This is a genomic window from Nonomuraea dietziae, assembly GCF_014195505.1.
Classification (GTDB): domain Bacteria; phylum Actinomycetota; class Actinomycetes; order Streptosporangiales; family Streptosporangiaceae; genus Nonomuraea; species Nonomuraea roseola.
Genome location: NZ_JACIBV010000001.1, coordinates 3,527,771 through 3,582,766 on the forward strand (window position 1 = coordinate 3,527,771; position 54,996 = coordinate 3,582,766).

Below are 54,996 nucleotides of genomic sequence, written 5' to 3' on the forward strand. Positions count from 1 at the left end.
GCGCAGCGCGGCCAGCCGTTCGAGCTGCGGCCGCACCGACTCCAGGGTGTGCGGCATGCTGATCCAGCCGTCGCACAGCGTGGCCGCCCTCCGCAGCGCCGCGGCCGACTCGCCGCCCGCCAGGACGGGCAGCGTGTGCTGGATCGGCTTGGGCTCGAAGGCGACCTCCGGGAAGGAGAAGAAGCGGCCCGTGTGGGCGACCGTCTCCTCCGACCACAGCCGCCTGGCGACCGTGATCGCCTCGTCGAGGCGGGGGCCCCTGGTCGCGAAGTCGACGCCCGCCGCGTCCCACTCCCCCGAGTACCACCCCGCGCCCACACCGCAGACGGCGCGCCCTCCCGACACGATGTCGAGGGTGGCGAAGGCGCGGGCGGAGACGAAGGGGTGCCTGAGCGCGAACAGGTGCACCGCCGTACCGAGCCTGACGCGGGAGGTGAGCCCCGCCAGCCAGCACAGGTAGGCGGGCGCGTCGAAGAGCGGGGTGTGCGGCCTGATGCCGGGTGTCGAGGTGCCCGGATAGGTGGCCAGCGACAGGTCGGTGGTGAAGACGAGATGCTCGGGGACCCACAGCGACTCGAAGCCGAGGGAGTCGGCGGCGACGGCGACGTCCTTCCACGCGGCGGGGTGGAGCAGGCCGAGGGGGACACCGAACTTCACGCTCCGAACACCGCCTCACGCACGCGGATCCTGTGCTCGGCGCTGGTGCCGTAGGCGGCGCCGAGCGACCAGGTCCTGGCCAGCCAGAAACGCAGGTCCAGCTCGCCGGTGTAGCCGATCGCGCCGTGCACCTGCAGCGCGGTGCGGGCGGCCAGCGAGGCGGCCTCTCCCGCGGCCGCCTTCGCGGCGCTGACGTCCCGGTCGGGCCGGGGGGCGTCCTGCTCGTCCACGGAGAGCGCGGCGCGGTGGACCAGCGGCGCGGCGAACTCCACCGCGATCGCCACGTCGGCGAGCTGGTGCTTGACCGCCTGGAAGGCCCCGATCGGCCGTCCGAACTGGGTGCGCGTCCTGGCGTACTCCACCGACCTGGCGAGCAGCTGCCTGGCCACCCCGACGAGCTGCGCCGCCGTGCCGACGGTCGCCCTTCTCAGCAGCGCCTCGGCAGAGCCGGGCAGACGCTCGGGCTCGCCCGCCACCGTCACCCCGTACGGCTGCCTCCCTGGATCGAGCGCCCTGCGCGGCTCCGGCCGTACCGGCACGGCGGAGGGTCCCGTGACGTCCACGACCAGGTCGGCCAGGTCGGCGTCCAGCGCGACGCCCTCCACGAGCAGGCTCACGCGCGTCACTCCCTGCGGGGCGTACGGCGCGGCGACCAGCGTCTCCACGACGGGCCCCGGCATGGCGGCGCGTCCGGTCTCCTCGAGCGCGGGGACGACGTCGATCAGTGAGAGGCCCAGCCCGCCAGCCTCCTCCGGCGCGAGCGCCGCGAAGAAGCCGAGCTCGGTCAGCTCCTTCCAGCACGACACGCGGTCGGCGGGGTCACAGCGGTCGCGCAGCACCTCCCGTACGGCGGCGGCGAAGGCGAGCTGTTCGGAGGTGAAGGAGAAGTTCATCGGGGCAGCCCCAGGACGCGTTCGGCGATGATGTTGCGCTGGATCTCGTTCGTGCCCGCGTAGATCGGCCCAGCGAGCGAGAACAGATAGCCGTCGAACCACGGCGTCTCGGCCGCGCAGGGGCCGAGCAGGTCCATGGCGAGGGCGTGCATGCGCAGGTCGAGTTCGGACCAGAAGACCTTGCCCATGCTGGTGGTGGCTCCGAGCTCGCCCTTCACGGCGCCGAAGGTGTGCAGGCGGTAGGCCTCGGCGTCGACGAGGCATCGGGCCGCCCTGTCCTGCAGCGCGGGATCGGCCGTCCGTGCCAGCGCGACCAGCCGCTCGGCCGTGGCGAGGAAGCGTCCGGGGCTGCGCAGCGTGAGGCCGCGCTCGGAGGAGGTGGTGGCCATGGCGATCTTCCAGCCCTGCCCCGGCTCTCCCAGGACCATGGCGTCGGGGACGAAGACGCCGTCGAAGAGCAGCTCGGCGAATCCGGGCGTGCCGTCCAGCTGGGCGATGGGCCTGACGGCGACGTCCTCCAGCGAGAAGAGGACGTACGTGAGCCCGTGGTGCCGCGAGCCCGAGGTCCTGAACAGGCCGAAACCGTGCGAGGCGAAGGCGGCGCGGGAGCTCCAGGTCTTCCTGCCGTGCAGGAGCCAGCCGCCCTCCACCTTGACCGCGCGGGAGGAGAGAGCCGCCAGGTCGCTGCCGGCCTCGGGCTCGGACCAGGCCTGCGCCCACACGTCCTCGGCCCTGGCCATCCTGCCCAGGAACGCGGCCTGCTGCGAGGGGGTGCCGAAGGTGAAGAGGGTGGGGGCGAGCAGGAAGATGCCGTTCTGGCTGACCCTGGCGGGAGCGCCCGAGGCCCAGTACTCCTCCTCGAAGATCAGCCACTCGATCGGGGAGGCGGAGCGGCCGCCGTGCTCCTCCGGCCACGAGACCACCGACAGGCGTGCGTCGGCCAGCCGCGCCTCCCACGCGCGGTGCGCCTCGAAGCCCTCGCGGGTGTCCATGGACGGCAGCCGCGAGGGCACGTGCGCGGCCAGCCAGTCCCGAACCTCGGCGCGGAAGGCCTGTTCGGCCGGGGTGAAGTCGAGATCCACTCACCCAACCTAGCGCACGCTTGGTTACTTGAGAAGCTCGACGATCCGCTCGGCCAGCGGCGCGGCGCTCGCCGGGTTCTGCCCGGTGGCCAGGCGGCCGTCGACGACGACCTGGGGCTGCCAGTCGGCGGCCGGCTCGTGCGTCGCCCCCTTGCCCACCAGCGCGTCGGCGAGCAGGAACGGCACGATCTCGGCCACGCCCGCGGCCTTCTCCTCCGCGTTGGTGAAGGCGGCCACGCGCCTGCCCGCCACGAGCGGGACGCCGTCGGACAGGGTCAGGTTGACCAGCGCCGAAGGTCCGTGGCAGACGGCGGCCACCACACCGCCGCTCTCGTAGACCTCGCGGCCGAGGCGCGCGACGTCGGGGTCGTCGGGGAAGTCCCACATGGTGCCGTGGCCACCGGCGTACAGCACCGCGTCGAAGGAGCGGCCCTCGAGGTCGGCCAGCCTGCCCGCCTCCCGCAGTTCGGCGGAGTCGAGGAAGGCGGTCTGCGTGTCGTCGGAGGCATCGAAGCCGTCCTGTGGCGGCTGCCCGCCCTTGACGCTGGCCACCACGACCTCGAAGCCCGCCTCGCGGAAGACGTGCCACGGGTGGGCCGCCTCCGAGACGTAGTATCCGGTGCTCCGCACGCCGCCGAGGTCGTCATGGCTGGTCAGTGCGATCAGAATGCGCTTGCTCATGTCTCGATGATGCGCCGCGTCAGCCATCAGCCACAAATAGCTGCAACGCCCTTCAGCCATCACAATTGTGATATGTCACTCTCGCTCGACCTGCTCAGGACGTTTCTCGCCGTGCACCGCACCGGCTCGATCACGGCCGCCGCGCAGACGCTCGGGTTGTCGCAGCCCGCGGTGACGGCTCAGGTCAGGGCGCTGGAGGCGGCGCTCGACCGGCCGCTGTTCGACCGGCTGCCGCGCGGCGTCGCGCCCACGGCGGCAGCCGACGAGCTGGCCAGGCGGGTGGCGGGCTCGCTCGACGCGCTGGCCGAGGTGGTCGGCGCCGAACTGCCGTCAGGGCGGAGCGTGCACCTGGGCGGTCCTGCGGAGTTTCTCTGCGAGCAGGTCATGCCCGTGCTCGCGCCGCTGGTGGCCGACGGGCTGAGGCTGCGCACCACGTTCGGGCTGACCGACGACCTGCTGGCCGAACTGGCGGCCGGACGGCTCGACCTCGTGGTCGCCACGGTACGGCCGCGCCTGCGCGGCGTGCGCGCCGAGCCGCTCTACGACGAGGAGTTCGTACTGGTGGCGGCGCCGGGCGTGGGGATGGACGCGCCGGTCGTCGCCTACGCAGAGGACCTGCCGATCATCAGGCGCTACTGGCGGACCGTCTTCGGCCGCCGCGCGACGATGACCGCGGGGGCGATCGTGCCCGATCTGCGGGGGGTGCTGGCAGCCGTACGGGCGGGGGCGGGGATCTCCGTGCTGCCCGCCTACCTCTGCGCGGACGACCTCGCGGCGGGCAGGCTGGTGGCGCTGGCCACGCCCGAGGTGCCGCCGCTCAACACCGGCTATCTCGCGGTCAGGGCGGGAGGGCTGGCCGTCCCCGCGGTCGCCACGGTCCACCGCCATCTCAGCGAGGAGTTCCGCAGGCGGCTGAGGAGTTCCGCAGGCGGCTGGGGAGCGGTCCGCTAGCCGTTGAGCCGGTCGGCGAAGGCGTCGAGCTCGGCGGCCACCCCGGGCAGGACACGGCGCCTGGACAGGCGTGAGGCGATGGCCGTGCCGAGACCCGCCATCCAGACCGTGTCGTCGATGAAGGCGTCGAGATCATCGGGCCAGGGGAAGGACGGCTGGCTGATCAGCAGCGACGCGCAGCCGTGCGCGGCCGACCACAGGCCGAGGGCGAGCGTCTGCGGGTCGCCGCGCAGAGCGCCTGAGGTGACGCAGGCCGAGACCGCCTCCACGATGTAGCCGAAGCAGGCCGTCGCCGCCGAGCCCGACCCCTGCCGCATCATCAGCACCCGGTACTGCACGGGATGGTCGAGCGCGAATCTGACGTACACGTGCCCGCACCTGCCCAGGGCCCAGAACGGGTCGTCGATGCCCTGCGCGGCCTCGCGCATCCTGCGCTCGAGCTCGTCCCACGCGCGCAGGCAGACCGCCTCGATCAGCTGCTCCTTGTCGGCGAAGTGCAGGTAGACCGAGGGGGTGGACACGCCCGTACGGCCCGCGACCGCGCGCAGCGTCAGCGCCTCCTCACTCCCCCGCTCCACCAACAGCGCCTCTGCCGCCGCGAGGATCTCCTCCCGCAGCCGCGTCCCTTCGCCAGGATTGGCCCTCACCCGTTTCATGGGATCAGGTTGACACCGTCAGGTTAACGCCGTCAATCTGACGATATGACGACATTTCGGGATGCCACGGCGATCACGGCAGGCGTGGACGGGGATTTCGACGCCACCCTGGACGAACAGTGGAGCGTGGGCGGCAGGGCGCACGGCGGCTACCTTCTCGCGATCATGGGCAGGGCGGCCGTCGAGAGCGCGGGCGCCGAGCACCCCCACCTGACCGCGGTCAGCGGCACCTTCCTGGCGCCTCCCGCCTTCGGCCCCGTGCGGGTCGCGGTCGAGACGCTGCGGCAGGGCCGCGCCCTCACCCAGGTGCGCGCCCGCCTCTCGCAGGACGGCGCGCCGCTCGTCGAGGCGCTCATCACCCTTGGCCGCCTGTCGGAGGGTGACCCGTGGTGGTCGGACACCGAGCCCGTGGAGCTGCCCGACGAGCAGGAGTGCTTCCTGACCCCCGCCGAGGCGCCGGGGGCCGGGTTCAGGGTGCCGCTCATGGACGTCGTCGAGCAGCGGCTCAACCCCGCCCACCTGGGCTTCGCCTTCGGCACCCCCGCGCGCGAGGGCGTCATCGCCGGCTGGCAGCGCCTGGCCGACGGCTCCGAGTGGGACCCGCTGTCGCTGCTCGTCGCGATCGACGCGGTGCCGCCGGTCTCCTACGACCTCGGCGCCCCCGGCTGGGCCCCGACCATCCAGCTGTCGGCCTACATCAGGCGGCTGCCCGCCCCCGGCCCCGTCAGGGTGCGCGTGAAGGCGTCCGACGTCACCGGCGACCGCATGGACGAGACCGCCCACGCGTGGGACGCCAAGGGCCACCTCGTCGCCCAGGCCACGCAGCTGGCGGCGGTCCGCACGGCTCAGGCGTAGATCGCGCGAGTGATCACCACGGCGCAGGTCTCGATGGCCTGCGCCGACTGGTCCTCGGCCAGCACCGCGAACTTCATCCGTACCAGCGCCCTGGCCAGGCCGTCCTGCGGCGGCCCCTCGGGGGCGCGCCCCTCGGCCCGCTCCCTGCCGATCCTGGCCGCCGCCTGCCCGATGTAGCCCTCGACCACTCTCGACCTGAAGCCGGCGAACTCCTCGTCCTCGCCCAGCAGCGCGGGGCGCAGCAGGCTCCCGTGCTCGCGCCACAGCCGCGCGCTCACCCCGAGCGCCTTCCTCAGCGCGGCGGGATCGTCGCCCGCGCCGTCGAGCCAGCCCCTGGCCGCCTCCTCCATCTCCTGCGCGATCTCGTCCAGCAGCGCATCGAGCACCGCGCTCTTGGAGTCGAAGTAGAAGTAGAAGCTGGAGCGCGAGATGCCCGCCCCCGCCGCCAGCCTGTCGACCGTGATCTGCCCCGGTGGCACCGACTGCAGCAGCTCCTTCGCCGTCTCGACGATGGCCCGCTCACGGCGGTCTCCCTTGGTCATCCCCCTGCGCCGGTTCATGACTCAACACTACGCCGGGAATAATCGACATAGCGTCGATTATTGTGATGAGTATGAACATCCTCTACACCGCCATCGCCACCGCCTATGGCCGAGAGGGCCGCGCGGCCACCAACGACGGCAGGCTGGCCGTCACCCTCGCCCACCCCGTCGAGCTCGGCGGATCCGGCCAGGGCACCAACCCCGAGCAGCTGTTCGCCACCGGCTACGCCGCCTGCTTCGCCAGCGCCATGCAGAACGTGGGCCGCCGGATGAAGTTGGACGTCTCCGACGCCTCGGTCACGGCGGAGGTCGGCCTCGGCGGCATCGGCGAGGGCAGGTTCGGCCTGGAGGTGACGTTGCGGGTGGAGCTGCCCGATGAGCTCCAGGGCGAGGCGGGGCAGCGCCTCGTCGAGGCCACCCACCAGGTCTGCCCCTACTCCAACGCCACCAGGGGCAACATCGCGGTGAACCTGGTCGTCGAGTAGCCCGGCGGTGGTCAGCCGAGGTAGGCCGCTCTGACGACAGGGTCGGTCCTGATCTCGGAGGGCGGTCCTTCGGCGATGACCTTGCCGAGGTCGAGGACGACGAGGTGGTCACAGGTGTCCATGACGAAGCCCATGTCGTGCTCCACCAGCAGCACCGTGGTCTCCAGCGCGGCGATGACCTCGCGCAGCCGTACCGTCTGGTCGGCGTCCAGGCCCGAGGTGGGCTCGTCGAGCAGGAGCAGCGAGGGACGGTCGGCCAGCGCGCGGGCCAGCTCCACCAGCCGCCGCTGCCCGACGGGGAGCGCGGCGGCGTAGGCGTCGCGCAGCGGGAGCAGCCCGCACAGCTCCAGCACCTCGCTCACCCGCTCCCTGCGCGCGGCCTCCAGGCGGCGCCTGGCGGGCAGGGCGGTCAGGTCGGCGAGCAGGCCTCCCCCGCCGCCGCGCCACTCCAGGGCCGACAGCACGTTGTCGGCGACGGTGAGGCGGCCGAAGACCTGCGTGCGCTGGAAGGTACGGCGCAGCCCCGCCCGCGCCCGCCGTACGGGGGAGTCGCCCGTGACGTCGGCCCCGGCGACCAGCACCCGACCCGACCTGGGCCTGCGCAGCCCTGACACGACGTCGAACAGGGTGGTCTTGCCCGCGCCGTTCGGCCCGATCACCCCGCAGACCTGACCCTCAGGCACGGTGAAGGAGACCTCCGACAGCGCCATCACCCCGCCGAAGGAGACGGAGACGCCCTCCACGGCCAGCGCGGTCATGACGAGACCCCCAGGTAGGCGGCGGTCAGGCGGTCGGCGTCGACCTCGGAGCGGGGTCCTGTCCAGGTGATGCGGCCCAGCCGCATGAAGGCCACCCTGTCGGCGACGGCCAGCGCCTCCGTGGCCTTCTCCTCCACCAGCAGCAGCGCCACCCCTCGCTGTCGCAGCTCGGCGAAGAGGGCGAAGATCTGCTCGACGACCAGCGGGGCCAGGCCGAGTGAGGGCTCGTCGGCGATCAGCACCCTGGGCGGCCTGACGAGCGCGGGCGCGAGCGTCAGCAGCTGCTGTTCACCGCCCGACAGCGCGCCCGCGAGCACCGTACGGCGGGCGGCCAGCTGCGGCAGCCTCTCGTAGACGGGATCGGGCGACTCCAGCCACGTCCGCAGGTTCTCCTCCACGGTCAGGCCGGGGAAGACGCCTCGCCCCTCGGGCGCCAGCAGCACTCCCGCGCGGGCGCGCCGGTGGGCGGGCCGGCCGGTGACGTCGTCGCCGTCGAGCAGGATCGCGCCCGCGGTGACGGGCAGGTCTCCCGCGGCGACGGCGCAGGTGGTGGACTTGCCCGCCCCGTTGGCGCCGAGCAGCGCGACCACCTCTCCCGGGTGGATGGCCAGGTCGACGCCGCGCAGGACGGTCACGTCGCCGTATCCCGCGACGACGCCCTCGAGCCTGAGCACCGGCTCGGCCCTGCCGGGTTCGGCGAGGTTCTCAGGGACGGCGCCGAGGGCGGCGCGGCCCCGAGGAGATAGCGCGTCGGTGGCCGGGGCCGCAGATGGGGCCGGGGATGGGGCCGGGGATGACGAGGCTGTGGCCTGGCGGCGGGCGCGGCGGCGGTGGCGGGCCTCGGCGAGCTGGGCGAGCACTCCGTCGGGATGCTTGGCCAGGATCATGCCGCCGGTGCCGAACAGGATCGCGCCGACGTGCGCGGAGACGCCCCAGCCTGCCAGCAGCTCGGGGAAGACCGCGGCGATCAGCCCGCCCAGCACCGCCCCTCCGATCCTGCGCACCCCCTGCAGCACGACCACGGCCAGCCAGACGAACCCGGCGAAGGCGGGCAGGTCCGTCGCCGTGATCGACCCCTTCGACGTGGCGTACAGCACCCCGCCGAGCCCGGCGATCGCCGACGCCAGCGCGAACAGCATGATCTTCGTGCGTGGCCCCGAGACGCCCACGGTCGCCGCCGCGGCCGGGGCTGACCTGACGGCGAGGATCGCCCTGCCCGACACCGACCGCTCCAGGTTGCGCACCAGCAACCCGACCAGCCCGATCAGGACCAGCAACAGCACCACCCGCACGCGGGGGTCGGTCGTGTCTGCCACCCTGAAGGAGATCGCCGGCAGCGGCCAGCCGATGGTGCCGTTGCTGAAGGCGTCGACCTGGAAGAGCACCTGGTCGGCGAGGAGCGCGAGTGCCAGCGTGGCCAGGGTGAGGATCCGGCCGCCGAGCCGCAGCGCGGGCATCGCCACCAGCACGCCGACCGCCGCGGCCGCCAGCACGCCCACCAGGATCGCCACGGGCAGCGGCCACCCGGAGGCGAACGCCCAGCCGCACGTCAGCGCCGCCATCGCGGCGAAGGCGGCCTGCGCCAGGTTGACCATGCCGCCGATCCCCGTCACCACCACGAACGAGCAGAAGATCAGCGCGAGCACCAGCCCCTGCGCCACCACGCCCACGTAGAAGTCGTCGGCGGGCCGGGTGAAGGTCCAGACCAGCAGCGCCGCCAGCGAGACGAGCCAGGGCAGGCGGCGCCGCCACACCGGCAGGTCGGCCAGGTAGTCGGGGGGCGGCGCGTCCTCGGCCGCGCTGCCCGCCACCCGCTCTCTCGACCTGTTGAGCAGGACCAGCCCCGCGAACAGCAGGAGCACGGGCACCGCGGTGCGCAGCCCGGTGATCTCCGCGGCGAAGTCGGCGTAGCCCGCCACCAGGTTCTGCACGACCCCGAGCCCGAGCCCCGCCGCGAACGTCCAGGGGATCGAGCGCAGCCGCCCGAACACCGACGCCGTCGCCGAGGCGAACAGCAGCACGGTGAACGCCCCCGAGTCCAGGCCCACCACCGGAACGGCCAGCACCCCCGCGAGACCCGCGAGAGCCGAGCTGAGCGTCCAGGCCAGCGCGGAGCTCGCGTCGGCGTCGATGCCCCTGAGCGTGGCCAGCCTGCGTCTGTCGACCGAGGCCCGCATCCGCAGGCCGTACGGCGTGTGCCGCATGAACAGCCAGAGCCCCGCCGCCACGAGGATCGCGACGCAGAAGGTGATCACCTGGTCGGAGTCGAAGCCGAAGGCCACCTCGACCGCGGGGTAGGGCCCCACGCCGTGCGGCAGCGCCGTGGCGTCGGCAGGCGGCAGCCCGAAGGGCTCCTCCACCAGGTCGGCGATCAGCAGCCCGAGCGCGGGCAGCGCGATCGTCAGCCCGATCGTCGCCACGATCTGCGCGGTCTCCCCCGCATGGGCCAGGCCCCTGAACATCGCCCTGTGCAGGCCGTACCCGAGCAGGGGGGCGAAGCCCAGCACCGCGAGGAGCCCCGCGGCCCATCCCGGCCAGCCGAGACCCACGTTGAGCTCGAAGAAGACCAGCGCGGTCAGGAAGCCGACCGCGCCGTGGGCGAAGTTGAACACGCCCGTGGCCGCGTACGACAGGGTCAGGCCCGAGGCCATCACCGCGAAGACGGCGCCGGTGACCAGCCCGCTGAGGATGTAGGCCAGCATCTACTTGAGCGGTACGTTGTCGAAGCACTTCATGCTCTTGGCCACCCGGTAGGCGCCGCCTTCGAGCTTGACCAGCGCCCCGCAGCCGTTGGGTTCGGCGTGGTCCTTGGGGTACTGGATCTTCCCGAACCCCGCGTTCTCGTAGAGGAAGGAGCCGTTGCCCGTGGCCAGGAACTTCTCGCGGGTCAGGTCGCGGCCCGTCTGCTCCAGCATCTTCAGGAAGATGTCTGCCGACCAGTAGCCGATCGCCAGGTGCTGGGTGAGCGTCGCGCCCGGGGAGACCTTCTCCACGTCCTGTCTGAGCTGGGCGATCTCGGGCGCGCTCGACTCGAAGGGCTCGAACATCGGCGCGGCGACGACGCCCTCGAGCGCCATCGCCGTGGCGGGGTCCTTGAGTATGGCGGCGTCGTAGCTGGTCGCGTCGCTGAGCACGCCCTTGTAGCCGGCCTTCTTCAGCGCGGAGTAGAGGCCGACGTTGAACTTGGTGCCCGCGATGATCGAGACGACGATGTCGGGGGGCGCTCCGCCGTCCGAGGTCATGATCTTGTTGACGTAGGGCAGCCAGTCGGCGGGCGGCGCGGCGCCCGGCAGCGCCGAGTTGAGCCCGACCAGCGTGAACCCCGCCGCCTGGAAGGACTGCGAGATGGTCTTGCCGCCGTACTTGCTGCCGCTGGAGTCGGAGGTCTGCACGTAGACGGTCTTGCCGCTCGCGCCGCCGAGCAGGTCTGCCATCTGGTTGCCCCACCAGGTCTGCGAGCCGGCGCCCGGCTTGGGCGCCAGGCAGCCGTTGTAGCCGAAGCCGGTTCTGGTGCCGCACCACTGCGGGCCCGTCGCCCAGCCGAACCACGGCACGCCCTGCTGCTCGAGGAAGACCGCGCCGCCGAAGTTGGGGGCGTGCACAGGGACCAGCGCGAACACCTTGTCCTTCTGGACCAGCTTCTTGGCCGCGGCGTCGCCCTTGGCGGCGTCCTGGGTGTCGTCCTCCGCCCCGACGAACTCGATCTTCCTGCCGTGCACGCCGCCCGCCGCGTTGGCTCTTTCGAACCTGGCCCTGGCGCCGAGCTCGGCGTCCTTGGTGGAGTAGCCGCTCGCGCTGGTCTTGGTGAGGACCCCGCCCACCTTGACCGTCGTGTCGGTCACCCCCGGCGTCTGCGCGCCCGGAGCCGTCTTCTGCTGCGCCGCGCACCCCGCGAGCGCCACCACCGCCGCCAGCACCACGAGTTCTCGCCGCAACCCAGCCTCCGCCTTTTGGCCTAGCGCTCGCTTGGTTTTGCGTCAGCGTAGGTTCGGGTCGCGGGGGTGTCAACGCTTCTCTACCAAGCATTTGCTTGCTAGCGTGTGGCGCATGCTGATGCGCGCCGCCGTCCTCACCGGATTCCGCGAGCCGATGGAGATCCGCGAGGTCGAGATCGCCGACCCGGCGCCGGGCGAGGTGCGGGTGCGGATCAAGGCGTCGGGGGTGTGCGGGTCCGACCTGAAGGCCATCGACGGCAAGAGCCCCGTCGTACGGCAGCTGCCGTACATCCTGGGGCACGAGAGCGCGGGCGTCGTCGAGAGCGTCGGCGAGGGCGTGACAGGAGTCAGGCCCGGCGACCACGTCATCATCGCGATGAGCGGCGCCTGCGGCAGGTGCCGCCAGTGCGGCGCCGGCCGCTTACACCTGTGCTCGGGCCCCGCGAGGATGACCGCGATCATGGGAGGCGCGCCGCGCGTCACGCTCGAGGGGCAGGAGACCCGCAGGTTCATCGGCATCGGCTCCTTCGCCGAGTACGCGCTCGTCAGCGAGGCGATGTGCGTCAAGATCGCCACCGACGCGCCCTTCGACGCCATGTGCCTGCTGGCCTGCGGCGTCGTCACCGGTGTGGGCGCGGTGCTGAACGTCGCCCACGTGAGCCCCGGCTCCAGCGTGCTCGTCGTGGGCTGCGGCGGCGTCGGGCTCAACGTCGTCCAGGGAGCGGTGCTGGCGGGCGCTACCACGATCATCGCCGCCGACGTCGCCGAACAGAAGCTCAAGCTCGCCTCCCGCTTCGGCGCCACCCACACCCTGCTCGCGGGCGACCTGCCCGCACAGGTCGGCGAGATCACGCGCGGCGGCGTCGACTACGCCTTCGACGCCACGGGGGTGGCAGGCGTCCTCGGCCAGGCCTTCGCCGCCACCCAGCCAGGCGGCACCACGGTCATGGTCGGCAGCCCGCCCTCGGGCGCCGCCCTGACCATCGAGCCGGGGTTGCTCTTCGCCTCCCGCAGGCTCATGGGGACCCAGGGCGGCGACGCCGCTCCCCTGCGCGACCTGCCGATGCTCGCGGCGCAGTACCTGCGGGGCCGCCTCGACCTCGACGGCCTGGTCACCGAGCGACTGCCGCTGTCCGACGTCAACCAGGCCGTCGCCCACGTGCGAGAGGGCTCCGTCGCGCGCACGGTGATCGTCTTCTAGCCACCCGCGGAAACGTCGCCCCACCTGCGTCCTGTACGTCCGTACAGAGCCCTACGATGGGCACACTGGACGTGCAAGCCTCTGGTGGAAAGAGACGATGACCACACTCGAGCAGGGTCACGACACCCGCACGCGCATCCTCGCGGCGGCCAGGAAGCTGTTCGCCGAGCGCGGGTACGCCGCGACCTCGCTGGCCGACATCGCCGCCGCCGTCGGGCTCACCAAGACGGCCGTCGCCTACCACTTCCACCCCAAGGACCGGCTGGCCGCCGAGCTGATCGCGCCGTGCGCCGACGACATGCTCGACCTGCTGGGCGCGCAGTTCCCCGACCGGGCGGCGTTCGTGACGGCGCTGGTGGAGTTCACCGTACGGCACCGCGCGGTGACCAGGCTGGTCATGGAGGATCTCGGCGGCGCCGACGAGGCCCCTCCAGGATCGCCAGGCGAGGCGATCAGGACCTTCCGCGACGAGATCTTCGCCAAGCTCGTCGGGGCCGAGCCGTCGGCCCAGGACCGGTTGCGCGGGTGGGCGGTGCTCGGCGCGCTCCAGTGGGGCGTCGTCCACACGATGGACCTGCCTGAGGAGAGCGTCCGCGCCACCCTGACCGCCGCCGCCCTCGCCATCTGACCCGCCCGAGGCCGACCGGTTCCCGATCCGCGCCTCCCTCGCCGGCCGTCCCGCCGTACGCGCGTGCCCATGGCCGGATTTCCTGCGGTGACCTCCGCCGCCGCGCCGCAGGGGAGGCCGATGTCACCTCCCCTCATGTCACAGCTCACCGGGCTATTCCGTCGTAGGTGTGTAAGCACCTAGGAACCGCGGAGGAGTCCACCATGGTGGAACCCACGATCGCGCTGGTGACGGGGGCACACGACGTGTCCGCCTACCAGCCCCTGACTGACGCCCCATGTCGCCGCCACGTGTCGTGATCGTCGGAGCCGGCCTCGCCGGATATCACGCCGCCTCCGCTCTCTCCCGCCGCATGCGGGGCGGGGCCGAGGTGGTGCTGGTGAACCCGACCGGCTTCACGCTCTACCTGCCCCTGCTGCTCGACGTGGCGGCCGGGAAGCTCGATCCGAGCCGGGTCACGGTCCCGCTCGCCAGAGCGCTGCCCGGCGTCCGGGTCGTCCTCGGCACCGTCGACCGCATCGACACCGGCTCCCGGCGCGTCCACTATGTCGACGCCGACCAGGCCACGGGCCTGCTCGCCTACGACCGGCTCATCGTCACCGTCGGCGGCGTCACCAAGGTCCGGCCGGTCTCGGCGGTCTCGGCGCACAGCTTCGGCTTCCACGACATCGCCGAGGCCCTCCACCTGCGCGACCACATCGAGCGCCAGCTCTATCTGGCCGCCACCAGCGACAACCCCACCGAACGCGCCGCCCGCCGCACGTTCGTCGTGCTCGGCGCGGGACACACCGGCACGGAGGTGGCCGCGGCCGGGCAGCTCATGTCCAGGCAGATCGCACGCCGTCACCCCTGGCTGCGAGAACAGCCGATCCGCTGGATCCTGGCCGAGCCGGCCGAGCGGCTGCTGCCCGACATGCATCCCCGCCTGTCCGAAACGGCGACGCGCGTGCTGCGGCGACGCGGCGTGGACGTGCGGACTCGGACCTCGGTGGGACAGGTCACCTCCGGAGGGCTGCGGCTGTCCGACGGCGAGTTCGTCCCCACGCGGACGATCGTCTGGAGCTTCGGGGTTCGCCCCGATCCCCTGATCAACGGGCTCCGGCTGGCGGTCGAGCAGGGGCGGATCAGGGTCGATGAGTACCTCTCCGTGCCCGGTCATCCCGAGATCTACGTCTGCGGGGACGCCGCCGCCGTCCCCGACCTCACCCGGCCCGGCAAGATCACCCCGATGAGCGGACGGCACGCCGTACGCCAGGGCAGGCTGGCAGGCCGCAACGTCGCCGCCTCCCTCGGATCCGGCAGGCGCGAGCCGTACCGGCACGGCAACCGCGGCGCCACCGTGGACCTGGGCGGCTGGCAGGCGGCGGCCGACCCGCTGGGCATCCCGTTCTCCGGCATCGCGGCCAAGGCGGCGACCCGCGCCTGCCGCCTGTTCACCGTCCCCGCCAACCGCATGGCGATCGTCAACGACTGGCTGGCCGACGCGCTGCTGCCGGGCCGGCGCACCCCGCGCCACCGGGCTCCCGTGCCGATGACGCCACTGAACCTCACCCAGGAGAAACGATGAAGGCAAGTGGGCTGGCCAAGGCCATGGACGAGCGGGTCGGCGGCGGGGCCTGGGTGAACAAGGCGATGCGGAAGGTCTTCCCCGATCACTGGACCTTCCTGCTCGGCGAGATCGCCCTGTACGCCTTCCTCATCGTCTTGCTGACCGGTGTCTTCCTCACCTTCTTCTTCAAGCCGAGCATGACCGAGGTGGTCTACGACGGCTCCTACGTGCCGCTGCGCGGGGTCGTCATGAGCGAGGCCTACGCCTCGAGCCTGGAGATCAGCTTCGACGTGCGCGGCGGGCTGCTGATGCGCCAGCTGCACCACTGGTCCACGTTGGTATTCCTGGCCGCGATCTGTGTCCACATGCTGCGCAACTTCTTCACCGGCGCCTTCCGTAAGCCGCGCGACCTGAACTGGCTGATCGGTGTCCTGCTGTTCACGCTGGTGCTGCTCAACGGGCTGTTCGGCTACTCGCTCCCCGATGACGCGCTGTCGGGCGCGGGGCTGCGCATCCTGCACGCGGTCATCCTGTCGATCCCCCTGGTCGGCACCCACACCGCGATGTTCCTGTTCGGCGGCGAGTATCCGAGCGACGACATCATCTCGCGCCTGTTCAGCATCCACACGCTGCTGATCCCGGGCCTGCTGCTGGCGCTCATCCCGCTGCACGCGGTGGTTCTGACCTGGCGGCAGACGCACACGCAGTTCAGGGCCAAGGGCCTGTCGAACCGGGTGGTCAGGGGGGCGCCGTTCTTCCCCGCCTTCCTGGCGAAGACGACGGCGTTCTTCCTGTTCACGTTCGCGGTCGTCTCCCTGCTGGCCACGCTGTTCCAGATCAACCCCATCTGGCTGTACGGCCCTGCCCGTCCCAGCGTGGTCAGTTCAGGCTCGCAGCCCGACTGGTACATGGGCTTCCTGGAGGGCGCGCTGCGCATCATGCCCGGCTGGGAGATGACCGTCTTCGGGCACACGCTGACGCTCAGCCTCATCATCCCCGCGCTGATCGCGCCCGGCCTGCTGTTCACCGGCCTCGCCGTCTACCCGATGCTGGAGCGTCGCTTCACCAGGGACACCCGTGTGCACAACCTGCTCGACCGGCCACGCGACGTACCCTGGCGCACCGGCCTCGGCGTCGCCGGCATCGTGTACTACGGCATCCTCTGGGCGGCCGGCGGCAACGACGTCCTGGCCGCCGCCTTCGGCGTCTCGCTGTACGCCACCACCTGGTTCTTCCGCGTCGCGCTCTTCGCGGGTCCGGTGCTGGGCTACCTGATCACCTACCGGATCTGCCTGGGCCTCCAGGATCGCGACCGGCACACCGTCACGCACGGGGTGGAGACCGGCGTCATCGTCCGCGGCGCGGACGGCGGCTATGCCGAGATCGACCGTCCCGTCACCGAGGAGGAAGCCGCACTGCTGCTCGCTCCCGGCGCCGTCGAACCCCGTGAACTGGAACGCCGCCCATGACCGTGTGCGAACAGCTGATCAGTTCTCGGGTGGGCCCCCCTCGTCTGGCGGGCTCGGCGTCGGGGTGGGTTCACCGCCCCCAGGCGGTTCAGCGCTGTCGGGCGGCAGGGTCGGTTCGGAGGGGTCGGGGAAGGACTGGCCTGCCACCCCCACCGTGATCACCACCGTCCGTCCAGGCGTGGCGCACGTTCCCGGCGACACGCTCTGTCCCAGGACGGAGTTCACGACGTCGGGGTCGTCCACGATCTGCGCCTTCTGCCGTACCGCGAAGCCGGCCGCCTTCAGCGAACCCCGCGCCTCGGCGCGGGAGAGCCCCACGACCGGCGGCACCCGCGTGCCCTGCTGGGCGACCAGAAGCGACACCGTCCTGCCCGGCGCGAGTCTGGCGCCCGCCCCCGGCTTGCTGCTGATCACCTGACCGCCGGGCAGTTCGGAGCAGCTCCGCGTGATCTTCCCCGTCCTCAGCCCCGCGGCGGCCAGCGCGGACGAGGCGGCCTCACGAGTGAGCCCGGCCAGCGCCGGCACCCTCGGACCCGCCGCCACCTCCAGGTCGACGCGGGTGCCTCTGGCGACCCTGGTCCCGCCCCCCGGCGTGCTCCCGAGCACCTCACCCGGCGAACGCGCCGAGTCGCGCTCGGACACCGACCCCACCACGAGCCCCGCGTCCTTGATCGCGCGGACGGCGGCGGAACGATCCATGCCCACGAGCGAGGGCACGGAATAGGTGACGGGGACGACGGAGGGCGGAGGGGAGGGCTGGCGCTTGATCGAGGTGGGGGTGTCCTTGATCTTGCCGGAGCCCTGCTGGACCGGCGGCGACGCGGCGGCCGAGGAGGTCACCCGCGTGGGCTCGGCGACGGACACGGGAGGCGCCTCGCTGCTCTGGAGCGCGGGCACCAGCACCGCCACCAGCACCGCGGCGCTGACCAGCAGCGCGCCGGACACGGCCAGCGACGCCCTGTTCGCGGCCGGCCCCACCCATCTGCCGGGGTGCGTGGCCTCGGGCGTCCGCCCGTCTCCCCCCGGCCACGAGGGGTGCTCCCCGTCGTCGCCCGGCACCCGTGGCCACGGCACGACCGAGCCCCTCGGATCGCTCCGGACGGCGGGCGAGCCCGAACCGCGCGCCGAGCGCGAGGCCCTGGCCTGCGACGCGCCCGACGGCACCCTGCCGCGCGACTCGGGCAGCAGGTAGCCCTCCGCCGCCCCCGTCGCCTCGGGCTCGGCCAGCGGGTAGGGGTCGACCCTGAGGATGTGCGGCGGAGGCGAGCGCAGCACCTCCGCCGGAACCTCGTCACCGGCCCCCAGCAGCGCGAGCAGCAACTCCCTGCTGGTCGGCCGGTTGCGCGGGTCCTTGTCGAGGCAGTGCTCGACAAGGGCGCCGAGCCGCCCGTCGAGACGGCCGAGTTCGGGCTCCGCGGTCAGGATGCGGTGCAGCACCGGCGCCACCGAGTCCTGCCCGAAAGGCGCGGAGGCGTTGGCCGCGAAGCACATGGTGGCGCCCCAGGAGAACACGTCCACCGCGCCGGTTATCGCTGAGGCGGTGATCTGCTCGGGCGCCATGTAGGCCGGCGTCCCCACGCCCCTGCCGCTGACGGTGGCCGCCGCGTCCAGCGCCTTGGCCAGGCCGAAGTCGATCACGCGAGGCCCGTCGGGGCCGAGCAGCACGTTCTGCGGCTTGAAGTCGCGGTGCACGATCCCGGCCCTGTGGATGGCGGCCAGCGCGGTCGCGGTGCCGACGGCCAGCCGTTCGAGGGCGCCGCCGCTGCGCGGCCCCCGCCAGCGCCACCTCCCTGCTCAGGGAGGGGCCGTCGACGTACTCGCTGACGATGTACGGCCTGCCGTCGTCGAACCCCGCGTCCACCACCTGCGCGGTGCAGAACCTGGCGACGTGCTTGGCCAGCTCGACCTCACGCAGGAAAGCCGCCTGCTCGTCCCCCACAGGCCCGTGAAGCAACTTGACCGCGAACGATTCTTCCCCCAGAGTGCCCAAGTAGACGACGCCCTGACCGCCCTCCCCCAGGCGTCCGGACAGCTCGTAGTCTCCCAGTCTCTTCGGGTCCCCCATCTTGAGCGGTACAGGCACGGGCGCCTCCCCTCGCTGCCACCCGTCACCTCTCTACTGAAGTCGAGGGATCGTGGCGCGTCAACGGACCGTAACTCCGTTGTGATGTCCCTATTTCTGCACACTTGCGGTAGGGCGAGCGGCGGTCTCACCCGCCCTGATCACCCGAAACGCGTGCTTGGCCGGAAAGGCCGCCTCTGACCTGGGACAGGTCGAAACCAGCTGGCGAGCGCGGCCGTACGGGCAGGCGGGGCGGGCGCCGGAGGACGGGTGCGAGCCGTACCGGGAAGGTGACCTTCGCGTTAGGGTGCCGCGGCTAGAGAAACGTCGCGTACTGGTCCAGAACGGGCAGCACCTCGTCGCCCGGCCCGCTGGGCAGCGACAGCACGACCTCCTCGACGCCGAGCGAGGCGTAGTAGTCGAGCTTCCCCTGTGTGGGCAGCGTGCCGAACGGGATGACCCTGGCCGTGGCCGCCACCTCGCGCAGCGCGGGCAGCGCGGCCTTGATCCCCTTGCCCCCGATCGGCATCCATCCGTCGGCGTACTGCGCGACGTGCTCGAACAGCTTGGGCCCCGCCGCGCCGCCGACGTAGACCGGCGGCCCCGACAGCGGCTTGGGCCACGACCACGAGGGCTCGACGCCCTCGAAGGCCGCCACCTCCTGGCTCCACAGCGCCTTCATCGCCAGCACGTTGCGCCTGGCCACCTCTCTCCTGTCCCTGTACGGCACGCCGTGGTTCTCGATCTCCTCGACGTTCCAGCCGAAACCCACGCCGACCGCCACGCGCCCGCCCGACAGGTGGTCGAGCGTGGCGATCGCCTTGGCCGTGACGATGGGTTCTCGCTGGGCGGCCAGCAGGATGCCGGTCCCGAGCGTGATCGTCGAGGTCACGGTGGCGGCCGAGGCCAGCGCGACCAGCGGGTCGAGCGTGCGCCTGTACTCCTCGGCCAGCTGCGGCGTTCCCGTCGGCGGCGGCGTGCGGCGGGAGACGGGGATGTGGGTGTGCTCGGGAAGGTAGAGCGAGGAGAAGCCGCGCTCCTCCGCCGCCCTGGCCAGATCGGCGACCGGCATCGCCAGGTCGGTGCTGAACATCGTGACGCCAAGCCGCATGACCGACTCCTTAACCAAGCGATTGCTCGGGACCGTTTCTTAGAGTAGCTTGCCGCTCATGGGATTCGCTGCGGCCGGGGATGTGCGGCTGTTCTACACCGACGACGGCTCGGGCGACACGACGCTGCTGCTCGTGCACGGCTGGGGCGCCGACTCCCACCAGTGGGTCCACCACATCCCCTCCTTCGCCGCGAGATTCCGGGTCATCGCCGTGGACCTTCGCGGACACGGCTATTCGTCGGCTCCGCCGAGCGGCAACAACCCGCCCACCATGGCCGAGGACCTCCTCGCCCTGCTCGACCTGCTCGCTGTCCAGCGCTGCGTGGCCGTCGGGCACTCCATGGGCGGCGTGATCGCCTCCAGGCTCGCCGTCGAACACCCCTCACGGGTCGAGGCCGTGGTCGGAGTCGACCCGGGCTACGGAAGGCCCGACGAGGTCGTCGCCATGGCGGTCGCGATGCGCGAGACCCCCGCTGTGCGCATCGACGAGTGGTGCTACACGCCCGCCTCGCCCGCCTGGCTGCGCGAGTGGCACAGGCGGCGGCTGCTCGCGACACCCCCGCACGTGCTGACCGAGGCGTACGACGCGCTGTGGTCGGGACCCGAGGCGATCGGCTCGCGGGCCGCCGCCGAGCCCTACCTGTCCCGCCGCGAGTGCCCCGTGCTCACCTTCTGGACCGACCCCGCGCAGGCGGCGTGGGAGTCGGACCTGTTCAAGCATCCCGCCTCGCGCACGGTCTGCTGGCAGGGCAGCGGCCACCGGCTGCACGAGGAGCGGCCCGCCGAGTTCACGCTCGTGGTCAACCAATGGCTGAAGGAGATCTCCCGGTGAAGTTCGCGATCTTTCTCAACCCCCAGATCCCCGGTTCCGGGTACGCGGCCGAGGAGAACGCCCGCGCCAGGCGGCCGATCGGGCGGGACACCGAGTCGTACCAGAGGCTGCTGCACGAGGTGCGGGAGATCGCGGTGCACGCCGACAGGATCGGCTTCGACGCGCTGATGATGACCGAGCACCACTTCCATTCGGAGGGGATGGAGTTCTCGGTCAACCCGCTGATGTTCCTGACCGACCTTGCGGCGCGGACGGAGCGGATCCTGCTGGCCCCGCTCGGCCTGGTGCTGCCCGCCTGGGACCCGATCAGGGCGGCGGAGGACGTGGCGCTGCTCGACCAGTTCTCCAAGGGACGGCTGCGGCTCGGCGTGGCGCGCGGCTACCAGAACAGGTGGATGAACGTGCTGGGCCAGCGCTGGCAGGCGGCGGCCGCCAGGTCCGACGGCTCCTCCAGCGACAACCGCAACTTCGACGTCTTCGGCGAGGTCCTGAAGATCATGAAGATGGCGTGGACACAGGAGACGCTCCGCTACAAGTCCGACGTCCTCGACTATCAGGTGCCCTATCCCTTCGAGGGCATCGAGGGGTGGCCGGCCACCGAGTGGACGCGGACCTTCGGCGCGCCCGACGAGCTCGACGACGAGGGCAGGGTCCAGGCGATCAGCGTGTGCCCGAGGCCGTACCAGAACCCGCACCCCGAGCTGTGGCAGCCGTTCACGATCTCCGACCGCTCGGTCATCAGGGCCGCGCAGGAGGACATCATGCCGTGGATGTTCACGCCGAACCCCGACGACCACGCCGCGAAGGCCAAGCTCTACCAGGAGGAGTCGGCCAAGCAGGGCCGCGACTACAAGCTGGGTGAGCACACCGGCATCCTCAAGATCGTGGGAATCGCCGACACCACGGAAGAGGCGATCAACACCTACGGCAAGAAGATCCCCAAGGACTTCGCCGCCTTCTTCGGCCCCTTCGGCTACCTGGAGGTGCTGCGCAAGAAGGAGGACGACAGGCACGAGCCGATCTCACCGGAGAAGGGCGACGTGCGGCGCATGAACGACGTCGAGATGGCGCTGTTCGGCTCGCCCGACGACGTCAAGCGCGGTATCCAGCGCATGCTCGACCGCATGCCCGACCTGGAGTGGTTCGGCCTGTACATGCAGGGCCAGCAGGGCGTGCTACCCCTCGACACCGTCAAACGCAACCTCGAACTGTTCGCCACCAAGGTCATCCCGGAGTTCCAGTGAGGTTCTGGCTCGGCGCCTCGTTCTGCGACACGAACGAGTTCGTCGAGTTGGCCGTGGCGGCCGAGCGGTGCGGGTTCGACACCTTCACGCTGTCGGACCACCTGTTCTTCGCCGATTTCAGCACGCCGTACCCCTACGGCAGGATGCGGTGGACCGCCGAGACGCACTGGCCGGACGTATGGGTGACGATCGGCGCGATGTCGGCGGTCACGACGCGGCTGCGTTTCTCCCCCAACGTCTACATCGCCCCCGCCCGCGACCTGATCACCGTGGCCAAGCAGGTGTCGACCGCCGCCGTGCTGTCGGGCGACAGGGTGGGCTTCGGGGTGGGCGTGGGCTGGTGCAAGGAGGAGTTCGCCGCCACCGGTCAGGACTTCCACACGCGCGGGCGCAGGCTCGACGAGATGCTCCCGCGCCTGCGCGAGCTCTGGTCGGGCGCCCAGGTCGAGCTGCCGGGACTGCCGCCGCTGTCGATGTCGCCGGTGCCCGCCGCGCCGATCCCGATCTACGTGGGCGGCGACAGCGAGGCGGCGCTGCGCAGGGCGGCCAGGGCAGGAGACGGCTGGATCGGCAACCGGATCTACACCGAGGAGCAGATCGACGTGGTCCTCGCCGACCTGCGCCGCTATCTGAAGGAGTACGGCAGGCCCGAGGACGCACTGGAGATCGTCGCCCCGCTGGCCGTGCTCCCCGACGCCGCCACCTACCGGCGCTTCGCCGACAAGGGCATCACGGCCACGATGGCCGCGCCCTGGTGGCTGTCGCCAGGCGAGCCCAAGGTCGCCACGATGGAGCGCTTCGCCGAGGAGGTCATCTCGAAGATGTGATCTCGGGAGGGTCCACGCCCATCTCGGCCAGGGCTTGGGCCACGACGTCGCGCGGGGCGGCCTCCACCACGCCGATCCTGGTCAGCGCGGCGATCCCGAGATAGCTGCTGTACCCGGCGACCACCCTGTCCCTGGCCGTGGGGGCGGGCTGGCCCAGCTCCTCCAGCGCCGCCTGCATGACTTCGAGCCTGCGGGTGCTGACCCTGCGCGCCACGCCTGCGACGAAGGGGTCGTCGGCCGCGCTGATCAGCCTGAAGGAGATCGCCGCGTCGGCGGGGTCGGCGAAGGCCAGCTCCAGCAGCGCGCGCATGCGCGCCCCCGGATCCTCGATGGTCTCGAGTTCGGCGATCACCTGCTCGGTACGCGACTCCCAGAGCGCGAGAGCCGCCGCGACCAGGGCCTGTCTGTTGGCGAAGTGCCAGTAGAAGCTGCCCTTCGACACGCCCAGCCTGGCCGCCACCGCTTCCACCGCGACGGCTGCCAGGCCGCCCTCCACGAGCGCGTCCAGCGCCGCCTTCGCCCAGTCGTCCGCCGTCAACCGACCCATCCGGCCAGCCTTCCATACGATGCCGTACAGTCTGACCATACGCCACCGTATGGAAGGTCGCCCATGCCCACGCTCGCTGACCGCTACATCCCCGTCCCCGAACACGCCGAGCGGCACTCGATCGTCATCCGCGCCCCGAGGGAACGAGTCTGGGCCGCCGTCCAGAACCTGCGCCCGAGCGACATCAAGGCGGCCAGGCCGCTCTTCGCCGCTCGCGACCTCATCTCCCGCCTGCTCCACGGGCACGCCCAGAGCGACCTGCCGAGCTTTGCCGTCCTGGCCGAGGAGCCCGGCAGGGAGGTCGTGCACGGGGTGGTCGGGCAGTGGTGGCGGCTGGGCGCCGCCGCCAACCTCACCGTCGCCGATTTCGAGACCTTCGACAGCCCCGGGTACGGCAAGGCCACCTTCGGCTTCCTGCTGACCGACCTCGGCGGCGGACGGACGCGGCTGACGACGGAGACCAGGGTCGTGACCACCAGCCCCGACGCGCGCCGCGCCATGGCCCGCTACTGGCTGGTGATCAGGTTCGGCAGCGGCCTGGTCCGCAGGGCGATGCTGGGGGCGGTGAAGCGCAGGGCGGCGGGCCGATAGCCTCGTCCCATGCTGGAAGAGATCACGGCGACCCGCTACGTGACCCCGTTGCGCGAGGGCGGGTCGCTGCCAGGCGTGGTGGAGGCCGACGACCTCGGCACCTACGCCGTGAAGTTCCGCGGCGCGGGTCAGGGGCCCAAGGTGCTGGTGGCGGAGGTCATCTGCGCCGAGCTGGCCAGGGCGCTCGGGCTGCGCACCCCCGAGCTCAAGCTCATCGAGCTCGATCCCCAGATCGGCCTGCGCGAGCCCGACTTCGAGATCCAGGCCCTGCTCCAGGCGAGCGAGGGGCTCAACCTCGCCGTCGACTTCCTGCCGGGCGCGCTGGGGTTCGACCCGCTCTCGTGGCAGCCCGACGCCGCGTTCGCCGCCGAGGTGGTGTGGTTCGACGGCCTCATCCACAACGTCGACCGCAGCTGGCGCAACCCCAACCTGCTGGTCTGGCACCACGACACCTGGCTCATCGACCACGGCGCCGCGCTGTGGTTCCACTACAGCTGGAAGAGCGCCGACCCGCAGCGGCCCTTCGACGCCGGCGACCACGTCCTCGCGCCTTTCGCCACCGACGTCTCCGCTGCGGGCGACAGGCTGGCCGAGAGGGTCACCAGGGAGCTCCTCTCGTCGATCACCGCTCTCGTGCCTGACGAGTGGCTGGAGGACGACGTGTTCGACTCGGCACAGGCCGCGCGTGAGGCCTACGTCGAGCACCTGCTCGCCCGCGCCCACGGCCCTCGGGCCTGGCTGCGCATGGCGGGCGGGACGCCCGCGAGGCCGAAGAGCGGCCCCAGCTCGGTCGGCGCGTTCTGGAAGCAGGGAGACAAGTGATGCAGCGCGACGTCTACGAGTACGCCGTCATCCGCGTCATCCCGCAGATGGAGCGCGGGGAGCAGATCAACGTCGGGATCCTGCTCTACTGCCAGCCGCGCGCGTACCTGTGCGCCCGCGTCGAGCTCGACGAGGCCCGCCTGCGCGCCCTCGACCCGGCCGCCGACGCCGCCCAGGTACGGCAGGCGCTGTCGGCCTACGAGCTGGCGTGCGGCGACGAGGCCGGCCCGCTGGTGCGCGAGTCCCTCGGCAGCAGGTTCCGCTGGCTGACCGCCCCTCGCAGCACGGTGGTGCAGACCTCGGCCGTGCACGCCGGCCTCACCTCCGACCCCGACGCCGAGCTGGCCAGGCTCTTCGACCGCCTGGTCCGCCTCTGACCGAGCGGCTCACACCTCGACGGTCATGCCGCCCACCGCGACCGCGATCTCGTCGCGGAAGCTTCTGCCCGCGGCCTCCACGGCGGCCTCGGGGTCCGTGCCCGGCCACAGATGCGTCAGCAGCAGCTGTCCCACCCCCGCCTCGGCGGCCTGCTGCCCGGCCTGGAAGGCGCTGGTGAGGTAGCCCGCGTCGTCGGGCGGCATCTGGTCGGGATAGGTCGCCTCGGCGATCAGGAGGTCGCTGTCACGAGCCAGCGCGACCAGGTCGGGGCTCGGGCCGCCGTCACCTGTGTAGGTGACCGACGTGCCGCCTGCCCGCACCCGCACGGCGGCGTTGGGCACCCAGTGCGGCAGCAGCGCCGTGTCGACCGTGAAGGGGCCGAAGGCCAGCCGGTCGCCGGCCTCGAACTCACGCACCTGGTAGGCCTCCTCCAGCATGCCCGGCCTGTCCAGGGACAGGACCGCCGACAGCGCGCCTGGCAGGGCGTGGATCGGCAGTAGCGGCGGCCTGTGCCCGCCCAGCGCCCTCGCCCTCAGCAGCGGGTTGAGGTCCGCGCAGTGGTCGGGATGTCCGTGGCTGATGACGACCGCGTCGACCTGCTCGGCGGCCGTCGTCTCCAGCAGGCGTGGCAGCGCCGCGTAGCCCAGGTCGAGCAGCAGTCTGAAGCCGTCGTGCTCCACCAGGAATCCGCTGCAGGCCTGTCCCGCGGTGGGCCAGGCGCCGCACCCTCCCAGCACGGTGATCCTCATGAGCCCGATGATGCCATCGAGCGCGGGGAGCCGGCGCGCCCTCGGCGTCGCCGGCTCCCCGCCGGGCCGTCCTGTCATGCGCCGCTGTCCGGCCGTTCAGAGCCTGACCAGCATCTTGCCGACGTTGCCTCCTCGCATCATGTCGAGGAAGGCCGCGGGCGCCTGGGCGATGCCCTCCGCCACGGTCAGCTCGGTGTGCAGCGAGCCGTCCGCCAGCCAGCCCGCCGCCTTGCCGATCCACTCGGGGAACAGGTGGAAGTAGCTGTTGATCAGCATGCCGCGCAGGTTGGCGTCCTTGGCCGCCAGCGAGAACAGGTTGGAGGGTCCGGGGACGGGTGAGGTGGCGTTGTAGGTGCTGATCGCGCCGACGAGCGCGATCCTGCCGCCGTGCCGCAGGGCGTCGATGGCGGCCACCAGGTGGTCGCCGCCGACGTGGTCGACGTAGACGTCGACGCCGTCGGGCGCGGCCTCGGCCAGCTGGGCGGCGAGCGAGCCCGCCCGGTAGTCGATGGCCGCGTCGTAGCCGAACTCCTCGACCAGCTTCCTGGCCTTCAGCGGTCCGCCCGCCGAGCCGATGACCCTGGTCGCGCCCAGCTTGCGGGCCAGCTGACCCGCGATGCTGCCCACCGCTCCCGCCGCCGCCGAGACCAGGACGACGTCGCCCTGCCGTACGGGGGCGACCTCGGTCAGCGCGGCGTAGGCGGTCAGGCCCGTGGTGCCGAGCGCGCCCAGGTAGGCCTCGGCGGGGGCCAGAGCGGTGTCGACCACGGTGGCGGCGGCCGCGTCCATGACGGCGTACTCGCGCCAGCCGAGGAAGTGCACGACGGTCGCGCCGACGGGGACGCCGGCCGAGCGGGAGGCGACGACCTCGCCGACCGCCGAGCCGTCCATGGGGGCGCCGAGCTGGAACGGCGGCAGGTACGACTCGACGTCGTCCATCCGCTCGCGCATGTAGGGGTCCACGGACATCCAGGTGTTGCGGACCACGATCTGGCCCTCTTCGGGCTCGGGGACGGTGGTCTCCACCAGCTCGAAGTGCTGAGGAGCGGGCTCGCCGACGGGGCGGGCGGCCAGGCGGATCTCACGGCTTGCGGTCATGGTGTCTCCTTGTTCGGCCGGTCTCGCTGACCGGTGGGACCACTGTGCCGAGCACCGCGCACGATCGGCTGGGGGTCGGCTGGGGGGCGGCCGGGGGTACGGCTGGGGCGCCGCGGGAGCTCGGCGATCCGCCCGCGGGGCACGGCGCCGTCGAGGGATCGCGGCCGGGTCCCGGGGCTGTGCGAGGGTGGCCACTCAGGGGTGTTTCAGGGTGGTCCCTGAAGGCGTCGCTCCCTGCCTGTAGGAGAGTTGGCTCTCGTGAAGACGAAGAGGACGATCGTGATCGCCAGCCTGGTCGGGCTCGGGGCGGCCCTGACGGGGTGCGGCGGGCTGGGCGCGAAGGAGCGGGAGAGCGTCAGCTACGACGTCACCGACAAGGTGGCGGCGCTGAGGGTGGAGGCCGATTCGGGCACCGTCGAGGTGGTGGAGTCCGACCGCAAGGGGATCCACGTGACCGAGACCCTCGTCTGGAGCAAGAACAAGCCCGCCACGAGCCACGTGGTGAAGGGCGACACGCTGGCGCTGTCGTTCACCTGCCCGATCTCGGTGGGGATCAACTCGGGCTGCGACGTGAGCTACCTGGTCGAGGTGCCGAAGGGCCTGCTGGTGGACGCCGAGACCGACTCCGGCCGGATGACGCTGACCGGCCTGTCGGCCGAGGTGAAGGCCAAGAGCGACTCGGGCGCGATCGAGGCCGACCGGCTGACCGCCAAGCAGGTCCTCGCGGAGACCGACTCGGGCGACACGAAGCTGGTGTTCACCGCGCCGCCCGACAAGGTGGAGACCAGAAGCGACTCCGGCTCCAGCGAGGTGCGCGTGCCGAAGGGGCCTTACCACGTCACGGCCGAGACCGACTCGGGCGACAAGGAGATCGCGGCGATCCACGACGACTCCGCCGCCAGGACGATCGAGATGAGCAGCGACTCGGGCCGCCTGGAGGTCGCCGCCTCCTAGCTAGTACACCTAGACGAGTAAGTCCTAAGTCGTTCGGCTGCGGGAACAGCGAAGGGTGTCGACGATCTGTTTGTGACGACAGACATCAACACCCTTCTCACCGCACTGTACGTGAAGATCGACGACTGGCTCGGCGCATCATCGCGCATCGGACGCCCACCAAAGCTGACCGACGCTGAGTTACTGACCCTGGCGGTGGCCCAGGTCCTGCTCGGTGTCCGTTCCGAGGCACGCTGGCTGCGGTTCGTCCCCCGACACCTGCCCGGCGCATTTCCCTACCTGCCCGGCCAATCCGGCTACAACAAACGACTGCGCCATGCCCTGCCCCTGCTCCAGCGCGCAATCCGGGCCTTGGCCCGCGACACCGACCTCTGGGCCGAGCTGGTGTGGGTGGTCGATTCCACCCCGGTCGAATGCGGCCGTTCCCGCCCCACCCCCCAGCGCTCGGACTTGGCCGGCTGGGCCGGCTACGGCTACTGCCGCTCCCACTCCCGCTGGTTCTGGGGCCTGCGACTACACCTGATCTGCACTCCGGCCGGACTGCCGATCACCTGGGCCCTGGCCACCCCGAAGATCGACGAACGACAGGTGCTGATGGCTATTCTCGATCACGATCCTGACCTGCTCGTCGACCGGCCCGGGCTGCTGATCGTCGCCGACAAGGGTTATGTGTCGGCCGAGCTGGACCACTACCTGGAAGAGCGGGGAGTACGGCTGCTACGGCCTTCGTATCGCAACCGCATGCCCCGTCCGGGCGAGCAGTTCCTCAAGCCCATCCGTCAGCTCATCGAATCGGTCAACCACACTCTGAAGGGCCAACTCGATCTCGAGCTTCACGGCGGACGCAGCCCGGAGGGGGTCGGAGCGCGCATCGCCCAGCGCATCTTGGCGTTGACCGCCGCGATCTGGCACAACCGCGCCACCGGCCAGCCCATCACACGATCACTGATCGCCTACGACCACTGATCAGACTTAGGACTTACTCGTCTAGACGTCCGTCCGGCCGAAGGCGGCGGCGTTGGCCGCGGCCCACTCCGCGAAGAGCCTGGGCGGACGGCCGGTGACCTGCTCGACGGTGGGCAGCACGGGCGACTCGTCGAGGTTGCCCTCGGCGAAGAAGTCGAAGAAGGCGTCGACGTACATCTGCGGCATGGCGGCGCTCATCTGGGCCCTGGCCTCCTCGTCGGAGAGCCCGACGAAGGTGAGGTCGCGTCCCAGCGCCTCGCCGAGCAGGCGCACCCTGTCGGCGGGAAGCAGCGACTGCGGCCCCGTGAGCGGGTAGACCTGCCCCTCGTGCCCGTCGGTCAGGAAGGCCGTGGCGGCGACCGCGCCGATGTCGAGGGGGTCGATGGCGGCCACCCGCACGTCGGGGAAGGCGTCCTTCACCACGTCGCCCGCCCTCAGCTGGTCGAGCCAGCGGAAGGTGTTGGCGAAGAAGGTGCGCGGGCGCAGGATCGTCCACGGCACGCCCGACTCGCGGACCATGGCCTCCGACTCGATGTGGTAGCGAGAGACGGCGTTGGCCGGGTTGCCCGTCTCGGCGGCGCTCGCCGACAGCAGCACGACGCGCTCCACGCCCGCCTTGGCGATCTCCGCCAGCGTCGCGGCCATGTTGTCGTAGCCGCTGAGCAGGAAGACCCCCCGCACCCCCTCCAGCGCCGCCGCGACGGAGGCAGGGTCGTTGAGGTCGCCTGTGGCGAGTTCGGCCGGCAGGTCGGCCTCCCGCCTGACCAGCGCGCGGACCGGCTCGCCCGCCTCGGCGAGGGCGCCTACGACGGCCCTGCCCGCGTTTCCTGTGGCTCCAGTGACGAGGATCATGAAAAGAGCCTAGAACAGGACAGACATGAACGTGTCGACCTCGTGGAAGCCGACCCTCCTGTAGACGGCCCTGGCCGCGTGGTTGAAGTCGTTGACGTACAGCGAGACGACTGGAGCGAAGCAGGAGAGCGCCGCCTCCACCACCGCCGCCATGCCCGCCACCGCGTGACCGTGGCCGCGCAGCGCGGGGTCGACCCAGACGCCCTGGATCTGGCAGGCCTGCGGGGTGACGGCGCCGACCTCGGCCTTGAACACGACCTTGCCGTCGTCGATGCGCGCGTAGGAGCGGCCGATGCGGATCAGCTCGGCCACCCGCGTGCGGTAGAGCGCGCCGCCGTCGCCCCCGTTGGGCGAGATGCCCACCTCTTCGGTGAACATCGCCACGCAGGCGGGCAGGAGGATGTCGAACTCCTCGGGACGCACCCGCCGTACGAGTGGGTCGGCGGGATACGGGGACTTCTGGGTGGTCGCCATGACCGGCTGCGACCAGCGGATGGCCCTGGCCCGCCCCCAGTGCGGCTCCAGCCGCTCCCACAGCAGCTCGACCGCGGGGGCGGGGCCGACGATGGACGAGCATCGGCGGCCCTGCTTGCGCGCGCGGTCGGCGAAGGCGTGCACGGCCTCGGGCCCGGCGTTGACCGGCACCAGATTTGCTCCGGCGTAGCAGAGCGAGGTGAGCGCGCCGCGCGGCCCGAACCCCCACATCTGCCCGCCCAGGCGCGTCGGGTGCAACCCGACGCTCCTGACCCGTGAGGCGACGAAGACGTTGGCGACAGGGTTGGTGTCGAGAAGTGCGAGCACTTCGTCCCTGTCGCTGTCGTCGAGCACACGCGACGCCGATGTACGCAGCATCACACCGGCCAGCCTACGCGACCTGCCCCGTTTTGACATGAACCACGCCCAGCTATCGACGGCCGAGCGCCTCCATCAGACGCAGGTGCGGCGCGTCTCCCGCCGCCATCCGCGCCATCGGCGTCGGTTCCGGCACGCCGGGGCAGTTCGCCCGCGCGGAGGGCAGCGAGCCGTCCTCGAGGTAGCGGAACAGGTGCTGGTCCACGCAGCTGTCGCCGCCCAGCGCGACGCCGTGGTTGCCACCCGGCACGACGAGCATGCGGGCGCTGGGGAACAGCCCGCGCATGTTCACCGCCCCCTCGTACGGCGTGGCGGCGTCGCGCCGCGACTGGATCATCAGGATCGGCGGCAGCTCACGGGCCGCCCTGAGCGTCACGGGCGTCCCTGCCGGCGTGGCCCAGAACGCGCACGGCGCGTTGTACCAGGCGTTGGGCCAGGTGAGGAAGGGCGCGACGCGGTGCAGCCTGGCCATGTCGGTCCGCCAGGTCGTCCAGGTGCGCGGCCACGAGGCGTCGGTGCACTGCACGCCCAGGTAGACCGCGTAGCCGTTCTCGTCCTCCGCGCTGTTCTGGCCGTGCTGCTTCCACACCTCGACCAGGCCCTGCACGTCACCCTGGCGCACGTACCTCGACCAGGCGCCCGCCAGGCTCGGCCACATCTGGTTGGCGTACCCGCCGAGGGTGAACAGGTCGTCAAGCTCGCTCGCCCCCACCTTTCCACCTGCCGCTCTGGCGGCCAGGCGATGGCGCATGGAGTAGTAGGCGAAGGAGGTCTCCTTCACCGTACGGCCCAGCCGGTAGACCGCGTTGTGCTTGGCCGTCCAGGCGAGGAAGTCGCGGTGACGCCGTTCGAAGGCGAGGTTCTGGGCGAGGTTGGCCTTGTACCAGACACCCTTGGGGTCGACCGTGCTGTCGAGCACGAGGCGCTTGAGCCTGCCGGGGAAGAGTGAGGCGTAGACGGCGCCGAGGTAGGTGCCGTAGGAGTAGCCGAAGTAGCTGATGCGCTCCTCCCCGAGCGCGGCCCTGATGGCGTCCATGTCGCGGACGGTGTTCTCGGAGGTCAGATGCGGCAGCATCCACGCCCACATGTTGCCGCAGCGGGCCGCGTACTCCTGGGCCCTGCCGAGCAGCACCCTCTCGGCCGCGAAGCTTCTCGGCACCTGGTCGGGGCGGGGCGCCGTGAAGTACTTGGCAGGATCGACGCAGCGCAGGGCAGGCTCGCTCTTGCCGACCCCGCGCGGGTCGAAGCCGACCACGTCGTAGCGGGCCGCCAGGTCAGGCGGCAGCGCCGAGGCGACATGCGTGGCCAGGGCGAGCCCCGAAGCACCCGGGCCGCCAGGGTTGACCAGCAGCGTGCCCAGGTGGTTGGCGTCGCGGGAGACCGATCCCTTCACCCTGTTGAGCGCCAGCTTGATCTTCTGGCCGTGGGGATCACGGTGGTCGAGAGGCACCCGCAGGGTGGCGCACTCCACCCCCGGCTGCTCCGGCTCGACCTCCGGCCGATCGATGAACCCGAGACTGCCAAGGACACGGGCGGCGAGCGAAGGCTGCTTCACACACGGTCCCCAGATCACCCCGGAGCCCGCGTTCGCCTCGGCGCTTCCCGCCCCGCCCAGCCCGGCGACCAGCAGCGCCAGTCCGGCGCCAATCCCGACAAACCGCTTCACCCTGCTGTCTCCTCTGCTCATAGGACAGGGAGATACTCCCCTGCGCTGTCATTTGACTACTGTGCGCATGGGTGATTGCTTGCCAACGTGTAATGCTCTCATTGCTCTGCGTAGCCATGGTGATGTGTCCCTCGGGCCATGGCGAGGACGCAGACCGTGGCGACGGCGGCGAGGGCGGCCAGCGCGAGGCACACCGCGCGAAGGGCGGAGGTGAAGGCCACGCCTTCCATGCTGCCTCCGCTGAGCGCGGCCAGCATCGCGCCCACGGCCGCCAGCGCCACGGTCTCGCTGGTCAGGCGCGCGGTGTTGAACAGGCCTGAGGCGGCCCCCGCCCGCTCAGGCGGGAGGCTGGCGATGGCCAGCCCGTCGAGCACCCCGTTGGACAGCCCCACGCCGATGCCGACCAGCGCGAACGGCGCCAGCAGCGTCATGAGCGTGCTGTCGGGCCCGATGGTGGCCAGAAGCAGCGCTCCCGACCCGCTCACCGCCACGCAACCGGCGACGGTCGCCACGGGACGCCGCCTGGCCAGCGCCGCCCCTGCCGGGGGAAGGACGACCGAGGGAACGGTCAGCATGAGCAGCCAGAGCCCCGCCTGCGCGGGCTGGAGGCCGACGACCGAGATCAGGTACGAGGGGAGGTAGACCACCAGCGGCACGAGGATGCCCATGAGGGCCCCCGCCGCCACCGAGAACGCCAGGAACCTCCTGTCGGCGACGAGACCGGTCTCGATCATCGGAAAGGCCACGCGGCGCTCCACGACGACGAAGGCCGCGGCCAGCACCAGCGCCGCGGCGAACGAGCCGACGATGATCGGGCTGCCGAAGCCCATGGCGGGGCCCTCGTCCAGGGCGAAGATCAGCATTAGCAGGGCGGAGGTGAACAGGGCCGCGCCCGCCCGGTCGACCCCGCGTCCACGCGCTCCGCGCATGGCGGGCAGCGCGGGCACGAGCGCCAGGGCCAGCGCGGAGATCGCCGCGGGCACGGCGAACACCGCCCGCCAGCCCAGCCACTCCACCAACAGGCCGCCCGCCGTGGGGCCGAGGGCGAGCCCCGCCCCGAGCGCCGCGCCGAGCAGGCCGAAGGCGCGCGCTCTGGCCTGGCCGTGGAAGGTCGCGGCGAGGATCGAGGTCCCGCCGGTGGTCGCCGCCGCCGCGCCGACCCCGCCGACGGCCCGCACGAGGTCGAGCAGCAGGATGTCGGTCGCGGCCGCGCCCGCCACGCCGCTCGCGCAGAACAGCGCCACGCCCCAGGCGAAGACCCGCCTGCGGCCCAGGACGTCGGTCAGCGAGCCCGCGAACACCAGGAAGGCGGCGAAGCAGGCGTTGTAGCTGTTGACCACCCACTGGGTCGCGGCCAGGCCGGCGTCCAGGTCGGCCCTGATGCCGGGCAGCGCGACAGAGGCGCCCGTGATGGACAGGGGAAGGGTGATGAGGGCAAGAAGAATGATGACGAGTGTTCGTCGCACCGCGCGCTCCGTGTGTCGAGCATGGAGCCGGGCAGCGGTAAGGGCCGCACCGGCGACTGACGCTGATGCGGCGGCTCAGAGTGGGATCACGCCGCCGCTAGGGGCGGCGCACTCTGTCCGACTCGGGCATGTCTGCCTTTCACTGGCACGATGAACGCTCGGTTTTCTACCGGACCAGACTCCTGGCCGTCAACTTCTCTGCCCCATGACGACGTCGTCCCGTGACGGCCTCTGCGCCATGACGGCGTTGCCCCGTGACTGTCTCCCCATGACGGCCGGCACGCCACCAGGCTCCCCGGCGTTCCGTGACGCCGGGGGGCGGCGAGGTCGGGACGGTGGGGGCGGCGGGCCCGGCGGGCCCCTGCGGACTCAGCCGACGACGACCTGCGGGCCTGAGACCTCGTCGTCGAGGTCGACCTCGACGCCCATCTGCTCGGCGATGCGCAGCGCCTCCTCGATCAGCGTCTCGACGATCTGCGACTCGGGGACGGTCTTGATGACCTCGCCCTTCACGAAGATCTGCCCCTTGCCGTTGCCCGAGGCGACCCCGAGGTCGGCCTCGCGCGCCTCGCCTGGGCCGTTGACGACACAGCCCATGACCGCGACGCGCAGCGGCACCTTCATGCCCTCCAGGCCCGCCTGGACCTGCTCGGCGAGGGTGTAGACATCGACCTGGGCGCGCCCGCACGAGGGGCAGGAGACGATCTCGAGACCCCGCTCGCGCAGCCCGAGAGACTCGAGGATCTGGGCGCCGACCTTGACCTCCTCGACGGGAGGCGCCGACAGCGAGACGCGGATGGTGTCGCCGATGCCCTCGGCCAGCAGCGCGCCGAACGCGACGGCCGACTTGATCGTGCCCTGGAAGGCGGGGCCCGCCTCGGTGACGCCGAGGTGCAGCGGGTAGTCGCACTGCCTGGCCAGCTGCCGGTAGGCGTTGATCATGACGACGGGGTCGTTGTGCTTGACCGAGATCTTGATGTCGCGGAAGCCGTGCTCCTCGAACAGCGAGCACTCCCACAGCGCCGACTCCACCAGCGCCTCGGGCGTGGCCTTGCCGTACTTCTGCAGGAGCCTGGGGTCGAGCGAGCCCGCGTTGACGCCGATGCGGATCGGCACGCCGGCGTCGGCGGCGGCCTTGGCGATCTCACCGACCTTGTCGTCGAACTTCTTGATGTTGCCGGGGTTGACGCGGACGGCCGCGCAGCCCGCCTCGATGGCGGCGAAGACGTACTTCGGCTGGAAGTGGATGTCCGCGATGACGGGGATCTGGGACTTCTTCGCGATGATCGGCAGCGCGTCGGCGTCGTCCTGCGAGGGGACGGCGACGCGCACGATCTGGCAGCCCGAGGCGGTGAGCTCGGCGATCTGCTGGAGAGTCGCGTTGATGTCGGCGGTGACCGTGGTGGTCATCGACTGGACCGAGACCGGAGCGTCGCCTCCCACCGGCACGCTGCCGACCATGATCTGACGGGAGTGGCGCCGCTCGGCCAACGGCTTCGGACGGACCGACGGGATGCCCAGTGCTACGGAAGTCACGTCCTCCAGTCTAGGCAGCGACAGGGACCGTCCGGTTACGCCGTCGAGAACATCCGCTTCGCCGCCTCCCGGGCCCATGCGTCAGCCGCCAGAACCTCTTCCACCGATTCGGCCGCAGTCGCCCTGTGCTGTTCGACGACCTTGGCGACAGTGTCGACGATCGCGAGGAAGGGAAGTCTGCCCTGCTGGAAAGCCTCGACGCACACCTCGTTCGCGGCGTTGTAGACGGCTGGAGCGGTGCCGCCCTCCTCGCCGACGTGCCTGGCGAGCGCGACGGCGGGGAAGGCCTCGTCGTCGAGCGGCTCGAAGGTCCAGGTGTGCGCCGTGGTCCAGTCGACGGCGTGGGCGGCGCCTGCGACCCTTCGGGGATGGCCGAGCGCGAGCGCGATCGGCAGGCGCATGTCAGGCGGGCTGGCCTGGGCGATGGTGGAGCCGTCGACGAACTCCACCATCGAGTGGATGATCGACTGCGGGTGCACCACCACCTGGATCCTGTCGAAGCCGATGTCGAAGAGCAGGTGCGCCTCGATCACCTCCAGGCCCTTGTTGACCAGCGTGGCAGAGTTGATCGTGATGACCGGCCCCATGGACCAGGTGGGGTGCGCCATCGCCATCTCGGGCGTCACGTCGGCCAGCTCCGAGCGCCTGCGCCCGCGGAAGGGCCCGCCGCTGGCGGTGACGACGAGCCTGCGCACCGCCTCGGGGTCGTGGCCCGACGGGCCTGCCGCCCACAGCGACTGCTGCAGCGCGGAGTGCTCGGAGTCGACGGGCAGGATCTGCCCCGGCTTGGCCAGCCGCTTGACCAGCGGCCCTCCGATGATCAGCGACTCCTTGTTGGCCAGCGCGAGCGTGTGGCCCGCCTCCAGCGCGGCGAGGGTGGAGGTGAGCCCGAGCGCGCCGGTGATGCCGTTGAGCACGACGTCGGCCGGCATGGCCGCCACCTCGGCGACGCCCTCGGGGCCTCCCAGCACGGTGACCCCCGGCAGCGCCTGTCTCAGCGCGGGCACGGCCGCCGCGTCGGCCACCGCCACCACCTTCGCGCCCGTCTCGACGGCCTGCCTGGCGAGCAGGTCGGTCCTGCCTCCGCCCGCGGCGAGGGCGGCGACGGCGAACCGCCCAGGGTTTCGGGCGATGACGTCGAGGGCCTGGGTGCCGATGGAACCGGTCGATCCGAGCACGGTCACGGAGCGGGAGAGGTCTGAGTCCACGGCCCCATTGTTCCGCATCCGCCGCAACGCCTGTTAATCAGGGGAATTGAAGTAAATAAATGTCCGAATAACGCTATATCGTTCTACGCAATTAGCGAGAAATCTGGATATTGGTGCCGCTAGCTTCCAACCTCAGTTCCGGTCAATGGAGGTACGCATGCACCGCAGACTCGCTCTGCTTTCCATCCTCACCCTCGCCACCGGCGCCGCCGCGCTCCCAGCGGCGGCGGCTCAGGCGGGAGCGGGACCGAAGCCGGTCGCCGAGGAGGCCGCCGACACCAAGACCGAGCAGAAGGCGGTCACGCAGTACTGGACGCCGGAGAAGATGGAGGAGGCCCAGCCGCTCACGCCTCCCGCGCCCAAGTCCGGCGGCAAGTACGGCGCCCCAGGCGAGCCCACCACCGGCATCCCGTGGGAGGCCCCGCCGACCAGCTCGGCGCCCGGCCAGCCGCAGGCGGCCAAGGCCAGCTCGGGCACCGCGTGGACGGGCGGCGGCGCGATCACCAAGACCGCGGGCCGCGTCTTCTTCACCTACCAGGGCCGCAACGCCTCGTGCTCGGGCAACGCGGTGACCAGCGCGAACAAGAGCGTCGTCATGACCGCGGGGCACTGCGTCAAGATGGGCGGCGCCTTCCACACCAACTGGGTCTTCGTCCCCGGCTACGACAAGGGCGCGAGGCCGCACGGCACCTGGGTGGCCAGCAAGCTGCTCACCACCCCGCAGTGGGACGCGCGCGAGGACATCAACCACGACGTCGCCGCCGTGGTCGTGGCCCCGCTGCAGGGCAAGGCGCTGACCGACGTCGTCGGCGGCCAGGGCGTGGCCTTCAACCAGGGCAGGCGCCAGCAGATGCACTCCTTCGGCTACCCGGCCGCCGCGCCGTACGACGGGTCGAAGCTGATCTACTGCAGCGGCAGGGCCTTCGACGACTTCCTGATGTCGAAGGACCACGGGCTCACCTGCAACATGACGGGCGGCTCCAGCGGCGGGCCCTGGTTCGTGAGCTTCGACGAGAAGACCGGGCTCGGCACGCAGAATTCGGTGAACAGTTTCAAGTACAACTTCGCGCCCAACTGGATGTTCGGCCCGTATTTCGGCGCCGAGGCCCAGGCTGTCTACAACGCCGCGCAGAACACGAACGCACTCTGAGCTGATTTACCGAAAGTAGTCACAACAACACACCTAGTAGTGCAGACTCGTGGGTCATGACCTCGAGCCTCCCCCTGCTTGCGTCCGTTCCACTCGTCGCAGGCATGTTGGGCGCGGCCCTGATCGGCGCCACGCCCGTCCAGCACGCATCGAAGCCGGTCGCGCCGGTCCCTGCCCAGCAGGAGGACGTCGTCGAGCACGTGGCAGCTCGCAGTTCTGACGAGCAGCGCCGCGTGCTCGACTACTGGACCCCCACCAGGATGTCGAAGGCGCTGCCGATCGACCTGCTCGACACGGTGGCCAAGACCGCCCTCCCCAAGGACGGTGGCCTGCTGAGCGGCCTGTCCAACAGGGCGGGCCTCGCCACCGCGCCCGAGCTCTCCGGAGCCGCGGGCAGGATCGTCACCCCCCGCCGGCAGTCCGCCAGGCCCACCGCCACGACCAGCGGCTCGCGCTGGGGCACGGGCGGCCTCGTCACCCGCACCACCGGCAGGGTCTTCCTCACCATGGACGGCGTCGACTTCGTCTGCTCGGCCAGCACCGTCAAGAGCGCCAGCAAGGACCTCGTCGTCACCGCGGGCCACTGCGTCAAGGACGGCAAGGGCGCGTGGGCAGGCAACTGGACCTTCGTGCCGGGCTACGAGCCCGGTGGCGGCAAGCCGTACGGCTCCTACACCGCCCGCAGGATGTTCGTCGCGGGGCCGTGGTCCCGTTCGGCCGACGACAGCTACGACGTCGGCATGGTGGCGCTCAACACCTCGAACGGCCGCCACGTCGCCGACGTGGTGGGCACGCAGGAGATCGCCTTCAACTCCTCGCGCGGAGGCCAGGTCTACGGCTTCGGCTTCCCCGCCGACCCGCCGTTCGACGGTGAGAACCTCATCTACTGCTCGGGGCAGGTCCGCGACGATCCCTACGGCCAGACGCGCGACCAGGGCCTGCGCTGCGACATGACCGCGGGCTCCAGCGGCGGTCCCTGGCTGTCCTCCTTCGACGTCACCACCGGGCGCGGCAGGCTCACCTCGGTCAGCAGCTTCAAGTACAGCAACGACCGCGGCACCATGTACGGCCCCTACTTCGGCGACTCGGCCAAGGCGCTGTTCACCACGGCCGAGCGGGCCTGACCGTCGCGTCACACGCTCGAAACACGGAGGTCGTTATCCTGCCGCGCATGCGGATAACGTCAGAGAACTCCGAATCGCCGCAGGTCGTGGAGCTGTGCGCGGAGCAGCAGGCCGAGCTGGCCTGGCGTCAGCGCGACGTCGTCGACGACACCCCCAAGCACCTCGACCCCCGCATCTCCTTCCTGCTGATGCGGTCGGACGAGCTGGCGGTGGGTTGCGTGGGGCTCCAGCCGCTGGAGCCCGGCGTGGGCGAGGTCAAGCGGATGTACGTCAGGCCCGGCCACCGCGGTCGCGGCCTGTCCAGGACGCTGCTGGCGGAGGTGGAGAAGCTCGCCGCCGAGCGCGGCATGCACACGCTCAGGCTCGAGACCGGCCGCCTGTTCGAGGAGGCGATCGGCCTCTACACCTCCGCCGGCTACGCCTCGATCCCGCGCTTCGGCGACTACGCCGACTGCGCCGAGAGCGTCTGCTTCGAAAAGCGCCTCTAGCACCTCGATCATCCTGACGGCGACCCGCCCGCCGGTGATCGAGTAGTCCCTCTCGGCGTAGAGCGCGTCCACGCCGCCCAGCAGGCTGCGCGGGGTCCCGTCCAGCGGTGCGGTGAAGGCTGAGACACCGGTTGGCTGAACGACCAGTCAGTGGGTAGTGTTCCGACATGAGAATCCTTCTTGTGGGAGCCGGCGGCGTCGGCTCCGCCGTGGTCCCCATCGCCGCCCGCCGAGATTTCTTCGAACACATCGTGGTCGCCGACTCGAAACAGGACCGGGCGGCCGCGGCCGCCGCCAAGGCCGGCGACGCCCGGTTCAGCGCCATCCAGCTCGACGCCTCCGACCGGGCCGCCGTGGTCGCCGCGTTGCGCGAGCACCGGTGCGACGTGCTGTTCAACGCCGTCGACCCGCGCTTCACCATGCCGCTGTTCGAGGCGGCGCTGGAGGCGGGGACGCACTACCTCGACATGGCGATGTCCCTGTCCAGGCCGCATCCGCGCGCGCCGTACGAGCTGACGGGTGTGAAGCTCGGCGACGAGCAGTTCGCGAAGGACGCCGAGTGGCGCGCCGGCGGAAAGCTGGCGCTGGTCGGGATGGGCGTCGAGCCAGGCCTGGCCGACGTGTTCGCCAGGTACGCCGCCGACCACCTGTTCGAGAGCATCGAGGAGCTGGGCGTCAGGGACGGCTCGAACCTGGTCGTCGAGGGCTACGACTTCGCGCCCACCTTCTCCATCTGGACGACGATCGAGGAGTGCCTCAACCCGCCGGTGGTGTGGGAGGACGGCCGGTGGCGCACGACCGAGCCGTTCAGCGAGCCGGAGGTGTTCGACTTCCCCGAGGGCATCGGCCCCGTGGAGTGCGTGAACGTGGAGCACGAGGAGGTGCTCCTGGTCCCGAGGTGGATCGACGCCAAGCGGGTGACGTTCAAGTACGGCCTGGGCGAGGAGTTCATCGGCGTCCTCAAGACCCTTCACAAGCTCGGCCTCGACGGCACCGACAAGGTGCGGGTGGGCAAGGAGGAGGTGGCGCCGCGCGACGTGGTCGCAGCGAGCCTGCCGGACCCCGCCACGCTGGGCGAGCGCATGCGCGGCAAGACCTGCGCGGGCACGTGGGTGAAGGGCACCGGCAAGGACGGCAGGCCGCGCGAGGTCTACCTGTACCACGTGGTCGACAACGCCTGGTCGATGAGGGAGTACGGCGCGCAGGCCGTGGTGTGGCAGACCGCCATCCACCCGGTGGTGGCGCTGGAGCTGGTGGCCAGGGGCGTGTGGAGGGGCGAGGGCGTGCTGGGCCCCGAGGCGTTCGACGCGGTGCCGTTCCTCGACCTGCTCACCGAGTACGGCTCGCCGTGGGGCCTGCGCGAGCAGACGGTGACCCGGGCCGCCTAGCGCGAGGGAAGGCCCACGACGGTGGCGGACATGGCGGGAAGCAGCGCCTCGGCGCAGTCGGGGCAGGCCAGCACCCGAGAGCTGTCGGGCAGGCGCCCGACGTGCACCCTGGGCCTCGGCCACCGTTTGTGGCACACCACGCAGGCGTCGCCGTCGCGCTGCGCGAAGCTCAGCCCCTCAGGGTCGAACGTCGCCATGCCGAGCCAGTCCATCACGCTCCTCGCAGTCACCGCTCGTGGTCATACCCGAACCGTTATAGCCGGATGATCGTTGAGCGCACTGCCAAGCAATGGTGAAAACTCGGCGATGGCGATACGCAAAAACGGGCATCCAGCCGCAAGCCGGATGCCCGATTTTCGCGAGGTTAGGCCGACAGCGCCTTCTCGAGGATGGCCAGGCCCTCTTCGAGCAGGTGCTCGGGCATCACGAGCGGCGGCAGGAAACGCAGCACGTTGCCGTAGGTGCCGGCGGTCAGCACGAGCAGACCCTCGGCGTGGCACCTGCGGACGATCTCCGCCACGACCTCTGGGTTGGGCTCCTTGGTGCCGGGCTTGACCAGCTCGATCGCGATCATCGCACCGCGCCCGCGGACGTCGCCGATGACGTCGAAGCGCTCCTGCATCGCGTGCAGCCTCGGCAGCATGATCTCGCCGATGCGGCGCGCCCTGGCGACCAGGTCCTCCGACTCGATGGTCTCCAGCACGCCCAGCGCGGCCTCGCAGGCCAGCGGGTTGCCGCCGTAGGTGCCGCCCAGGCCGCCCGCGTGCACCTTGTCGAGCAGGTCGGCGCGGCCGGTGACGGCGGCCAGCGGCAGACCGCCCGCGATGCCCTTGGCGGTGGTGATGATGTCGGGGACGATGCCCTCGTCCTCACAGGCGAACAGCTGCCCGGTGCGGGCGAAACCGGTCTGCACCTCGTCGGCGATGAAGACGATGCCGTTCTCGCGGCAGTACTCCGCGATGCGCGGCAGGAAGCCCTTGGCGGGCTCGATGAAGCCGCCCTCGCCCGCGATCGGCTCGATCACGACAGCGGCCACGTTGCCCGCGCCGATCTGCTTGTTGATCGCGTCGATGGCCTGGGCGGCGGCCTCCTCGGCGCAGTTCTCCGGACCCGTCGGCCAGCGGTAGGGGTAGGCCAGCGGCACCCTGTACACCTCGGGCGCGAAGGGACCGAAGCCCTGCTTGTAGGGCATGTTCTTGGCGGTCAGCGTCATGGTGAGCAGCGTGCGCCCGTGGTAGCCGTGGTCGAAGACCACGACGGCCTGCCTGCCGGTGGCAAGGCGCGCCACCTTGACCGCGTTCTCCACGGCCTCGGCGCCGCTGTTCACCAGGAACGTGCGCTTCTCGTGGTCGCCGGGGGTGAGCTCGTTGAGCTTCTCGCACACCTCGACGTACGACTCGTACGGCGTGACCATGAAACAGGTGTGCGTGAAGTCGGCCACCTGCCTGCTGACCCGCTCGACCACGCGGGGAGCGGCGTTGCCCACGCTGGTGACGGCGATGCCGGAGCCGAAGTCGATCAGGGAGTTGCCGTCGATGTCGACGACCACGCCGCCACCGGCCCTCGTCACGAAGACGGGCAGCGTGGTGCCGATGCCGGGCGGCACCGCCGCCTGCTTGCGCGCGAGCAGCTCCCGCGACTTCGGCCCTGGGATCTCGGTGACGAGGCGACGCTCCTGCGGAAGCGCCGGGCCTCCCTGATATGTGCTCATACCGTGACGGTACGGCGGGCGGCGCCCAACGCCGATGTGTCGCGATGGCACAATGGGCACAGCTCGCTTTGCCGGAATGGACAAACACTCGATGGCGCCTTCTCTGCAGACCGTGGTGCGCCGCATGCGGCTGCGCCCGCTGGCCGGTTCGCTCGACCGTCCCGTTCGCTGGGTCGCGGTCAGCGAGCTCGAGGATCCCACGCCGTTCCTCGAGGGCGGCGAGCTGGTGCTGACCACCGGCATGCGGCTGACCTCGGGCTTTTCGGCCTACGTGGGCAGGCTGGTGGAGCGCGGGGTCGCGGGGCTCGGGTTCGGCGTCGGCCTGACCCATGACGACGTGCCGGCCGAGCTGGTCGAGGCGGCCATGGCGGCGGGCCTGCCGCTGCTCGAGGTGCCGCGCGAGACCCCGTTCATCGCGATCGGCAAGACGGTCAGCGAGCTGCTGGCAGCCGAGCAGTACGACGAGATCAGCAGGGCCTTCGCCGCGCAGGGCAGGCTCACGCGGGCGGCGCTGCGGCCCGAGGGCACGCACGCGGTGATCGACAGACTGGCCAAGGAGGTGGGCGGCTGGGCCGCCCTGATCGGCGAGTCGGGCGAGGTCGCGCACGCCACCCCTGACGCCCGCCTCGACACCGTGCTGCCCGCGCTCGACCGGCTGCGCCGCGGCTCTCACCGGCAGGAGCCCGCCGAACGCCCGCTGTCCAGCGTGGCGCTGTCGTCGCCGGGCGAGCACGTGATCGTGCAGCCGCTCAGCGGTACCTCCAGGCGCATCAGGGGGTTCTTCGCCGTCGGCGCCCCGCACCCCTTCTCCCCCGTCGCGCACACCGTCGTCAACGCCGCGGGCTCGCTGCTCACCCTCGCGCTGGAGCAGGGCAGGTCGCAGCTGGCGGCGGAGAGAGGCGTACGCGCGGCCGTCCTGAGCCTGCTGCTGGCGGGAGAGGTGGAGCGGGCGCGGGCGGCGCTGGCCCCGATGGGAGGGCGGCTGCCCGCCGAGCCCGTCACCGTGCTGGCGGCCGACGGCGAGACGCTGGAGGCCATGGATCCGCGCACGTTCACCACCGAAGGTCTGGCGCTGGTCGAGGAGGTGCCGCCGGGGCTCGAGGGGCCCGTCGGGGTGAGCTCGCCCGTGCCGTACGGCGAGCTCGACAGCGCGATCGAGCAGGCGGGCCGCGCGCTCGAGGCGGCGCGCAAGGCCGAGGGCGGCACGGTGAGGTTCGCCGACCTGGCGGGCCAGGGCCTGCTGGCCCTGCTCGACCCCGCGGCCGCGCACGCCTTCTCCTCGGCGCTGCTCGCGCCGCTCAACGAGTACGGCTCACGCGCCGACCTCGTCGAGTCGCTGCGCGCCTACCTCGGCGCCAACGGCCACTGGGACGCGGCCGCCCAGCGCCTCGGCGTGCACAGGCACACGCTGCGCTACCGGATGAAGCGCGTCTCCGAGCTGCTCGGCCGCGACCTCGACGATCCGGGGGTGCGCGCCGAGCTGTGGATCGCGCTCAGCTCTTGCCCGCCAGGTAACAGCAGATCGTCGCGGTCGTGACCGCCTCGTAGGTGCGGCCGTCGCGCAGGTGCCCGGCCCGCTCGAGGCTGATCGCGCCCTGCGCCGCCGCCCACAGCGCGTCGGCGATCTTCCGAGGCTGCGTGGGCACGAGGTAGCCGGCCGAGATGCAGTCGGAGATCACCCTGTCGAGGATGTTGAGCGCGGCGCGGGCCAGGGTGCGCGCCCGCTCGCTCGGCTCGAAGCCGGGGATGGCCCGCTCGAACATCAGCGTGTAGAAGCCGGGCTCGGCCAGGCACGCCTCGCGGTAGGCGGGGCCGAGCGCGGTGAGGTACTCGAAGGGATCCTTCCTGGCGGGCACCGCCTCGAGGAAGCGGCGGAAGCGCTCGAAGCCCTCCAGGTAGAGCGCCTCGGCCAGACCCTCCCTGCTGCCGAACATCGTGTAGATGACCGTGGTGGAGCAGCCCGCCTCTGTCGCGATCCTGCGCATGGACAGGCTGTCGGGCCCTTCGCGGGTCAGCAGGGTCACCGCCACCTCGAGGGTGCGGCCGCGCAGCCGGTCGTGGGAGGTTCGTTCACCCAGCAGGTAGGCACCTTGAAGCCCCAGCGGCGCAGACGTGGTCATGGGGCCATGCCTTTCATGCTCGGGGGAACCGCACCAGGAGGACTTAGCCAGTAAGGAGATCGCTCAAACCACTCGACAAGCTAAACATCCCGAAATAGCACTACATCTGTTACACACGGCTTTGTTCGGAACGGCCTGACGGCACCCCCGCTGTTGTGCAACGTGGAGAACTTACCCGTCGCAGGATGTGGCATACCGTCAGGGTATGGACGTGCGCAGCTTCTGGCTCGCAGGTCGGCCCGCCACGGGCGACCGCGAGCTCACCGTTACCAACTCCCACGACGGCCGCGTGGTCGGCACCTACTCGGTGCCCACCGACGCGCAGGTCGAGGAGGCTGTCGCCGCGGCCGCGGCCGTACAGAAGGAGGCCGCCGCGCTGCCCGTGCACGTGCGCGCCGAGGCGCTGGCCCACGTGGCCAAGCGGCTGGCCGAGCGGCACGAGGAGATCGCGCAGCTGATCACCGGCGAGAACGGCAAGCCGATCTTCTGGGCGCGCGGCGAGGTCAACAGGGCCATCTCCACCTTCCGCTTCGCCGCGGAGGAGACCAGGCGCTGGTCGGGCGGCGTGCAGCGGCTCGACACCGAGCCCGCGGCGGCAGGACGGCTGGCCTACGTCAGCCGCCAGCCGAAGGGCCCCGTGCTGGCGATCACGCCCTTCAACTTCCCGCTCAACCTCGTCGCGCACAAGGTCGCCCCCGCGATCGCGGTCGGGGCGCCCGTCATCGTGAAGCCCGCGCCCGCCACGCCGCTGTCGTCGCTGGTGCTCGGCGAGATCCTGGCCGAGACCGACCTGCCCGCGGGGATGTTCTCCGTCCTGCCGGTCGAGAACGAGCGCGCCTCCGCCCTGGTGCAGGATCCCCGCCTGCCGGTGGTCTCCTTCACGGGATCGGGCCCGGTCGGCTACGCGATCATGGACCAGGTGCCGCGCAAGCACGTCACGCTGGAGCTGGGCGGCAACGCCGCGGCCGTCGTGCTGGCCGACGCCGACCTCGACTGGGCGGCCTCGCGCGTCACCCTGTTCTCCAACTACCAGGCGGGGCAGAGCTGCATCGCCGTGCAGCGGGTCATCGTCGAGGAGTCGGTGCGGGCGGCCTTCGAGGAGAAGCTGGTCGAGGCCGTCGCCGGCCTGGTCACCGGCGACCCGCTCGACGAGAAGACGCAGGTGGGCCCGCTGGTCTCGGTGGCCGCCGCCGAGCGCGTGGCGGCCTGGGTGGACGAGGCCGTCGCCTCGGGCGCCCGCGTGCTGGCCGGCGGCACCCGCGACGGCGCCACCGTCGCGCCCACGGTCCTCACCGACGTCCCCGCCGACGCCAAGGTCTCCTGCGAGGAGGTCTTCGGCCCCGTCATGATCGTCAAGCCGGTCGCCTCCGTCGACGAGGCCTTCGCCGAGGTCAACTCCTCCAAGTACGGCCTGCAGGCGGGCGTCTTCACCCGCTCGCTCGACGTGGCGTTCAGGGCCAACCGCGAGCTGGAGGTCGGTGGCGTCATCATCGGCGACGTGCCGTCGTACCGCGCCGACCAGATGCCCTACGGCGGCGTCAAGGAGTCGGGCGTCGGCCGCGAGGGCGTCCACTCGGCCATGGAGGACCTCACCTACGAGAAGGTCATGGTCCTCACGGGCCTGTCGCTCTGATCGCACAGGGCGGGGAGCGGCGTCCGGGAACGCCGCTCCCCGCCCTGTCCCGCGCTCACGGCCTGAGCGCCGCGAGCTGCTGCTCGAACGGGACGACCTCGTCCACCTGGGCCCTGACCGGCTGCTCCTTGCCCATCAGCCCCGCCAGCTCGGAGGCCGCGCGCTCGATGCGCTCCGACAGGCCCTCCGCTCCCCAGTCCTCCGAGGCCGCGTACACCGCCGTCGGGGCCACGATCGCCCTCAGGTAGGCGAACATCGGCCGCAGCGCGTGCTCCAGCGCCAGCGAGTGCCGCGCCGTGCCTCCCGTCGCCGCGATCAGCACCGGCTTGCCCGCGAGGGCGTCGTGGTCGATCACGTCGAAGAAGGACTTGAACAGCCCGCTGTAGGACGCGGTGAAGATCGGCGAGACGGCGACCAGGCCGTCGGCCGAGGTCACCGCGTCGATCGCGGCGCGCAGCCTGGACGCGGGGAACCCGGTCACCAGGTTGTTGGCGATGTCGACGGCCAGGTCACGCAGCTCGATGACCTCGACCTCCACCTCGGGCACCCGGTCCACCAGCGCCGACGTCAGCCGATCGGCCAGCAGGCGGGTGGAGGACGGCAGGCTGAGACCGGCCGAGACGACGGCGAGCTTCATGATGGATCAACCCTTCTGCGCGAGCAGCGACTGGTGAGTGGGGGCGTCGGGCACGTTGGCGGGCCGCCCGATCGCGAACTCCTTGCGGAGCACGGGCACGACCTCCTCGCCGAGGATGTCGAGCTGCTCCAGGACCGTCTTCAGCGGCAGTCCCGCGTGGTCCATGAGGAACAGCTGGCGCTGGTAGTCGCCGAAGTACTCCCTGAACTTGAGCGTCCGCTCGATGACCTGGTCGGGGCTGCCGACCGTGAGCGGGGTCTCGGCCATGAACTCCTCGAGCGAGGGGCCGTGGCCGTAGACGGGGGCGTTGTCGAAGTAGGGGCGGAACTCGCGGACGGCGTCCTGGGAGTTCCTCCGCATGAACACCTGGCCGCCGAGTCCGACGATGGCCTGCTCGGGAAGGCCGTGACCGTAGTGGGCGTAGCGCCTCCTGTAGAGGCTGATCAGCTGCTGGTAGTGCTCCTTCGGCCAGAAGATGTTGTTGGCGAAGAACCCGTCGCCGTAGTAGGCGGCCTGCTCGGCGATCTCGGGGCTGCGGATCGAGCCGTGCCAGACGAACGGCGGCACGCCGTCGAGGGGCGCGGGCGTCGAGGTGTAGCCCTGCAGCGGGGTACGGAAGCGGCCCTCCCAGTCGACCACCGGCTCGCGCCACAGCCTGTGCAGCAGCGCGTAGTTCTCGATGGCCAGCGGGATGCCGTCGCGGATGTCCTTGCCGAACCAGGGGTAGACGGGGCCCGTGTTGCCACGGCCCATCATCAGGTCCACCCTGCCGTCGGCCAGGTGCTGCAGCATCGCGAAGTCCTCGGCGATCTTCACGGGGTCGTTCGTGGTGATCAGCGTGGTCGAGGTCGACAGGATCAGGCGCTCGGTCCTGGCCGCGATGTAGCCGAGCATCGTCGTCGGCGAGGAGGCGACGAAGGGCGGGTTGTGGTGCTCACCTGTCGCGAACACGTCGAGGCCCACCTCTTCGGCCTTGAGCGCGATCGTGACCATCGCCTTGATCCGCTCGGCCTCCGTCGGCGTCCTGCCGGTGGTCGGGTCGGTCGTGACGTCGCTGACGGTGAAGATTCCGAACTGCATGGCGATCGCCGCCCTTCATGTTGAAGTTTCAATCGTCATGAACAGTGACCATTGACAGGATATTCCACACATGAAGAAGGAGCGCCCCGGGGTCGGGGGGAACACCCGGGACGCCCCTTGGCGGACGTCACCCAGCGGGGGGACGGGCGCGCCCGCGGCATGGTCAAGCGGTGGCCGGCAGGCCCCCGATCAGCTCACAAGTCCTTGCCACCGCTTGGTCCAGGCGACATAGTCAGTGCATTCCCCCTCAGGGGGTGCGCAATCCCCCGGTGGGCGTACGGCAAAGACCACCTTTGCCGGCTTGGCCGCCTTGGTGACGCCGTAGGCGGCGCAGACCGCCGCGGCCCTGCCCTTGCAGGCCTTGGAGGTGGCGGGGGCCAGCCCCACCCACGCGGCGGCGTCACGCTGGGTCTCGGGCATCGCGGTCCAGCTGAGCCAGCGGTAGGCGCAGTCGAGGCTGGGCGTGCTCGCGTTCAGCATCCAGGAGTCGACCCAGCCCGTGATCGCGGACGTGTCGAGCGCCTTGACGTTCCTGCCCGCCTTCTGCAGCAGCATCCTGAAGTACGGCGTGGCCTGCGCGATGTCGACCTTGCCCGTGGCGAACGCGCGCACCAGGGTGATCGGGTCCTTCCAGTACAGCCGGTTCTTGTTCTTGCCCAGCAGCGTCATGGCCTGGTCGAGCTGGCCCGCGGTGAGCTCGTACGGGTCCTCGGCCCCGCCGGCGAGCGCGGCGTCGGCGATGGAGAGAGGACTGTCGGGCAGCGCGGCGGTCTGGCTGTCGTACAGCGCCGAGGCGTCGCGCGGCTTGGTCTTCGAGGCGTCGTAGATGATCTCGTGGGTGCCCCACAGGTACGGCACGCCGTACACCTTGCCGTCGACCTCGCTCTGGTCGCGCAGCTGCTTGGTCAGCTCGTCGTACCCCGTGACCCTGGCGGTGTCGATGGGCTGCACCTGCTGGGCCGCGATCAGGCTCGCGGCCACCTCGGGCCCCGCCGAGATCACGTCGTAGGCCCGCCTGCCCACGATGTCCTGCATATCCTGGGCGGTCTGCACGGTGTCGAGCCTGGCGATGCGGCAGCCCGTCGCGCTCTCGAAGTCGGCCACCCAGTTCGTCGTGGCGCCGCCCGACTCCGCGTACCCCTTGTAGGTGAGGATCTGCAGGGTGCCGTCGCTCTGGGTGGGGCTCGTGGTCGGCGTCGGGCTCGAGGCCGGTGTCCGCGAGGGAGTGGGGCTGGCCTTGGGAGCGGGGGTCACGGGCCTGGCCGTCGCGGTCGCCGTCGCGCATCCGGCCATCGCCATACACGCCGCAACGGCGACAGCCATGGCAGATATGTGGTGTTTCACGAAGTCCCCCTTGTCCAGGCTGGAGCTTACCGGGGACCGCGTGGGGCAGGGGTGCGTGCCGCCACGGCCCGCACCCCTTGCTGACTACTTGTTGGTGGGGAACCCGAGGTTCACGCCGCCGTGCGAGGGGTCGAGCCACCGCGAGGTGACGACCTTGCCCCGCGTGTAGAAGTGCACGCCCTCCGCGCCGTGGACATGCGTGTCGCCGAAGAGCGAGGCCTTCCATCCGCCGAAGCTGTAGAAGGCCATCGGCACGGGGATCGGCACGTTGATGCCGATCATGCCGACCTCGACCTCGTTCTGGAAGCGCCTGGCGGCGCCTCCGTCGTTGGTGAAGATCGCGGTGCCGTTGCCGAACTCGCCGCCGTTGATGAGCTCCAGGCCCTCCTCGTAGGAGGAGATCCGCACCACCGACAGCACCGGGCCGAAGATCTCCTCGGTGTGCACGCGAGAACCCGGGGGCACGTGGTCGAGGAGGGTGGGGCCGAGCCAGAAGCCCGGCGTCTCCGCCGCCTTGCCGCCGCCGAGCACCGCGGTCTCGCGCCCGTCGATCACCAGCTTCGCGCCCTCGGAGACGCCCAGGTCGAGGTAGGAGGCGACCTTGTCGCGGTGCACCTCGGTGACCAGCGGCCCCATCTGGGAGCGCTCGTCGTCGCCAGGGCCGATGGTCAGCTTGGCGACCCTCTCCTCGATCTTGGAGACGAGCTCGTCGCCGACGGGGTCCACGGCCAGCACGACCGAGATCGCCATGCACCGCTCGCCGGCCGAGCCGAAGCCCGCCGAGACCGCAGCGTCGGCGACCAGGTCGAGGTCGGCGTCGGGCAGCACCAGCATGTGGTTCTTCGCGCCGCCGAGCGCCTGGACCCGCTTGCCGTTCGCGGTGCCGGTCTCGTAGACGTAGCGGGCGATCGGGGTGGAGCCGACGAAGGAGACGGCCCTGACGTCCTCGTGGGCCAGCAGCCTGTCGACGGCCACCTTGTCGCCCTGGACGACGTTGAAGACGCCGTCGGGCAGCCCCGCCTCCTTCCAGAGCCGCGCCATGAGCAGCGAGGCCGAGGGGTCCTTCTCCGAGGGCTTGAGGATGAAGGCGTTGCCGCAGGCGATCGCGATGGGATACATCCACATCGGCACCATCGCGGGGAAGTTGAACGGCGTGATGCCCGCCACGACCCCGACGGGCTGCCGGATGGAGTAGGAGTCGACCCTGGTCGAGACGCCCTCGGAGAAGCCGCCCTTCAGCAGGTGCGGGATGCCGCAGGCGAACTCCACGACCTCCAGGCCCCTGGCCACCTCGCCGAACGCGTCGGAGTGCACCTTGCCGTGCTCGGCGGAGATCAGCGCGGCCAGCTCGTCGCGGTGGGCGTACATCAGCTCGCGGAAGCGGAAGAGCACCTGCGCCCGCTTGACCAGCGACGCGTCGCGCCAGGCGGGGAAGGCCGCGACCGCGGCCGCGACGGCCGCGTCGACGTCGGCGACCGACGCCAGCGACACGTGCCCGCTGACCTCTCCGGTGGCGGGGTTGAAGATCTCGGCGGTACGGCTGTCGCCGTCCACCAGGGATCCGTTGATCCAGTGCTTAACGAGCTTCATCGTTGATGGTCTCCAGAGCGTTGACGATGATGCCGAGCCCCTCAGCGGCCTCGTCCATCGTCAGGGTGAGCGGCGGCGCCATGCGGATGACGTTGCCGTGGAGGCCGCCCTTGCCCGCGAGCAGGCCCGCCTTCTTGGACTCCTCCATGAACCTGGCGGCCAGCGCGCCGTCGGCCAGCTCCACCGCGAACATCAGGCCCTTGCCGCGGACGCCGGTGACGATCGGCAGCCGCTCGGCGGCCTCGCGCAGACCGTTGATGATCAGCGTGCCGGTGCGCTGGGCATTGGCCTGCAGGTCGTGGTCGAGCACGTAGTCGAGCGTGGCGTTGGCGGCGGCCATCGAGATCGGGTTGCCGCCGAAGGTGGCCAGGCCCACCGCGTGCAGGTTGTCGAGCAGGTCTCCGCGGGCCACGATGCCGCCGACCGCGAAGCCGTTGCCCAGGCCCTTGGCGAAGGTCATCATGTCGGGGGTCACGCCGTGGTTCTGGATCCCGAAGAAGGCCGAGCCCGTACGGCCCCAGCCCGTCTGCACCTCGTCGGAGATGAACAGGATGCCCTCTTCGTCGAGCACCTCCTTGTAGGCGGCGAACAGCCCGTCGGGGGCCATCGTGAAGCCGCCCACGCCCTGGATCGGCTCGGCGATCAGCGCCGCCACGTCGTTGGACACGGAGGTGGCCAGCACGTGGCGCAGGTCCTCGACGCAGACCTTGATGTAGTCGGCGTCGGACAGGCCCGCGAACTGGGGCAGGTGGCGGTCGGCGCCGTGCAGGAACGTCGCGTTGACCGGCGAGTAGGAGTTGTTCTTCCACGCCCGGTTGGAGGTGACGCCGATCGCGCCGAAGGAGCGGCCGTGGTAGCTCTGCCGCATGGCGAGCACCTGGTCGGACTTGCGCGCGTAGGTGGCCAGCAGCAGGGCCGTCTCGTTGGCCTCGGTGCCCGAGTTGGTGAAGAACACCTTCGCGTCGGGGATGCCCGAGAGCCTGGCGATCTTCTCGGCCAGCTCGACCTGGCCGCGCAGCAGGTAGACCGTACTGGTGTGCACCACGCCGGTGGCCAGCTGACGCTCGACGGCCTCACGCACCTCGGGCACGTCGTACCCGATCATGTTGGTGAGGATCCCGGCGAAGAAGTCGAGATAGCTCTTGCCCGAGGCGTCGACGACACGGTTGCCCTTGCCGCTGACGATCTCGATGGGCTCGTTGTAGTAGAGGGCCACCCAGTTGGGGATTACCGCCCTGTGGCGCGCGAGAAGGTCCGACATGCTACGAGTATCCCGGTTATCCACCCCGCATCCCACCTCCAAACTGTCGGCATGACGCGACATCGGCTTACACATTGCCCTCACAGAATATGTCTGGACATAACGACGTCCAACGGGCCCTCTCGAACACCCCTCCCCTAGGGGATGTCCCGTGCACCTGGCGACGTACGCCGGAGGCCCGCACTACATCGCGAGAGGCATGCCCATTGCCCTCCGGCGGCGGACGCCGGGGCACCCGCCCGTCGAGCACGATCAGGTCATCGAACGAAGGAGACAGAGATGACCATCACGATCGACCGCCCCGAGGCCCCCGCGGGACCGCCCAAGCTCGACCGCGACGCCCTCCGCCGCGCCCAGGCCGAGACGCTCGACACGCCGCGCATGGCCTACAGCCTGCTGGCCAAGATGATGTTCAAGCCCGTCGACCTCATGTACGGCAAGCAGGGCTCGTTCACCAAGTTCGCCATGCTCGAGGTCATCGCCCGCGTGCCGTACCAGGCGTGGGAGCGGATGGGCTACTGGGCGGTGCACCGTTACGCGGGCAGGTCGGCCCTGGCCAAGAGGGTGTTCGAGCGGATCGTCGAGGCCCGCGCCGACCAGGACAACGAGCAGTGGCACCTGCTGATCATGCAGGACCTCATCCAGCGCAACGGGATGAGGCAGAACTGGCTGCTGCACAAGGTGGCGCCGTGGTTCATCTCGTTCTTCTACTACCACGTCTCGTGGGTGCTGTTCCTGGTCAGGCCCGAGGCCTCGTACCGGCTGAACGCGGAGTTCGAGGACCATGCCGAGCACGAGTACATGACCTTCGTGGCCGACAACCCCGACCTGGAGTTCATGCCCGACCCTGGGACGTACGCCGACGAGTACGGGCGCTACCGGTCGGTGGCCGACCTGATGCGGCAGATCGGCCACGACGAGCGCGTTCACAAGCTGGCCAGCCTGGAGAACGTCAAGGACCCCCACTGGGCCCCCAGCCGGTGACGTCCGCTCGCCGGCCGCGGCGGGGAGGCCGGGCCACGGTGAAGGCTGCCGCATGGTTCCAGGTGACGCGTTCGCGTCAGGCACGAACGACGCTACGTCGACCGCGTCCAGGAAACCGCCACGTCAGGGCCGCCCGCCGTTCAGAAGGGGCGGCCTCCAGGCTCCACCGTGAGGCCGATGTCCGGCAGGCCCAGCCAGTCCAGCCGGACCGACGCGGCCCGCGCCCGCTCCTCCAGCTCCAGCCGCGCCTTGTACACGCTCAGCAGCAGCGCCTGCAGCGAGTCGACGCCGAACGCCGCCCCGACGCCCTCCTCGCCCAGGCCCAGGATCTGATGGGGGCAGCGCCAGTCGCCGTGCTCACTCAGCGCGTCGGGACACGGCCGGCCGAACCTGACCGTCACCCGGGTACGCGCCCCGTCCGCCGCCACGGCCTCCACCTGCCGCTCGGCCATGACCTCACCGATCTCATCCATCATGTCCATGCCCCTCAGTCTGCAGACTGCCATCCCTGAGCGAGCTGAACCGTTCACGGTGACACGTCTGGCGAGGGAAAGGCCGCGTCGGCTCCGGAAACGCGCCTGGTCGGAGCGAACGCCGATGTCCAGGCCACTTCGCCGGTCGATTGATGGCCACGTTCCCGCCTACGCCGTCTTCGGCCACCGGAACCGGCCGCGCCTGCGTTAGAGCGGGCGCGGAACGCACCGGATCGCGTCCTTCGCTTCCCTGGCTGTTCAGGTTCCCGCTGCGCCGTAGATCTCACGGTGCCACAGGTCTTCGCAGACCCGCTCGATGCCGGCGAGCAGGTGGCGGCGGTAGGTGGTGAAGGGCAGGCCGAGGCGTTCGGCGGCGATCTCCTGCGTCGGCGCCCCGTGCAGGTACGTGGCCGACAGGGCCCGGTGGAACTTGACCGCCCGCGGATCCTCGCCCACGTCGGCCACGGCCTGGTCGAGGAGTTGTCGCAAGGCGGCGGCCGGGTCGGAGCCGGTCTCGATGACGATCCTGCTGCTGGTGAGCGGGTTGCCTGCCAGCTCGCCCGGCCGCGACAGGGTCTTCAGCGCCCTGCGTACGGCCTCGGCGAACTCCGCGCGCGACAACACGGCCAGCGCGGGTGCCGGGGCGGCCGGGGTCTCCTCCGAGCCGGTGAGCAGCAGCCGATTGAGCCGGTCCAGCCACGCCTGCGCCGGGACGGCCCGCCAGTCGTGCGCGAACAGGGCCCACTCGGTGCCGCCGAGCCAGGCATGTTGCCCTATGTCGTGGATGTCGTAGTAGCGCAGGTAGTCGCGCATGGGGTCATCGTGCCGCATGGCCATGAACGACCAGGCCATGCGGTCGGCGCGCAGGCAGTAGCCGATGGACCGCCACTGGATCAGGTCCGTCACCGGTGACATGCCCTGGTAATCCGGCCGGGTCCAGGTCCGGCCGACGGCCAGATGCTCGCCAGGCCGCAGCGGTGCGAGGGCGCGGGCGTTGGCCCAGGCCGTGGCGACGATCGGGTCGGCCGCCTCCTCGTCGGAGGGCTCGGACAGCCGCAGCCAGGAGCAGGCGGCCACCATCTCGCCCGTCGCCGTGCGCCGGTAGAGGCGGAACGACTCCGGCCGGCGGACGGACCAGAACGCGACGGCGGCGGCCGACTCCTCGCCCTCCACCTCGGCGGCCAGCCGTACCAGCGCTTCGGCGTCCCGCGGCCGGAAGGCGTCCTCGTACACCTCGCCGTCGCCGCTCCAGCTCTGGAACTCCGCGGTCGATCCGACCGTCCGGTGCAGGAAGAACAGCGAGCCGACGGCGCCCAGCACGTCGGCGTCGCTCGCGGCGCGGAGGCGTGCGGCGAGGTGGGCGTTGATGCGCTCGTGCATGTCGGCATACCCCTGCGGGTCGCGCCAGCGCAGGTCGGCCTCCAGCACCTCGCGCACCACGTCGTGCGGGAACAGCCCGCGCGGCGACGACTCCGCGAACGGCAGCCGCCGCAGCCAGGCGAACAGCTCCGCGGCGTCGTCCGGCAGCACCTCGCGCAACAGATCCTCGGTCGTCACGTACGTGTGCGCGCACACCTCCAGCGCGTGCCGGTGCGCCGCACTGGGCACCTCGCCCACGAGCTGGTCCAGCAGGGTCGCGACCACGTCCTGCTGAGGCGTCCAGCGCGAGCTCGCCTTGCGGTCGCGGACCGCCACCGCGGCGCCCAGCGACAGGGCCAGCGGGTGACCGCCGGCGAAGGCCAACAGCGGCTCGCGCAGTTCATCGCTCACGCCGCGTGCGTCCAGCAGCGCCTCCGCCTCCGCCGGCCGCAGGTCGCGCAGCGGCAGCACGCGCAGCGCGCCGGCCCAGGGCCGGGTCGGCCTGCCACATCAGGTCCGGCGGCACGCGCCCGGCCACCACGACCACCGCG

At 71.1% G+C, this 54,996-nt stretch carries 53 protein-coding genes (2 of these 53 only partly in view); 22 read left to right on the top strand and 31 right to left on the bottom strand.

What is annotated here, in order from left to right; translation table 11 throughout:
* The 4 genes in view from FHR33_RS16830 to FHR33_RS16845 are tightly spaced (at most 24 nt apart) and all read right to left on the bottom strand, a layout consistent with a single transcriptional unit that may run on beyond the window.
* Positions 1-657 carry the 5' portion of a TIGR03619 family F420-dependent LLM class oxidoreductase gene (locus FHR33_RS16830; protein WP_183648359.1) on the bottom strand. It extends 207 nt beyond the left edge of the window, so the window shows 657 of its 864 coding nt (coding positions 1-657); its start codon is at positions 655-657; the stop codon falls past the left edge of the window.
* Entirely contained in the window at positions 654-1,550 is an 897-nt protein-coding gene (locus FHR33_RS16835) for an acyl-CoA dehydrogenase family protein (protein ID WP_183648362.1), read from the bottom strand. The genes FHR33_RS16830 and FHR33_RS16835 overlap by 4 nt, the downstream gene beginning before the upstream one ends.
* Entirely contained in the window at positions 1,547-2,632 is a 1,086-nt protein-coding gene (locus FHR33_RS16840; RefSeq protein WP_183648365.1) for an acyl-CoA dehydrogenase family protein, read from the bottom strand. Before FHR33_RS16840 ends, FHR33_RS16835 begins: the two co-directional genes overlap by 4 nt.
* Positions 2,633-2,656: 24 nt before the next feature.
* Positions 2,657-3,313 carry a type 1 glutamine amidotransferase domain-containing protein gene (locus tag FHR33_RS16845; RefSeq protein WP_246451954.1) on the bottom strand — a complete coding sequence of 219 codons (657 nt, stop codon included), beginning with the start codon at positions 3,311-3,313 and terminating at the stop codon, positions 2,657-2,659.
* Positions 3,314-3,385: 72 nt separating this feature from the next.
* Here FHR33_RS16845 and FHR33_RS16850 point away from each other — a divergent pair, with 72 nt between their 5' ends.
* Positions 3,386-4,264, top strand: coding sequence for a LysR family transcriptional regulator (locus FHR33_RS16850; RefSeq protein ID WP_183648372.1), 879 nt, complete (start codon positions 3,386-3,388; stop codon positions 4,262-4,264).
* Here FHR33_RS16850 and FHR33_RS16855 read toward each other — a convergent pair.
* Entirely contained in the window at positions 4,261-4,920 is a 660-nt protein-coding gene (locus FHR33_RS16855; RefSeq protein ID WP_183648375.1) for a TetR/AcrR family transcriptional regulator, read from the bottom strand. The genes FHR33_RS16850 and FHR33_RS16855 overlap by 4 nt on opposite strands.
* Positions 4,921-4,965: 45 nt before the next feature.
* Between FHR33_RS16855 and FHR33_RS16860 the strand changes: the two genes are divergently transcribed.
* Entirely contained in the window at positions 4,966-5,775 is an 810-nt protein-coding gene (locus FHR33_RS16860) for a thioesterase family protein (protein WP_183648377.1), read from the top strand.
* On the opposite strand, the gene FHR33_RS16865 is transcribed toward FHR33_RS16860, so the two are convergent.
* Positions 5,766-6,335 (bottom strand): TetR/AcrR family transcriptional regulator, encoded by a 570-nt coding sequence (locus FHR33_RS16865; RefSeq protein WP_183648380.1) that lies wholly within the window; start codon positions 6,333-6,335, stop codon positions 5,766-5,768. The two genes, FHR33_RS16860 and FHR33_RS16865, sit on opposite strands and share 10 nt — an antisense overlap.
* A 53-nt stretch (positions 6,336-6,388) precedes the next feature.
* Between FHR33_RS16865 and FHR33_RS16870 the strand changes: the two genes are divergently transcribed.
* Positions 6,389-6,802 carry an organic hydroperoxide resistance protein gene (locus tag FHR33_RS16870; protein ID WP_183648383.1) on the top strand — a complete coding sequence of 138 codons (414 nt, stop codon included), beginning with the start codon at positions 6,389-6,391 and terminating at the stop codon, positions 6,800-6,802.
* Between the two features lie 11 nt (positions 6,803-6,813).
* On the opposite strand, the gene FHR33_RS16875 is transcribed toward FHR33_RS16870, so the two are convergent.
* From FHR33_RS16875 to FHR33_RS16885, 3 genes are read right to left on the bottom strand one after another with little or no spacing between them, the layout of a single operon-like run.
* Positions 6,814-7,560 carry an ABC transporter ATP-binding protein gene (locus FHR33_RS16875; protein ID WP_183648385.1) on the bottom strand — a complete coding sequence of 249 codons (747 nt, stop codon included), beginning with the start codon at positions 7,558-7,560 and terminating at the stop codon, positions 6,814-6,816.
* Positions 7,557-10,262 carry an ABC transporter permease subunit gene (locus FHR33_RS16880; protein ID WP_183648388.1) on the bottom strand — a complete coding sequence of 902 codons (2,706 nt, stop codon included), beginning with the start codon at positions 10,260-10,262 and terminating at the stop codon, positions 7,557-7,559. The genes FHR33_RS16875 and FHR33_RS16880 overlap by 4 nt, the downstream gene beginning before the upstream one ends.
* Positions 10,263-11,495 carry an ABC transporter substrate-binding protein gene (locus FHR33_RS16885; protein WP_183648391.1) on the bottom strand — a complete coding sequence of 411 codons (1,233 nt, stop codon included), beginning with the start codon at positions 11,493-11,495 and terminating at the stop codon, positions 10,263-10,265.
* A gap of 112 nt (positions 11,496-11,607) precedes the next feature.
* Here FHR33_RS16885 and FHR33_RS16890 point away from each other — a divergent pair, with 112 nt between their 5' ends.
* From FHR33_RS16890 to qcrB, 4 genes are all read left to right on the top strand, one after another.
* The gene (locus FHR33_RS16890) at positions 11,608-12,696 is read left to right on the top strand and encodes an alcohol dehydrogenase catalytic domain-containing protein (RefSeq protein WP_183648394.1); all 1,089 of its coding nucleotides are present in this window, start codon (positions 11,608-11,610) and stop codon (positions 12,694-12,696) included.
* A gap of 97 nt (positions 12,697-12,793) precedes the next feature.
* Entirely contained in the window at positions 12,794-13,324 is a 531-nt protein-coding gene (locus FHR33_RS16895; RefSeq protein ID WP_183648407.1) for a TetR/AcrR family transcriptional regulator, read from the top strand.
* 277 nt (positions 13,325-13,601) lie between these two features.
* Positions 13,602-14,891, top strand: coding sequence for an NAD(P)/FAD-dependent oxidoreductase (locus FHR33_RS16900; protein ID WP_183648410.1), 1,290 nt, complete (start codon positions 13,602-13,604; stop codon positions 14,889-14,891).
* Positions 14,888-16,342: a cytochrome bc1 complex cytochrome b subunit gene (qcrB, locus tag FHR33_RS16905; protein ID WP_183648413.1), complete on the top strand. Its 1,455-nt coding sequence runs from the start codon at positions 14,888-14,890 to the stop codon at positions 16,340-16,342. Before FHR33_RS16900 ends, qcrB begins: the two co-directional genes overlap by 4 nt.
* An 18-nt stretch (positions 16,343-16,360) precedes the next feature.
* On the opposite strand, the gene FHR33_RS16910 is transcribed toward qcrB, so the two are convergent.
* Together FHR33_RS16910 and FHR33_RS16915 are read right to left on the bottom strand one after the other, a co-directional pair.
* Positions 16,361-18,034 (bottom strand): PASTA domain-containing protein, encoded by a 1,674-nt coding sequence (locus FHR33_RS16910; protein ID WP_183648416.1) that lies wholly within the window; start codon positions 18,032-18,034, stop codon positions 16,361-16,363.
* A gap of 686 nt (positions 18,035-18,720) precedes the next feature.
* Positions 18,721-19,515 (bottom strand): TIGR03619 family F420-dependent LLM class oxidoreductase, encoded by a 795-nt coding sequence (locus FHR33_RS16915; protein ID WP_183648418.1) that lies wholly within the window; start codon positions 19,513-19,515, stop codon positions 18,721-18,723.
* 58 nt (positions 19,516-19,573) lie between these two features.
* Between FHR33_RS16915 and FHR33_RS16920 the strand changes: the two genes are divergently transcribed.
* The 3 genes from FHR33_RS16920 to FHR33_RS16930 are packed head-to-tail and all read left to right on the top strand — an operon-like array spanning position 19,574 to position 22,418.
* Positions 19,574-20,347, top strand: a complete 774-nt coding sequence (locus FHR33_RS16920; RefSeq protein WP_183648421.1) for an alpha/beta fold hydrolase — start codon at positions 19,574-19,576, stop codon at positions 20,345-20,347.
* Positions 20,344-21,591 (top strand): LLM class flavin-dependent oxidoreductase, encoded by a 1,248-nt coding sequence (locus FHR33_RS16925; protein ID WP_183648424.1) that lies wholly within the window; start codon positions 20,344-20,346, stop codon positions 21,589-21,591. The genes FHR33_RS16920 and FHR33_RS16925 overlap by 4 nt, the downstream gene beginning before the upstream one ends.
* Positions 21,588-22,418, top strand: coding sequence for a TIGR03619 family F420-dependent LLM class oxidoreductase (locus FHR33_RS16930; RefSeq protein ID WP_183648427.1), 831 nt, complete (start codon positions 21,588-21,590; stop codon positions 22,416-22,418). Before FHR33_RS16925 ends, FHR33_RS16930 begins: the two co-directional genes overlap by 4 nt.
* Here FHR33_RS16930 and FHR33_RS16935 read toward each other — a convergent pair.
* Positions 22,402-22,965, bottom strand: coding sequence for a TetR/AcrR family transcriptional regulator (locus FHR33_RS16935; protein ID WP_183648430.1), 564 nt, complete (start codon positions 22,963-22,965; stop codon positions 22,402-22,404). The two genes, FHR33_RS16930 and FHR33_RS16935, sit on opposite strands and share 17 nt — an antisense overlap.
* Before the next feature lie 63 nt (positions 22,966-23,028).
* Between FHR33_RS16935 and FHR33_RS16940 the strand changes: the two genes are divergently transcribed.
* From FHR33_RS16940 to FHR33_RS16950, 3 genes are read left to right on the top strand one after another with little or no spacing between them, the layout of a single operon-like run.
* On the top strand, positions 23,029-23,556 hold the full coding sequence (locus FHR33_RS16940; protein ID WP_183648433.1) for a hypothetical protein: 528 nt from the start codon (positions 23,029-23,031) through the stop codon (positions 23,554-23,556).
* Between the two features lie 9 nt (positions 23,557-23,565).
* On the top strand, positions 23,566-24,378 hold the full coding sequence (locus FHR33_RS16945) for a HipA family kinase (protein WP_183648436.1): 813 nt from the start codon (positions 23,566-23,568) through the stop codon (positions 24,376-24,378).
* A complete protein-coding gene (locus tag FHR33_RS16950; protein WP_183648439.1) occupies positions 24,378-24,755 on the top strand; it encodes a DUF3037 domain-containing protein in 378 nt (125 codons plus the stop codon). The genes FHR33_RS16945 and FHR33_RS16950 overlap by 1 nt, the downstream gene beginning before the upstream one ends.
* A 9-nt stretch (positions 24,756-24,764) precedes the next feature.
* Here the strand turns inward: FHR33_RS16950 and FHR33_RS16955 are convergent, their stop codons facing one another.
* Together FHR33_RS16955 and FHR33_RS16960 are read right to left on the bottom strand one after the other, a co-directional pair.
* Positions 24,765-25,505, bottom strand: coding sequence for an MBL fold metallo-hydrolase (locus FHR33_RS16955; protein ID WP_183648442.1), 741 nt, complete (start codon positions 25,503-25,505; stop codon positions 24,765-24,767).
* A 96-nt stretch (positions 25,506-25,601) separates the two neighbouring features.
* On the bottom strand, positions 25,602-26,603 hold the full coding sequence (locus tag FHR33_RS16960; RefSeq protein ID WP_183648446.1) for an NADP-dependent oxidoreductase: 1,002 nt from the start codon (positions 26,601-26,603) through the stop codon (positions 25,602-25,604).
* 258 nt (positions 26,604-26,861) lie between these two features.
* Here FHR33_RS16960 and FHR33_RS16965 point away from each other — a divergent pair, with 258 nt between their 5' ends.
* Both FHR33_RS16965 and FHR33_RS16970 read left to right on the top strand, forming a co-directional pair.
* A complete protein-coding gene (locus FHR33_RS16965; protein ID WP_183648448.1) occupies positions 26,862-27,557 on the top strand; it encodes a DUF4097 family beta strand repeat-containing protein in 696 nt (231 codons plus the stop codon).
* Positions 27,558-27,629: 72 nt separating this feature from the next.
* Complete coding sequence (locus FHR33_RS16970; RefSeq protein WP_183648451.1) at positions 27,630-28,523, top strand: IS982 family transposase; 894 nt, start codon at positions 27,630-27,632, stop codon at positions 28,521-28,523.
* 21 nt (positions 28,524-28,544) lie between these two features.
* Here FHR33_RS16970 and FHR33_RS16975 read toward each other — a convergent pair whose 3' ends face one another.
* From FHR33_RS16975 to dxr, 6 genes are all read right to left on the bottom strand, one after another.
* Positions 28,545-29,375, bottom strand: coding sequence for an NAD(P)H-binding protein (locus tag FHR33_RS16975; protein WP_183648455.1), 831 nt, complete (start codon positions 29,373-29,375; stop codon positions 28,545-28,547).
* Positions 29,376-29,384: 9 nt separating this feature from the next.
* The gene (locus tag FHR33_RS16980) at positions 29,385-30,227 is read right to left on the bottom strand and encodes a GNAT family N-acetyltransferase (RefSeq protein WP_183660126.1); all 843 of its coding nucleotides are present in this window, start codon (positions 30,225-30,227) and stop codon (positions 29,385-29,387) included.
* Between the two features lie 52 nt (positions 30,228-30,279).
* Positions 30,280-31,893 carry an alpha/beta hydrolase gene (locus FHR33_RS16985; protein WP_312895569.1) on the bottom strand — a complete coding sequence of 538 codons (1,614 nt, stop codon included), beginning with the start codon at positions 31,891-31,893 and terminating at the stop codon, positions 30,280-30,282.
* Positions 31,894-31,991: 98 nt separating this feature from the next.
* Positions 31,992-33,359: an MFS transporter gene (locus FHR33_RS16990; RefSeq protein WP_183648461.1), complete on the bottom strand. Its 1,368-nt coding sequence runs from the start codon at positions 33,357-33,359 to the stop codon at positions 31,992-31,994.
* Between the two features lie 369 nt (positions 33,360-33,728).
* Positions 33,729-34,895 (bottom strand): flavodoxin-dependent (E)-4-hydroxy-3-methylbut-2-enyl-diphosphate synthase, encoded by a 1,167-nt coding sequence (gene ispG, locus FHR33_RS16995; RefSeq protein WP_183648464.1) that lies wholly within the window; start codon positions 34,893-34,895, stop codon positions 33,729-33,731.
* A gap of 35 nt (positions 34,896-34,930) precedes the next feature.
* Positions 34,931-36,121: a 1-deoxy-D-xylulose-5-phosphate reductoisomerase gene (gene dxr, locus FHR33_RS17000; protein ID WP_183648467.1), complete on the bottom strand. Its 1,191-nt coding sequence runs from the start codon at positions 36,119-36,121 to the stop codon at positions 34,931-34,933.
* 139 nt (positions 36,122-36,260) lie between these two features.
* Here dxr and FHR33_RS17005 point away from each other — a divergent pair, with 139 nt between their 5' ends.
* The 4 genes from FHR33_RS17005 to FHR33_RS17020 all read left to right on the top strand — a co-directional run bounded on the left by FHR33_RS17005 (position 36,261) and on the right by FHR33_RS17020 (position 40,253).
* On the top strand, positions 36,261-37,253 hold the full coding sequence (locus tag FHR33_RS17005) for a trypsin-like serine peptidase (RefSeq protein WP_183648471.1): 993 nt from the start codon (positions 36,261-36,263) through the stop codon (positions 37,251-37,253).
* Between the two features lie 104 nt (positions 37,254-37,357).
* The gene (locus tag FHR33_RS17010) at positions 37,358-38,377 is read left to right on the top strand and encodes a trypsin-like serine peptidase (RefSeq protein ID WP_246451959.1); all 1,020 of its coding nucleotides are present in this window, start codon (positions 37,358-37,360) and stop codon (positions 38,375-38,377) included.
* Positions 38,378-38,424: 47 nt separating this feature from the next.
* The gene (locus FHR33_RS17015) at positions 38,425-38,865 is read left to right on the top strand and encodes a GNAT family N-acetyltransferase (protein WP_183648477.1); all 441 of its coding nucleotides are present in this window, start codon (positions 38,425-38,427) and stop codon (positions 38,863-38,865) included.
* A gap of 167 nt (positions 38,866-39,032) precedes the next feature.
* The gene (locus FHR33_RS17020) at positions 39,033-40,253 is read left to right on the top strand and encodes a saccharopine dehydrogenase family protein (protein ID WP_183648480.1); all 1,221 of its coding nucleotides are present in this window, start codon (positions 39,033-39,035) and stop codon (positions 40,251-40,253) included.
* Here the strand turns inward: FHR33_RS17020 and FHR33_RS17025 are convergent.
* Both FHR33_RS17025 and gabT read right to left on the bottom strand, forming a co-directional pair.
* Positions 40,250-40,465: a hypothetical protein gene (locus FHR33_RS17025; RefSeq protein ID WP_246451970.1), complete on the bottom strand. Its 216-nt coding sequence runs from the start codon at positions 40,463-40,465 to the stop codon at positions 40,250-40,252. The genes FHR33_RS17020 and FHR33_RS17025 overlap by 4 nt on opposite strands.
* Positions 40,466-40,617: 152 nt before the next feature.
* Complete coding sequence (gene gabT / locus FHR33_RS17030; RefSeq protein ID WP_183648483.1) at positions 40,618-41,964, bottom strand: 4-aminobutyrate--2-oxoglutarate transaminase; 1,347 nt, start codon at positions 41,962-41,964, stop codon at positions 40,618-40,620.
* Between the two features lie 91 nt (positions 41,965-42,055).
* On the opposite strand from gabT, the gene FHR33_RS17035 reads away from it, so the two are divergent.
* Entirely contained in the window at positions 42,056-43,501 is a 1,446-nt protein-coding gene (locus FHR33_RS17035; protein ID WP_183648486.1) for a PucR family transcriptional regulator, read from the top strand.
* Here the strand turns inward: FHR33_RS17035 and FHR33_RS17040 are convergent.
* Positions 43,458-44,084, bottom strand: a complete 627-nt coding sequence (locus FHR33_RS17040) for a TetR/AcrR family transcriptional regulator (RefSeq protein ID WP_183648489.1) — start codon at positions 44,082-44,084, stop codon at positions 43,458-43,460. The two genes, FHR33_RS17035 and FHR33_RS17040, sit on opposite strands and share 44 nt — an antisense overlap.
* A 205-nt stretch (positions 44,085-44,289) precedes the next feature.
* Between FHR33_RS17040 and FHR33_RS17045 the strand changes: the two genes are divergently transcribed.
* A complete protein-coding gene (locus FHR33_RS17045) occupies positions 44,290-45,717 on the top strand; it encodes an aldehyde dehydrogenase family protein (RefSeq protein WP_183648492.1) in 1,428 nt (475 codons plus the stop codon).
* Positions 45,718-45,772: 55 nt separating this feature from the next.
* Here the strand turns inward: FHR33_RS17045 and FHR33_RS17050 are convergent, their stop codons facing one another.
* From FHR33_RS17050 to FHR33_RS17070, 5 genes are all read right to left on the bottom strand, one after another.
* The gene (locus FHR33_RS17050) at positions 45,773-46,354 is read right to left on the bottom strand and encodes an FMN reductase (RefSeq protein ID WP_183648495.1); all 582 of its coding nucleotides are present in this window, start codon (positions 46,352-46,354) and stop codon (positions 45,773-45,775) included.
* 6 nt (positions 46,355-46,360) lie between these two features.
* Entirely contained in the window at positions 46,361-47,434 is a 1,074-nt protein-coding gene (locus FHR33_RS17055; RefSeq protein ID WP_183648498.1) for an LLM class flavin-dependent oxidoreductase, read from the bottom strand.
* 189 nt (positions 47,435-47,623) lie between these two features.
* Positions 47,624-48,757, bottom strand: coding sequence for an extracellular solute-binding protein (locus tag FHR33_RS17060; RefSeq protein WP_183648501.1), 1,134 nt, complete (start codon positions 48,755-48,757; stop codon positions 47,624-47,626).
* A gap of 105 nt (positions 48,758-48,862) precedes the next feature.
* Entirely contained in the window at positions 48,863-50,368 is a 1,506-nt protein-coding gene (locus FHR33_RS17065; protein ID WP_183648504.1) for a CoA-acylating methylmalonate-semialdehyde dehydrogenase, read from the bottom strand.
* Entirely contained in the window at positions 50,355-51,629 is a 1,275-nt protein-coding gene (locus tag FHR33_RS17070; protein ID WP_183648507.1) for an aspartate aminotransferase family protein, read from the bottom strand. Before FHR33_RS17070 ends, FHR33_RS17065 begins: the two co-directional genes overlap by 14 nt.
* A 279-nt stretch (positions 51,630-51,908) precedes the next feature.
* Here FHR33_RS17070 and FHR33_RS17075 point away from each other — a divergent pair, with 279 nt between their 5' ends.
* Positions 51,909-52,613 carry an alternative oxidase gene (locus FHR33_RS17075; protein WP_183648511.1) on the top strand — a complete coding sequence of 235 codons (705 nt, stop codon included), beginning with the start codon at positions 51,909-51,911 and terminating at the stop codon, positions 52,611-52,613.
* A gap of 140 nt (positions 52,614-52,753) precedes the next feature.
* On the opposite strand, the gene FHR33_RS17080 is transcribed toward FHR33_RS17075, so the two are convergent.
* The 3 genes from FHR33_RS17080 to FHR33_RS17090 all read right to left on the bottom strand — a co-directional run.
* A complete protein-coding gene (locus FHR33_RS17080; protein WP_183648513.1) occupies positions 52,754-53,095 on the bottom strand; it encodes a DUF6968 family protein in 342 nt (113 codons plus the stop codon).
* A 249-nt stretch (positions 53,096-53,344) separates the two neighbouring features.
* Entirely contained in the window at positions 53,345-54,916 is a 1,572-nt protein-coding gene (locus tag FHR33_RS17085; RefSeq protein ID WP_183648516.1) for an ATP-binding protein, read from the bottom strand.
* A protein-coding gene (locus FHR33_RS17090) for an ATP-binding protein (RefSeq protein WP_183648519.1) crosses the window boundary here: on the bottom strand, positions 54,846-54,996 show its 3' end. It continues 377 nt past the right edge of the window; only the last 151 of its 528 coding nucleotides appear in the window; its start codon lies beyond the right edge, outside the window; the stop codon is at positions 54,846-54,848. The genes FHR33_RS17085 and FHR33_RS17090 overlap by 71 nt, the downstream gene beginning before the upstream one ends.

Excerpts from the sequence above, each read along its gene's own strand:
- FHR33_RS16835 (WP_183648362.1), bottom strand. The coding sequence starts at position 1,550 with ATGAACTTCTCCTTCACCTCCGAACAGCTCGCCTTCGCCGCCGCCGTA.
- FHR33_RS16845 (WP_246451954.1), bottom strand. The coding sequence starts at position 3,313 with ATGAGCAAGCGCATTCTGATCGCACTGACCAGCCATGACGACCTCGGC.
- FHR33_RS16850 (WP_183648372.1), top strand. The coding sequence starts at position 3,386 with ATGTCACTCTCGCTCGACCTGCTCAGGACGTTTCTCGCCGTGCACCGC.
- FHR33_RS16855 (WP_183648375.1), bottom strand. The coding sequence starts at position 4,920 with ATGAAACGGGTGAGGGCCAATCCTGGCGAAGGGACGCGGCTGCGGGAG.
- FHR33_RS16860 (WP_183648377.1), top strand. The coding sequence starts at position 4,966 with ATGACGACATTTCGGGATGCCACGGCGATCACGGCAGGCGTGGACGGG.
- FHR33_RS16865 (WP_183648380.1), bottom strand. The coding sequence starts at position 6,335 with ATGAACCGGCGCAGGGGGATGACCAAGGGAGACCGCCGTGAGCGGGCC.
- FHR33_RS16870 (WP_183648383.1), top strand. The coding sequence starts at position 6,389 with ATGAACATCCTCTACACCGCCATCGCCACCGCCTATGGCCGAGAGGGC.
- FHR33_RS16875 (WP_183648385.1), bottom strand. The coding sequence starts at position 7,560 with ATGACCGCGCTGGCCGTGGAGGGCGTCTCCGTCTCCTTCGGCGGGGTG.
- FHR33_RS16880 (WP_183648388.1), bottom strand. The coding sequence starts at position 10,262 with ATGCTGGCCTACATCCTCAGCGGGCTGGTCACCGGCGCCGTCTTCGCG.
- FHR33_RS16890 (WP_183648394.1), top strand. The coding sequence starts at position 11,608 with ATGCTGATGCGCGCCGCCGTCCTCACCGGATTCCGCGAGCCGATGGAG.
- FHR33_RS16895 (WP_183648407.1), top strand. The coding sequence starts at position 12,794 with ATGACCACACTCGAGCAGGGTCACGACACCCGCACGCGCATCCTCGCG.
- FHR33_RS16900 (WP_183648410.1), top strand. The coding sequence starts at position 13,602 with ATGTCGCCGCCACGTGTCGTGATCGTCGGAGCCGGCCTCGCCGGATAT.
- qcrB (WP_183648413.1), top strand. The coding sequence starts at position 14,888 with ATGAAGGCAAGTGGGCTGGCCAAGGCCATGGACGAGCGGGTCGGCGGC.
- FHR33_RS16915 (WP_183648418.1), bottom strand. The coding sequence starts at position 19,515 with ATGCGGCTTGGCGTCACGATGTTCAGCACCGACCTGGCGATGCCGGTC.
- FHR33_RS16920 (WP_183648421.1), top strand. The coding sequence starts at position 19,574 with ATGGGATTCGCTGCGGCCGGGGATGTGCGGCTGTTCTACACCGACGAC.
- FHR33_RS16935 (WP_183648430.1), bottom strand. The coding sequence starts at position 22,965 with ATGGGTCGGTTGACGGCGGACGACTGGGCGAAGGCGGCGCTGGACGCG.
- FHR33_RS16940 (WP_183648433.1), top strand. The coding sequence starts at position 23,029 with ATGCCCACGCTCGCTGACCGCTACATCCCCGTCCCCGAACACGCCGAG.
- FHR33_RS16945 (WP_183648436.1), top strand. The coding sequence starts at position 23,566 with ATGCTGGAAGAGATCACGGCGACCCGCTACGTGACCCCGTTGCGCGAG.
- FHR33_RS16950 (WP_183648439.1), top strand. The coding sequence starts at position 24,378 with ATGCAGCGCGACGTCTACGAGTACGCCGTCATCCGCGTCATCCCGCAG.
- FHR33_RS16955 (WP_183648442.1), bottom strand. The coding sequence starts at position 25,505 with ATGAGGATCACCGTGCTGGGAGGGTGCGGCGCCTGGCCCACCGCGGGA.
- FHR33_RS16960 (WP_183648446.1), bottom strand. The coding sequence starts at position 26,603 with ATGACCGCAAGCCGTGAGATCCGCCTGGCCGCCCGCCCCGTCGGCGAG.
- FHR33_RS16975 (WP_183648455.1), bottom strand. The coding sequence starts at position 29,375 with ATGATCCTCGTCACTGGAGCCACAGGAAACGCGGGCAGGGCCGTCGTA.
- FHR33_RS16980 (WP_183660126.1), bottom strand. The coding sequence starts at position 30,227 with ATGCTGCGTACATCGGCGTCGCGTGTGCTCGACGACAGCGACAGGGAC.
- dxr (WP_183648467.1), bottom strand. The coding sequence starts at position 36,121 with ATGCGGAACAATGGGGCCGTGGACTCAGACCTCTCCCGCTCCGTGACC.
- FHR33_RS17005 (WP_183648471.1), top strand. The coding sequence starts at position 36,261 with ATGCACCGCAGACTCGCTCTGCTTTCCATCCTCACCCTCGCCACCGGC.
- FHR33_RS17010 (WP_246451959.1), top strand. The coding sequence starts at position 37,358 with ATGTTGGGCGCGGCCCTGATCGGCGCCACGCCCGTCCAGCACGCATCG.
- FHR33_RS17015 (WP_183648477.1), top strand. The coding sequence starts at position 38,425 with ATGCGGATAACGTCAGAGAACTCCGAATCGCCGCAGGTCGTGGAGCTG.
- FHR33_RS17020 (WP_183648480.1), top strand. The coding sequence starts at position 39,033 with ATGAGAATCCTTCTTGTGGGAGCCGGCGGCGTCGGCTCCGCCGTGGTC.
- FHR33_RS17025 (WP_246451970.1), bottom strand. The coding sequence starts at position 40,465 with ATGGACTGGCTCGGCATGGCGACGTTCGACCCTGAGGGGCTGAGCTTC.
- gabT (WP_183648483.1), bottom strand. The coding sequence starts at position 41,964 with ATGAGCACATATCAGGGAGGCCCGGCGCTTCCGCAGGAGCGTCGCCTC.
- FHR33_RS17035 (WP_183648486.1), top strand. The coding sequence starts at position 42,056 with ATGGCGCCTTCTCTGCAGACCGTGGTGCGCCGCATGCGGCTGCGCCCG.
- FHR33_RS17040 (WP_183648489.1), bottom strand. The coding sequence starts at position 44,084 with ATGACCACGTCTGCGCCGCTGGGGCTTCAAGGTGCCTACCTGCTGGGT.
- FHR33_RS17045 (WP_183648492.1), top strand. The coding sequence starts at position 44,290 with ATGGACGTGCGCAGCTTCTGGCTCGCAGGTCGGCCCGCCACGGGCGAC.
- FHR33_RS17050 (WP_183648495.1), bottom strand. The coding sequence starts at position 46,354 with ATGAAGCTCGCCGTCGTCTCGGCCGGTCTCAGCCTGCCGTCCTCCACC.
- FHR33_RS17055 (WP_183648498.1), bottom strand. The coding sequence starts at position 47,434 with ATGCAGTTCGGAATCTTCACCGTCAGCGACGTCACGACCGACCCGACC.
- FHR33_RS17060 (WP_183648501.1), bottom strand. The coding sequence starts at position 48,757 with ATGGCTGTCGCCGTTGCGGCGTGTATGGCGATGGCCGGATGCGCGACG.
- FHR33_RS17065 (WP_183648504.1), bottom strand. The coding sequence starts at position 50,368 with ATGAAGCTCGTTAAGCACTGGATCAACGGATCCCTGGTGGACGGCGAC.
- FHR33_RS17070 (WP_183648507.1), bottom strand. The coding sequence starts at position 51,629 with ATGTCGGACCTTCTCGCGCGCCACAGGGCGGTAATCCCCAACTGGGTG.
- FHR33_RS17075 (WP_183648511.1), top strand. The coding sequence starts at position 51,909 with ATGACCATCACGATCGACCGCCCCGAGGCCCCCGCGGGACCGCCCAAG.
- FHR33_RS17080 (WP_183648513.1), bottom strand. The coding sequence starts at position 53,095 with ATGGACATGATGGATGAGATCGGTGAGGTCATGGCCGAGCGGCAGGTG.